This window comes from Streptomyces chilikensis (genome assembly GCF_001642695.1).
In the GTDB taxonomy this organism is placed as follows: Bacteria; Actinomycetota; Actinomycetes; order Streptomycetales; family Streptomycetaceae; genus Streptomyces; species Streptomyces chilikensis.
Window position 1 is genome coordinate 2,586,826 of the sequence record NZ_LWCC02000005.1, and the last position, 45,640, is coordinate 2,632,465.

General features: G+C 72.9%; 32 protein-coding genes, 1 tRNA gene and 1 pseudogene. 23 read left to right on the forward strand and 11 right to left on the reverse strand.

Annotated features, from left to right (window positions below):
- Positions 1 to 21: 21 nt before the first annotated feature.
- The 6 genes from A2U95_RS32620 to A2U95_RS11690 all read right to left on the reverse strand — a co-directional run bounded on the left by A2U95_RS32620 (position 22) and on the right by A2U95_RS11690 (position 9,317).
- Positions 22 to 201: a hypothetical protein gene (locus tag A2U95_RS32620; RefSeq protein WP_166022064.1), complete on the reverse strand. Its 180-nt coding sequence runs from the start codon at positions 199 to 201 to the stop codon at positions 22 to 24.
- 190 nt (positions 202 to 391) lie between these two features.
- Complete coding sequence (locus tag A2U95_RS11670) at positions 392 to 1,348, reverse strand: alpha/beta fold hydrolase (protein WP_166022065.1); 957 nt, start codon at positions 1,346 to 1,348, stop codon at positions 392 to 394.
- Positions 1,345 to 1,836, reverse strand: coding sequence for a phage holin family protein (locus tag A2U95_RS11675; protein WP_166022066.1), 492 nt, complete (start codon positions 1,834 to 1,836; stop codon positions 1,345 to 1,347). The genes A2U95_RS11670 and A2U95_RS11675 overlap by 4 nt, the downstream gene beginning before the upstream one ends.
- 526 nt (positions 1,837 to 2,362) lie before the next feature.
- Positions 2,363 to 3,784, reverse strand: a complete 1,422-nt coding sequence (gene nhaA, locus A2U95_RS11680) for a Na+/H+ antiporter NhaA (RefSeq protein ID WP_166022067.1) — start codon at positions 3,782 to 3,784, stop codon at positions 2,363 to 2,365.
- A 333-nt stretch (positions 3,785 to 4,117) separates the two neighbouring features.
- Positions 4,118 to 6,118, reverse strand: coding sequence for an acetate--CoA ligase (gene acs, locus A2U95_RS11685; protein ID WP_166022068.1), 2,001 nt, complete (start codon positions 6,116 to 6,118; stop codon positions 4,118 to 4,120).
- A 505-nt stretch (positions 6,119 to 6,623) separates the two neighbouring features.
- Positions 6,624 to 9,317 carry a SulP family inorganic anion transporter gene (locus tag A2U95_RS11690; RefSeq protein ID WP_166022069.1) on the reverse strand — a complete coding sequence of 898 codons (2,694 nt, stop codon included), beginning with the start codon at positions 9,315 to 9,317 and terminating at the stop codon, positions 6,624 to 6,626.
- A gap of 318 nt (positions 9,318 to 9,635) precedes the next feature.
- Between A2U95_RS11690 and A2U95_RS11695 the strand changes: the two genes are divergently transcribed.
- Positions 9,636 to 10,880 carry a polysaccharide deacetylase family protein gene (locus A2U95_RS11695; RefSeq protein ID WP_166022070.1) on the forward strand — a complete coding sequence of 415 codons (1,245 nt, stop codon included), beginning with the start codon at positions 9,636 to 9,638 and terminating at the stop codon, positions 10,878 to 10,880.
- 157 nt (positions 10,881 to 11,037) lie between these two features.
- Here the strand turns inward: A2U95_RS11695 and A2U95_RS11700 are convergent, their stop codons facing one another.
- Entirely contained in the window at positions 11,038 to 12,018 is a 981-nt protein-coding gene (locus A2U95_RS11700; RefSeq protein ID WP_166022071.1) for an ATP-binding protein, read from the reverse strand.
- A 174-nt stretch (positions 12,019 to 12,192) separates the two neighbouring features.
- On the opposite strand from A2U95_RS11700, the gene A2U95_RS11705 reads away from it, so the two are divergent.
- A complete protein-coding gene (locus A2U95_RS11705; protein WP_166022072.1) occupies positions 12,193 to 13,017 on the forward strand; it encodes a Fic family protein in 825 nt (274 codons plus the stop codon).
- Between the two features lie 457 nt (positions 13,018 to 13,474).
- Here the strand turns inward: A2U95_RS11705 and A2U95_RS11710 are convergent, their stop codons facing one another.
- On the reverse strand, positions 13,475 to 14,308 hold the full coding sequence (locus A2U95_RS11710) for an HAD family hydrolase (protein WP_166022073.1): 834 nt from the start codon (positions 14,306 to 14,308) through the stop codon (positions 13,475 to 13,477).
- Positions 14,309 to 14,871: 563 nt separating this feature from the next.
- On the opposite strand from A2U95_RS11710, the gene ssd reads away from it, so the two are divergent.
- The 7 genes and pseudogenes from ssd to A2U95_RS11745 form a co-directional block, all read left to right on the forward strand.
- A complete protein-coding gene (ssd, locus tag A2U95_RS11715; protein ID WP_166022074.1) occupies positions 14,872 to 15,975 on the forward strand; it encodes a septum site-determining protein Ssd in 1,104 nt (367 codons plus the stop codon).
- Positions 15,972 to 17,225 carry a TadA family conjugal transfer-associated ATPase gene (locus A2U95_RS11720; protein WP_166022075.1) on the forward strand — a complete coding sequence of 418 codons (1,254 nt, stop codon included), beginning with the start codon at positions 15,972 to 15,974 and terminating at the stop codon, positions 17,223 to 17,225. The genes ssd and A2U95_RS11720 overlap by 4 nt, the downstream gene beginning before the upstream one ends.
- Positions 17,222 to 18,217, forward strand: coding sequence for a type II secretion system F family protein (locus A2U95_RS11725; protein ID WP_166022076.1), 996 nt, complete (start codon positions 17,222 to 17,224; stop codon positions 18,215 to 18,217). The genes A2U95_RS11720 and A2U95_RS11725 overlap by 4 nt, the downstream gene beginning before the upstream one ends.
- Complete coding sequence (locus tag A2U95_RS11730) at positions 18,214 to 18,996, forward strand: type II secretion system F family protein (RefSeq protein ID WP_166022077.1); 783 nt, start codon at positions 18,214 to 18,216, stop codon at positions 18,994 to 18,996. The genes A2U95_RS11725 and A2U95_RS11730 overlap by 4 nt, the downstream gene beginning before the upstream one ends.
- 75 nt (positions 18,997 to 19,071) lie before the next feature.
- Positions 19,072 to 19,290: a DUF4244 domain-containing protein gene (locus A2U95_RS11735; protein WP_166025087.1), complete on the forward strand. Its 219-nt coding sequence runs from the start codon at positions 19,072 to 19,074 to the stop codon at positions 19,288 to 19,290.
- A 100-nt stretch (positions 19,291 to 19,390) separates the two neighbouring features.
- On the forward strand, positions 19,391 to 19,723 hold the full coding sequence (locus A2U95_RS11740; RefSeq protein WP_240957453.1) for a TadE family type IV pilus minor pilin: 333 nt from the start codon (positions 19,391 to 19,393) through the stop codon (positions 19,721 to 19,723).
- Positions 19,720 to 19,986, forward strand: a pseudogene (locus A2U95_RS11745) (Rv3654c family TadE-like protein); the annotation flags it as partial. The gene A2U95_RS11740 and the pseudogene A2U95_RS11745, both read left to right, overlap by 4 nt.
- Positions 19,987 to 20,528: 542 nt before the next feature.
- On the opposite strand, the gene A2U95_RS11750 reads toward A2U95_RS11745, so the two are convergent.
- Positions 20,529 to 23,000 carry a DEAD/DEAH box helicase gene (locus A2U95_RS11750; protein ID WP_166022079.1) on the reverse strand — a complete coding sequence of 824 codons (2,472 nt, stop codon included), beginning with the start codon at positions 22,998 to 23,000 and terminating at the stop codon, positions 20,529 to 20,531.
- A 79-nt stretch (positions 23,001 to 23,079) separates the two neighbouring features.
- On the opposite strand from A2U95_RS11750, the gene bldG reads away from it, so the two are divergent.
- The 10 genes from bldG to A2U95_RS11800 all read left to right on the forward strand — a co-directional run bounded on the left by bldG (position 23,080) and on the right by A2U95_RS11800 (position 38,713).
- Positions 23,080 to 23,421 (forward strand): anti-sigma factor antagonist BldG, encoded by a 342-nt coding sequence (gene bldG, locus A2U95_RS11755; RefSeq protein WP_003975386.1) that lies wholly within the window; start codon positions 23,080 to 23,082, stop codon positions 23,419 to 23,421.
- A gap of 107 nt (positions 23,422 to 23,528) precedes the next feature.
- Positions 23,529 to 23,954, forward strand: coding sequence for an ATP-binding protein (locus tag A2U95_RS11760; protein WP_166022080.1), 426 nt, complete (start codon positions 23,529 to 23,531; stop codon positions 23,952 to 23,954).
- A 323-nt stretch (positions 23,955 to 24,277) separates the two neighbouring features.
- Positions 24,278 to 26,590, forward strand: a complete 2,313-nt coding sequence (locus tag A2U95_RS11765; protein WP_240957454.1) for a sodium-translocating pyrophosphatase — start codon at positions 24,278 to 24,280, stop codon at positions 26,588 to 26,590.
- Between the two features lie 190 nt (positions 26,591 to 26,780).
- Positions 26,781 to 27,350, forward strand: coding sequence for a small secreted protein (locus A2U95_RS11770; protein ID WP_166022081.1), 570 nt, complete (start codon positions 26,781 to 26,783; stop codon positions 27,348 to 27,350).
- Positions 27,351 to 27,529: 179 nt separating this feature from the next.
- On the forward strand, positions 27,530 to 29,092 hold the full coding sequence (locus A2U95_RS11775) for a DUF7059 domain-containing protein (RefSeq protein ID WP_240957288.1): 1,563 nt from the start codon (positions 27,530 to 27,532) through the stop codon (positions 29,090 to 29,092).
- A gap of 300 nt (positions 29,093 to 29,392) precedes the next feature.
- Positions 29,393 to 32,275: a type I DNA topoisomerase gene (gene topA / locus A2U95_RS11780; protein ID WP_166022082.1), complete on the forward strand. Its 2,883-nt coding sequence runs from the start codon at positions 29,393 to 29,395 to the stop codon at positions 32,273 to 32,275.
- Between the two features lie 187 nt (positions 32,276 to 32,462).
- Entirely contained in the window at positions 32,463 to 35,528 is a 3,066-nt protein-coding gene (gene tmk, locus A2U95_RS11785; protein ID WP_166022083.1) for a dTMP kinase, read from the forward strand.
- A gap of 148 nt (positions 35,529 to 35,676) precedes the next feature.
- Complete coding sequence (locus tag A2U95_RS11790; RefSeq protein WP_166022084.1) at positions 35,677 to 36,882, forward strand: DNA polymerase III subunit delta'; 1,206 nt, start codon at positions 35,677 to 35,679, stop codon at positions 36,880 to 36,882.
- A 63-nt stretch (positions 36,883 to 36,945) separates the two neighbouring features.
- Positions 36,946 to 38,541, forward strand: a complete 1,596-nt coding sequence (locus A2U95_RS11795) for an alpha/beta hydrolase (RefSeq protein WP_166022085.1) — start codon at positions 36,946 to 36,948, stop codon at positions 38,539 to 38,541.
- Positions 38,542 to 38,639: 98 nt separating this feature from the next.
- A tRNA-Thr gene (locus A2U95_RS11800) sits at positions 38,640 to 38,713 on the forward strand.
- A gap of 85 nt (positions 38,714 to 38,798) precedes the next feature.
- Here A2U95_RS11800 and A2U95_RS11805 read toward each other — a convergent pair.
- Positions 38,799 to 40,472 (reverse strand): bifunctional 3'-5' exonuclease/DNA polymerase, encoded by a 1,674-nt coding sequence (locus tag A2U95_RS11805; RefSeq protein WP_166022086.1) that lies wholly within the window; start codon positions 40,470 to 40,472, stop codon positions 38,799 to 38,801.
- A 98-nt stretch (positions 40,473 to 40,570) separates the two neighbouring features.
- Here A2U95_RS11805 and A2U95_RS11810 point away from each other — a divergent pair, with 98 nt between their 5' ends.
- Together A2U95_RS11810 and A2U95_RS11815 are read left to right on the forward strand one after the other, a co-directional pair.
- The gene (locus A2U95_RS11810) at positions 40,571 to 41,794 is read left to right on the forward strand and encodes a DUF2786 domain-containing protein (protein ID WP_166022087.1); all 1,224 of its coding nucleotides are present in this window, start codon (positions 40,571 to 40,573) and stop codon (positions 41,792 to 41,794) included.
- 283 nt (positions 41,795 to 42,077) lie between these two features.
- Positions 42,078 to 42,392: a DUF397 domain-containing protein gene (locus A2U95_RS11815; RefSeq protein ID WP_166022088.1), complete on the forward strand. Its 315-nt coding sequence runs from the start codon at positions 42,078 to 42,080 to the stop codon at positions 42,390 to 42,392.
- Between the two features lie 54 nt (positions 42,393 to 42,446).
- Here the strand turns inward: A2U95_RS11815 and A2U95_RS11820 are convergent, their stop codons facing one another.
- The gene (locus tag A2U95_RS11820) at positions 42,447 to 42,932 is read right to left on the reverse strand and encodes an ATP-binding protein (protein WP_240957289.1); all 486 of its coding nucleotides are present in this window, start codon (positions 42,930 to 42,932) and stop codon (positions 42,447 to 42,449) included.
- A gap of 364 nt (positions 42,933 to 43,296) precedes the next feature.
- Here A2U95_RS11820 and A2U95_RS11825 point away from each other — a divergent pair, with 364 nt between their 5' ends.
- The gene (locus A2U95_RS11825) at positions 43,297 to 44,154 is read left to right on the forward strand and encodes a helix-turn-helix domain-containing protein (RefSeq protein ID WP_166022090.1); all 858 of its coding nucleotides are present in this window, start codon (positions 43,297 to 43,299) and stop codon (positions 44,152 to 44,154) included.
- Positions 44,155 to 44,316: 162 nt separating this feature from the next.
- On the forward strand, positions 44,317 to 45,510 hold the full coding sequence (locus A2U95_RS11830) for a DedA family protein (protein ID WP_166022091.1): 1,194 nt from the start codon (positions 44,317 to 44,319) through the stop codon (positions 45,508 to 45,510).
- The last annotated feature ends 130 nt before the right edge of the window (positions 45,511 to 45,640 follow it).

The window sequence follows — 45,640 nt, forward strand, 5'->3', positions numbered from 1 at the left end:
CGGGCGGCGCCGGCAAGAGGGTCAGGGGCGCTGTTGACGCAGGCGCACGGAGACCCAGCGGGCCCGACGGCGCAGTATGCCGCCGATGCCCACACCGAGCTCGGTCGCCGGTGGCTGCGGAGCGCCACGGCGGCGGCCGCCCGGCCCCCCGGCCGAACGGCGGTCACGTGCTGCGTCACTGAAGTCGTACGTCCAGCCCATACCCCGACGTGTGCCCCTGGCCCAAGGTCCATAACCGTGCCGGAGGTCCTTATTTGGCCTATGCGGCAGGCATGGGATGTTCGTAGGAAAGACATCCCGGTCCGGATATCGGTGACCCACCAGCTCGGACACCCCGCCGACAAGGGGGCGCGCGCATCGTGCGAGCGCGCCGGAGTGCGCCCGTGAGCCCTCAGCGGTCCGGCTCGGGATCCTTCAGCCAGTTCACCAGCTCCGCGGAGAACGCCGCGGGGTCCTCCTCGTGCGGGAAGTGACCCAGACCGTCGAAGAGCCGCCACCGGTAGGGCGCCTCCACGTACTCCCCGGACCCCGCCGCGGTGCGGGTCCGCATCACCGGGTCCAAGGAGCCGTGCAGGTGCAGCGTCGGCACCCGCACCGGGCGCTTCATCCGCCGGTTGAACTGCAGGCCGTCGGGGCGCAGCAGCGACCGCACCATCCACCGGTACGGCTCGACGGAGCAGTGGGCCGTGGACGGGACGCACATCGCCCGCCGGTACACCTCGACCGCCTCGTCGTCCGGTCCTCCGCCCGGCCCCGACCACTCCCGGATCAGGCGGCCGACCAGCTCCCCGCCGTCGGCGGTGAGCTGCCGCTCCGGGATCCAGGGCCGCTGGAACCCCCAGATGTGCGACCCGGCGGAGGTCTGCCGGAAGTCGGAGAGCATCGACGACCGCCACCGGCGCGGGTGGGACATGGAGGCGACCGCCAGCCGGCGCACCAGCTTCGGCCGCATCGCCGCCGCCGTCCACGCGAGGTAGCCGCCCAGGTCGTGACCGACCAGGGCGGCGTCCGGCTCGCCCAGCGAACGGATGACGCCGGTGATGTCCAGCGCCAGGTTGGCCGGGTCGTAGCCGCGGGGCGTGCGGTCGCTGCCGCCGACGCCCCGCAGGTCCATCGCCACGGCCCGGAAGCCCGCATCGGCGAGGGGACCCATCTGGTGGCGCCAGGTCCACCAGAATTGGGGGAAGCCGTGCAGCAGCAGGACCAGCGGACCGTCGCCCAGCTCGGCGATGTGGAAGCGGGCGCCGTTGGCGGCGACGTCGCGGTGGATCACCTTCCTGCCGTCGGGCAGTTCGTCGATCCGTACCGCCGATGCGGGCTGCGCCGGGGAAGTGGCTGGGTCGGTCATGACGACGAGCGTGCCACAGAGTCGAGCTGCTTGGCGTAGGGGTCGACGGGCACCACGGCGGGACGCGGGTGCGGCTTGGCGTTCTGCAGCACCTCCGCGGTCCGCTTCACCTCGGCGCTCACCTGCTGCGGGGCCTGGCTCTGCTTCGCCTTCTTGAAGAAGACCATGCCGATCGCCGCCAGCAGCAGCGCGACGATCACCGACACGGCGAAGGACAGGAGGAAGCACCACGCCAGGTTCCACCCGGTCCAGGCGTGGAAGCCGTAGGCCAACGCGAAGCTGAGCATCGGGAGCGAGAACACCAGCAGGGCGAGCGCCACCGTGAACAGGGCGGACCCCGTCGCCCCTCGTTTGACGTCCTGCTTGAGCAGCGCCCTCGCGTACGCGATCTGGTCCTGGACCAGAGCGGACATCTCGGTCGACGCCGTGGCGAACAGCTGACCCATGCTGCGTTCGGAGCCGACCGGGTTGCCGTCGGGTGCGCTCATCGCGGACTCCCTTTCCTGCCGAGTTCTGTACCGTCCAGTCAGATCATGCCGGACCCGCACGAACCTTGCGCGCACCGGCCGGTAGTAGAGGTACCCCCGATCGCTCCGCGCGTACGTGGGGGCGGGGAGAAGACCTGAAGGAGAGTCACCGGCCGTCCGGCGCGAGCGTCCGGGACCGGAACTCCGGACCGGCACCCGAGAGGACGCCGGCGCGAGTGGCGGCGGCGCCGGGGCGGGCGACGGCATCGCGAGCACGGAAGGCGCCTGGGAGGGCGGACGCCGGGGAGCGCGCCCCCAAGGGGCCCCGGCGGGTGCGGGCGGAGGCGATCCCGGGGAGGGGCCGCGTGGGCGGGGTGCGGAACGGGCCCAGGAGATGTGCGGGGACGGACGCGGAGAGGTGCCGCGGACGGGATGCGGGTGGCGGACCCAGGGAGGTGTCCCGGGACCCTTGACGGCGGTGTCCCGGGACCCTGGGCGGCGGTGTCCGTGGCATCCGCGGTGTCCGCGGGGGTCGCCCAGGACGGTCCTACTCGCGCCGGTCGGCGGACATGGACTCGGCCAGGCGCCGGTGCCGGGCAGCCTTGCGCTCCAGGATCTCCGCCATCCGCAGGTGGTACTCCGGGTCGTCCTGGGTGTAGACGTCCGGGATCCCGTCGTGGTCCTCGTCCCGCTCCTCCGCCTCGGTCATCCGCCGGTACTTGGCGTTGCGGAGCCTCAGCAGCACCGCCGCCAGCAGTGTGGCGAGCAGCGAACCGACCAGCACGGCGGCCTTCACGTGCTCACTGAGCGCGGCGTCGTCCTCGAAGGCCAGCTCGCCGATCAGCAGGGACACCGTGAAGCCGATGCCCGCCAGTGTCGCCAGCGCGAAGACGTCGGCCCAGGCGAGGTCGTCGCTGAGCGAGGCGCGGGTGAAACGGGCCGTCAGCCAGGTACCGCCGAAGATGCCGAGCGTCTTGCCCACCACCAGGCCCAGCGTCACGCCCAGCGTCTCCGGCTGGGTGAACACCGCGGCCAGGTCCCCGCCCGCGACCGGCACACCCGCCGCGAACAGCGCGAACAGCGGCACGGCAAGACCCGCCGAGAGCGGCCGGACCTGGTGCTCGATGCGCTCGCCGGGCGACTCGTCCTCACCCTCACGGCGGCTGCAGCGCAGCATCAGGCCCATCGCGACGCCGGCGATGGTCGCGTGGACGCCGCTGTTGTACATCAGCGCCCAGATCACCAGGCCCAGCGGGACGTAGACCCACCAGCCGCGCACGCCCTTGCGCAGGAGCAGCCAGAAGACGGCCAGGCCCGCCACGGCGCCGCCGAGCGCGGCGAAGTTCAGGTGGTGGGTGAAGAAGATCGCGATGATGACGATGGCCAGGAGGTCGTCGACCACCGCGAGGGTCAGCAGGAAGGCCCGCAGGGCAGAGGGCAGCGAGGTACCGATCACCGCGAGGACGGCCAGCGCGAAGGCGATGTCGGTGGCGGTCGGGACCGCCCAGCCCGCCAGGGAGCCACCGCCGGCGCCGCTGACCGCGAGGTAGACCAACGCCGGCGCGACCATGCCGCACACGGCGGCGATCACCGGCAGGGCCGCCGCCTTGGGGTCCTTCAGGTCGCCCGCCACCAGCTCGCGCTTGAGCTCGATGCCGGCCACGAAGAAGAAGATCGCCAGCAGGCCTTCCGACGCCCAGTGCTCGATCGACAGGTCGAGGCCGAGGGCCGAGGGACCGAGGTGGATGCCGCTGAAGGACTCATAGCTTCCCCGCAGGCCCGGAAGGTTGGCCCAGAGCAATGCGGCGATCGCGGCGATCAGGAGGAGGACGCCGCCGACCGTCTCGGTGCGCAGGGCGTCCGCGAGGAAGCCGCGCTCCCGCAGGGAGACCCGGCGGAATGCCTGGGGGGGAGCGGAGCCTCCGGCAGCGGGGGTCGTCGGCTTGGGGTCGTGCGCGGGCTTCGCCATGACGGCGCCCTCCAGGGGGGTCGGGGCATACGTGTACGCATGCCGACCAGACTTCCCGGCGCACCTGAGGTCTCCCGGTCACCACGCGGGGAGCGTGGAAGTGGGGGACGCGGTGATCAGCCTACCCAAAGTGTTCGGGGAAAGGCAGAGCGGGCCGAACGCCCCTGCGAACCCGGTTCCGTTCCTGCTCGGTTCCGATTCCGGTCCCAGGGGGAGTCCGACCCGCTCGAAGTTGATCGGTCGATCGACCGATCAACCCGATCAACCCGATCGACCGATCAACCAATCGCCCGATCGGCTGTCAGTCGATCGGTTCGCCGTCGGGCGTGTCGCTCACTCGGACTCGCTCCGCGCCGAGGGCAGCTTGGCCTGGATGAGGTCCATGACTCCGGCGTCGGTGAGCGTGGTGACGTCACCCAGGTCCCGGTTCTCCGCCACGTCCCGCAGCAGGCGCCGCATGATCTTGCCGGAACGCGTCTTGGGCAGCTCGGCGACCGGCAGCACCCGCTTGGGCTTGGCGATCGGGCCGAGCGTGGCGCCCACGTGGTTGCGCAGCTCGTCGACCAGTCCCTCGTCCTCGGAAGCGCTGCCGCGCAGGATGACGAAGGCGACGATGGCCTGACCGGTCGTCTCGTCCGCCGCGCCGACCACGGCCGCCTCGGCGACCTTCGGGTGCGAGACCAGCGCCGACTCCACCTCGGTGGTGGAGATGTTGTGGCCGGAGACCAGCATCACGTCGTCCACCCGGCCGAGCAGCCAGATGTCGCCGTCGTCGTCCTTCTTGGCGCCGTCGCCCGCGAAGTACTTGCCCTGGAAGCGGGACCAGTAGGTGTCGACGAACCGCTCGTCGTCGCCCCAGATGGTGCGCAGCATCGACGGCCACGGTTCGGTGAGGACGAGGTAGCCACCGCCGCCGCTCGGCACCTCGTTGCCCTCGTCGTCCACCACGGTGGCGGCGATGCCCGGCAGCGGCACCTGAGCGGAGCCCGGCTTGGTCTCCGTGACACCGGGGAGCGGCGAGATCATGATCGCGCCGGTCTCGGTCTGCCACCAGGTGTCCACGACCGGCTTGGCACCCGCGCCGATGCGGTCGCGGTACCAGATCCACGCCTCGGGGTTGATCGGCTCGCCGACCGATCCCAGCACCCGCAGCGAGCTCAGGTCGAACTTGGCCGGGATGTCGTCGCCCCACTTCATGAACATCCGGATCACGGTGGGCGCCGTGTAGAGGATGGTCACGCCGTACTTCTGGACGATCTCCCAGAAGCGCCCCTGGTGCGGGGTGTCCGGAGTGCCTTCGTACATGACCTGGGTCGCACCGTTGGCCAGCGGGCCGTAGACGATGTAGGAGTGGCCGGTGACCCAGCCGACGTCGGCGGTGCACCAGTAGACGTCGGTCTCCGGCTTGAGGTCGAAGACGGCGTGGTGCGTGTAGGCGACCTGGGTGAGGTAGCCGCCGGAGGTGTGCAGGATGCCCTTCGGCTTGCCCGTGGTGCCCGAGGTGTACAGGATGAACAGGGGCTGCTCGGCCTCGAACGCCTCGGGAGTGTGCTCGGCCGACTGGCGTTCGGTGATCTCGTGCCACCAGATGTCCCGGCCGTCGGTCCAGTCGACGTCCTGGGCCGTACGGCGGACCACGAGGACGTGCTCCACACCGTCGACCTTGGTGAGCGCCTCGTCCACGGCGGGCTTGAGGGCGGACGGCTTGCCGCGGCGCCAGCCGCCGTCGGCGGTGATGACCACCTTGGCGTCGGCGTCCTTGATGCGGGTGGCCAGCGCGTCGGCGGAGAAGCCTCCGAAGACCACGGAGTGCGCGGCGCCGATGCGGGCACAGGCCAGCATCGCGACGGCCGTCTCCGGGATCATGGGCATGTAGACGGCCACCCGGTCGCCCTGGCGGACACCCAGCTCCAGCAGCGCGTTGGCGGCGCGGGACACCTCGTCCTTGAGTTCGGCGTACGTGATGGCGCGGCTGTCGCCGGGCTCGCCCTCGAAGTGGATGGCCACCCGGTCGCCGTTGCCGGCCTCCACGTGACGGTCCACGCAGTTGTAGGCGACGTTGAGCGTGCCGTCCTGGAACCACTTGGCGAACGGCGGGTTCGACCAGTCGAGCGTCTCGTTCGGCTCGGTGTTCCAGGTCAGGCGGCGGGCCTGCTCGGCCCAGAAGCCGAGCCTGTCAGCCTTGGCCTGCTCATACGCCTCCGCCGTGACGTTGGCCGCGGCGGCCAGCTCGGCGGGGGGTGCGAACCTGCGCTCTTCTTTGAGCAGGTTGGCCAGGCTTTCGTTGCTCACGACATCTCCCTTTCGAAGGGTGTCCGCTGTGTCCCGAGCCACAGCTCATCAGACCAGGGGGAGGGCTGACAAGGGTCGACCGCAAATTGGTGTAGACCTGTTCGGGTTTCTTCTGTGGCTGCGACCTCGGGATTCGCGGATGGCTTGCGCGGATCGGTCATCCGTTGTCACGTACGGCCACGCGGAGGAGTTCAGTGCTGTTCGCCGCCCGAAGGGTGCGCGGCACCCGTCCACCGGTGGCCCGGAGACGCGGGTCAACCCGCGTCGTGCGTTACGCACTACCCCTCGTCGGGAGCGTCTACCCATGGGGCGCGGCGTGGCACGGGAGCCTCTCCGCGGTGTCTTGCCGGTGGTGGTCCGTGAGGTCTGAGGTCGTCCGGGGGGCGGCGCCGACCGGTGTGGCGGAGCTGGCCAAGGGGCGGGCCGGTCAGGAGGGCGGGCCGGTCAGGGGCGGGGCCGGGTACGCGGTCCTCCGGGAGGGACCGCGCACCCGGCACGGCGCTGTGGAACGCGGCGTGGGACGGCTTGTGGGCCGGGCCCGCGCCGGTCAGCCGCCGCCGGTCAGGTCCGCACCGGTCAGGTCCGCACCGGTCCGTTCGGCCTCCGTCTCCCGGACGCGGTCGAAGACGGGTCCGTTCCGGGCGTCGGTGAGGAGGTAGGCCTGCGCCTCGCCGACGTGGAAGTACATGCCGTTCAGCTCCAGCCGGCCCTGCTGGACGGCTTGGGCGACCGACGCGTGGGCCTTCAGGTGCGCGAGTTGCTGGGCGACGTTGGTGAGGCAGAGGAGTTCCACCGCGTCGGCGGGCTCCCGCACGGCCAGCCGGGCCGGCGGGTGGGAGCCGGAGGCCATGCGGCGCAGGCTCGGCAGACCGTGCCGGAGCCAGCGCTGGAGCGGCGTCCCGTCGCTGTCGGGCTCCGAGTCGATCAGCGCCTGCATGGCACCGCAACCGGAGTGGCCGCAGACCGTGATGGAACGGACCCGCAGGACGTCCACCGCGTACTCGATGGCGGCGGCCACCGAGTCGTCGCCGGACTCCTCACCGGGTGGCGGCACCAGGTTGCCCACGTTGCGGACGACGAAGAGGTCACCCGGGCGGCTGCTGGTGATCATCGAGGTCACCAGCCTGGAATCGGCGCAGGTGAGGAAGAGCTGCGCGGGACGCTGTCCCTCCCGGGCGAGCCGGGCCAGCTCGCGGCGGACCAGCGGCGCGGTGTCCCGCTGGAAGGCGCTGATGCCGCGCACCAGGTGATGGTCGCTGGGCGGCGGCTCCGGACCGTCGTCCGGTGCCGTGGGTGCCTGGGTCCGGTGGGCCTCGCGGGCGGTAGGGGCCTCACCGGCCCCGCGGGCTTCACTGGCGCGAGTGGTGCCGTCGGTCTGAGTGGTGCCGTCGGTCTGAGTGGTGTCACCGGCCTTGCGGGTCGCGTGAGCCGGGTGGGTGGTGGGGGTGCTCGGAACCTCGGCGGGCGTGGCGGTGGTTCCCGTCACGTCGGCGCCCGTGTCGGGGGCACTGCTGCCGGACGGAGCGGAACGGCCGTCCACCGGAGCGGAAGTGTCATCGGCCGGAGTGGAGATGCCGCCGGCCGGAACGGTGCCGTCGTCAGGGGTGGTGTCCGGGACGGCAGTGGCGGCGGACCCGGTGCCCGTGTCCGAGGAGGAGCCGGAGCCGTCCCCGCCCGCGTCGGCCGTGGTGGGCGTGCCGGCCGCGGCCAGGCCCGTGCGGAGTCCGGTGAGGCGGACGGAACCGCCGTGCGCCTCGTGGCTGCTGCGCCAGTCCTGCAGGGACTCGTACGCGGCGTGGTCGACGAAGGAGCCGTGCAGCGCCACGACGGCGTCGGCGTCTTCCGGAATCAGGTGGAGCACCCGGCTGAGCCGGGGCACGGCGAGGAAGGTGAGCTGACCGCGGACGTGGACGTGGTGGACGCCGCCGCTCACCTCGTGGGTGATCCGGGTGTGGGTGAGCCGATGGAGCGCGACCGCGACCGCGGCGGCAATGCCGACTCCCACGCCCTCCAGAACGCCGAGGAAGGTGACCGCGACGGCCGTGACGGCGTACACCAGCGCCTCTCGGTGCCGGTTGACCGTGCGGATGTGGTGGATCGAGACCATCTGGATACCGATCGCCATCACCAGCGACGCGAGCGCGGCGAGCGGGATCAGCTCCAGCGCGGGCACCAGCAGCAGCGCGGCAGCGGCGATCCACACGCTGTGCAGCATCGCCGAGTTGCTGCTGACGGCGCCGCAGCGGGCGTTGGCCGAGCTGCGCACCGCCACACCGGTGACGGGCAGTCCGCCGAGCGCTCCGGAGGCCATGTTGGCGAAGCCCTGGCCGCGCAGTTCCCGGTCGAGGTCGGCGCGGGGCACCGGCGCGCCGCCACGGGTGGCGGCGATCTTGTCCACGGCCACCGCGGAGAGAAGGGTTTCCACTCCGCCCACCAGGGTGATGGTGAGCACCGCCGCGACCAGCGGCAGCGCGGGACCCTCGGGGAGACCGGCCAGCGCGTGGTTGGACCAGGAGGGCAGGTCGACCCGGGGCAGACGCAGTCCCATGGCCAGGGCGACGGCGGTGGCGATCAGCATGGCGGCGAGTGCCGCGGGGACGAAGCGCAGGATCCGTCCGGCCCGGCCGGGGACGCGGGACCAGCCGAGGAGCACCACCAAGGTGAGGGCGCTGACCGCGAGGGCGCCCGGGTGCAGGTCCGCGAGCTGGGCGGGCAGTGCGCGGAGGTTGTCGAGGACCGAGCTCTGGGGGGTGCCCCCGAGGACGATGTGGAGCTGGGCCACGGCGATGGTGACGCCGATGCCGGCCAGCATGCCGTGCACGATGGCGGGACTGACGGCCAGGGCGGTGCGGGCCACCCGGAGCCAGCCGAGTGCCACCTGGGTCACGCCGGCGAGGATGGTGACGGCGCAGGTGGTGCGCCATCCGTACTGCTGGATCAGGTCCGCCGTGACCACGGTCAGACCGGCTGTGGGACCGCTGACGGTGAGCGGGGCGCCCCCCAGCCGTCCGGCGACCAGACTGCCCACGGCGGCGGCGACCAGACCGGCCTGGAGAGGTGCCCCGGTGGCCAGGGCGATGCCCAGGGAGAGGGGCAGCGAGATCAGGAACACCGTCACCGAGGCGGACAGATCGGCGGGGGCGACCCGGAAGCGGCGGGGCCTTCCGGGCGGCGGACTGTGGGGGCGATGGATGCGCCCGGCTTCATGGGCCTCGGCGCGATGGGGGACACAGGCAGACATGTTTCCCGTTTCTCCTCCGGGACGGCGCGGGCGCGCGAACGATCGGCGCGACCGCGGGGAACGGCACCGCGCTGACGCGGTGTACGCCAACACTCAGTAAATGAACAGTAATGCTGAGTAAAGGCTTTGTACGGAAAAAACGGGCAAATGACCTGATAGGTCATTCAAATGAGTGAAGCTGTCTTTTCATCGGCTTGTCATACAAATTCCTTCGCGATGGCGTGCGACCTTGGCGGACCCGCCGGGCTCCCCGGCGGTCCACCGGGGAGCGCCTCAGTGGGTGCTCGGTCTGAGCGAAGGAAGAAGGTGGGGCGGGAGATGACCGCCAAACGGAGAAGCGCCGCCGTGGTCGTGGCGGCGGTGGCCTGCGCCGTCTCGCTCGCCGGCTGCGGGGAGGGGGCCGGTGGTGCGGCCGGCGCCCAGGCCGGTGCCGAGAAGTCCGCGCCGAAGAAGGTCCCGCAGGTGGTACGGCTCATCGGAGACGGTTCCACCGCCTATACGGGGGCGCAGCCCAACCTGCCGAAGCCCGAACGGCTTCCGCCCGGCCGGCGTCCGCCGCAGTTCGTCGTCTTCTCCTGGGACGGCGCGGGCGAGGACGGGCAGCGGCTGTTCTCCCACTTCCGCGAGGTGGCCAGGAAGAACAACGCCACCATGACCTACTTCCTCAGCGGTGTGTACATGGTGCCGGAGGAGAAACGTTCCATCTATCAGCCGCCGGGCCGCGCCGCGGGCAGTTCAGACATCGGTTTCAACGATGTCGAGGGGGTGGCCGCGACCGTCGAGCAGTTGCGTCAGGCGTGGCTGGAGGGCAATGAGATCGGCACCCACTTCAACGGCCACTTCTGCGGAAGCGGCGGTGTCGGCGACTGGTCGGTCGAGCAGTGGAAGAGCGAGATCGCGCAGGCCAAGAGCTTCGTCAAGACCTGGCGGAGCAACACCGGTCTCGCGGACGCGCCACCACTGCCGTTCGACTACGACAGGGAACTGGTCGGCGGGCGTACCCCCTGCCTGGAAGGGCGGGAGAACTTCCGCGCGGCCGCCCGTGAGCTGGGCTTCCGCTACGACACCAGCGGGGTCCGGGAGCAGGTGTGGCCGGAGCGCGAGGACGGTCTGTGGGACCTGTCGATGCACATGGTTCCGGTGCCCGGCCGCGCCTTCGAGACCATCTCCATGGACTACAACTTCATGGTCAACCAGTCCGGGGCCAGCACCCAGGGCGACCCGGCCATGCACGGGCAGTGGGGCGATCAGATGCGGGACGGCCTGCTGGCCGGCTTCCACCGTTCCTACCAGGGCAACCGGGCGCCGTTGATCATCGGCAACCACTTCGAGTCCTGGAACGGCGGCGTGTACATGCGGGCCGTGGAGGAGGTCGTCACGCAGGTGTGCACCCAGCCCGAGGTCCGCTGCGTCTCCTTCCGCCAACTGGCCGACTGGCTGGACGCCCAGGACCCGCGGACGCTCGACAAGCTGCGGACCCTCGGGGTCGGCCAGGCGCCCCCGGAAGGCTGGCAGAGCTTCCTGGCATCCCCGGCGGGCGTCGCGGGTCGGGCCGTCGGCTGACCCGTACCGCCCTGGCCTCCGTGACGGCCGGGCGGCCGTCACGGAAAAGCGGCCGGAAGCGGGTCGGCCGGCCGGGGGCGCGTCCGGCCGCCTGCGGCGGCCGTGGCCTCGGCACCCGCTCCCGCGTTCCGCGCAGTTTCTCCGCGCGTGCGGTGGTTCAGGCCGGTTCGGCCACCCGCTCGCCCAGCACGAAGCCCGGGTCGACCTGCCGGGCCAGGTCGGTTCCGGTCCGGGCGTTTCCCCAGGACTCCGCGTTCCTCAGGTGGAAGTGCACCATCTGGCGCGTGTACCGCTCCCAGTCCCGTGCCTCGTACCGCGCGTCGGCGGCTGCGCGCAGCGTCTCCAGGGCGGCCCGGTTCCCGGTCTCCAGCCGGTCGAAGTGCGGTGGCCGGCCCTTCTCCATCGCGCGCACCCAGTCCGAGTGGCCGACCGTCACCAGCAGGTCGGCCCCCACCTCCGCGCGCAGGAACTCCAGATCGTCCGGGCCCTGCACCTTGTTGCCGACGACCTTGAGGGCGACCCCGAAGTCCCGGGCGTACTCCTTGTACTGCCGGTAGACCGAGACGCCCTTGCGGGTCGGCTCGGCGACCAGGAAGGTCATGTCGAAGCGGGTGAACATGCCGGACGCGAAGGAGTCCGAGCCGGCCGTCATGTCCACCACCACGTACTCGTCCCGCCCGTCGACCAAGTGGTTCAGGCACATCTCCACCGCGCCGGTCTTCGAGTGGTAGCAGGCCACGCCCAGATCGGCCTCGGTGAACGGACCGGTGACCATCAGGCGGACCGCGCCGGCGTCGAGCTCGACCGGACGGGCGCAGGCCGCGTAGACCGGGTTGTCCTCCCGCACCCGCAGCAACCGGGACCCCTCGCCGGGGGGCGTGGTCTTGATCATCGTTTCGGCCGAGGTGATGCGGGGGTTCTCCCCGCGCAGGTACTCCTTGATGAGGGGGAGGTGCGCACCCATCGCGGGCAGGGCGGCGGCCTCCGCCTCGTCCAGGCCGAGGGCCGCGCCCAGGTGCTGGTTGATGTCGGCGTCCACGGCGATGACCGGCGCACCGGACGCGGCGAGGTGGCGGACGAACAGCGACGAGAGGGTCGTCTTTCCGCTGCCGCCCTTGCCCACGAAAGCAATTTTCATGTTCACCTAGCGTAGTGCCTCAAACGTGATGCGTGATCGAAGGTGGGCGAGGACCACTCCATCGTGGACGTCGGCGCGGGGGCGGGGCCAGGGCCGCTTCGGCGGGGTCGTTCGCCCCGGTGATCCCCGGACCGGGCGATGTGGGGCGGCGCGGAGGCGCGTAATGTCGTACTCATGAGTACGACTGGCGCGTCCGCCGACCCGCTCGCGGCCCTGGGCTCCCTTCCCGGCGTGGCCGACTCCGTCGAGTCCGTCCGCAAGTTCGTCGACCGGGTCTACGGCCACCGCATCATGCGCCGCCGCAGCAACGAGATCACCGGCGAAGCGGCGCTCCGCGGAGCGCGCGGGTCCGCCGCGCTCGCCGGCGCGGACTGGGCGCTGGAGGAGGTCCGGCGGCGGACCGACTTCAGCGGTGACGACGAGGCCCGCGTGGTGGGCGCCGCCCTGCGGCTCACCGCCGAGGCGGGCCAGCTGCTCTCCATCTGGCGGCAGTCCCCGTTGCGGGTGCTGGCCCGCCTCCACCTGGTGGCCGCCGCGGGGGGCGGCGAGGACGTCGGACGCCCGCGGCTGGCGGGCGAGACGGTCGAAGAGCCGTTGATCGAGTTGCCGCTTCCCGAGGCCGACGAGGTCGCCGGACGGCTCGACGGGCTGTCCCGGCTCATCATCGACGGCGGCTCGGCGCCCGCCCTGGTCAAGGCGGCGGTGGTGCACGGCGAGATCCTCGCGCTGCGCCCGTTCCGTTCGCACAACGGGCTGGTGGCGCGGGCGGCCGAGCGCATCGTGCTGGTCGGCAGCGGGCTGGACCCCAAGTCCATCTGCCCCGCCGAGGTGGGGCACGCCGAACTCGGCCGGGCCGCCTACCGGGCCGCGCTGGACGGTTACGTCTCCGGCACCCCGGAGGGCATGGCGGCCTGGATCGGGCACTGCGGCAAGGCCGTCGAGCTGGGCGCCCGGGAGTCGACGGCGGTCTGCGAGGCGCTGCAGCGCGGCGCCGCCTGACCGGAGGGGCGGGGCAGCCGCCTGACCAAGGGCGGGGCAGGGGAGACGAACGGCGGAACAGCCGGAACGGGGTCGCGGCGGCACGAATCCTCGTGCCGCCGCTCGCATGTGTCGCCGGGTTACCAAGCGTCCTCGTGAAGTGCCGATCAGGCCGGGAACTTTCTCCCGTGGCCTGGTGCGGCTGGCCCGTAATCGACGGGTCGACGTCGCGTGGGTGCCCGGTGTTCATGCTCCGGTCCGTGGGGCCGTTGCGTTGCGAAGGCCATCCCGTCGGATGTCCTTGGTCTCGCGGGCCGTTAAGTCCTTTGTACTCCTGTTCCATGGGAAATGTGAACCCTTGGCAGGATCTGTTTGGTTTCCCGTTCAACCGGCTCGCGCGGAACCTGAAGGGCGGGGACACGGGAGCCCCCTGACCGCAGGTCAGGAGGCGTCCTCCGGTCAAGGGTCGACGGCGCACTCAGGCCAGGGCCGACCGCCGGCGGCTGGCGGCGTACCAGACCAGCGCCGCTGCCGCCGCCGCGCCCACGGTGGCCGCCGCGACCAGCACGGGCCGGGAGGGGGCGGAGAAGGCGGGCAGCCTCTGCTTCAGGCGCACCGGCCGGTGGAAGTCGAGGATCGGCCAGCCGCGGGCCACCGCCTCGCGGCGCAGCGTCCGGTCCGGATTGACGGCGTGCGGATGCCCCACCGTCTCGAGCATGGGCAGGTCCGTCGCCGAGTCGCTGTAGGCGTAGCAACGGCCGAGGTCGTAGCCCTCGGACTCGGCGAGCTCGCGGATGGCCTGGGCCTTCGTCGGGCCGTACGCGTAGTACTCGACCTCGCCGGTGAAGCGGCCGTCCTCGCCGACCACCATCCGGGTGGCGACCACCCGGTCGGCACCCAGCATCTCGCCGATCGGCTCGACCATCACCGACCCGGAGGTGGAGACGATCACGACGTCCCGGCCGGCCAGGTGGTGCTTCTCGATGAGGGAGGCGGCCTCGTCGTAGATGATCGGGTCGATGAGGTCGTGCAGGGTCTCGGCGATGATGTCCCTGACCTGCTGGACGTCCCAGCCGCGGCACATGGCGGAGAGGTACCTCCGCATGCGTTCCATCTGCTCGTGGTCGGCGCCGCCGGCGAGGAAGACGAACTGGGTGTAGGCCGTGCGCAGGGCGGCACGGCGGTTGATCAGTCCGCCCTGGTAGAAGGACCTGCCGAAGGTGAGCGTGCTCGACTTCGCGATGACTGTCTTGTCCAGGTCGAAGAAGGCCGCGGTGCGGGGCAAGGGGTGGTTTTCCACAAGGGCGAGCATAGGGGGCAGCCATTCGGCGTAAGGTGTGGCGCGTGGGTTTGCCTGAGAAGCCTCTCGGGTACACCATGGAAGTCACGGATCGTTCGCGACCGTGCTAACCCGGTCCGGCTCCTCCCCCCCCGAGTCGGGCCGTGGATGACGACCCCCGCTCTCCCCCCCGGCGGGGGTCGTCGCATGTCCGGGTGGGTTTCGGCCTCCCGGGCCCAGCGGCCGGGTTCCCTTTCGCAGGGTGCCCGGCCGCTTTTTCGTTCTCCGCGGCCGGTTACCCAGCGTTATCGGAAGGGCGCGCAGGGAGATTGGCGCGAGGGCTCCCGGAGACGGTGGCGAGCAGGTCTTCGCGGCTCGCTCGCAGGGGTGAACGCGATATCCACAATCGCCGGGTCGTCCCCGGATTTCCACCAAGATCCACTTCTTTTCCGGTGCTGCCGCACGGTGATTGCGACGCGTGCGGATCACGGCCCGCTGCCCTTGCACCGTGTGCCGTTTCCCGCCGCGTCGCCCCCTTCCGACACGACACGGCCCGCGGAGGCGACGCCTCCTCGCGCAGGCAGGAGACAGCATCCATGACCGGATCCCCCTCCGGAGTCCCGGCTCCGGGCTCAGGAAGCACGGCGGGCGTACCGCTCATCGTCACCGAGGACCCGTTGCTCCTCGACGACCTGCTGCGGCTGTGCGCCGCGGCCGGGGCCAGGCCGGAGGTGCATCCCGGACCGCCGGACAGGCGCTCCGTCTGGGAGGCCGCGCCACTCGTCCTGATCGGTGACGACGCCGCCCGGCGGGTGCGCGGAGCGCCTCGCAGACCCGGCGTGGTCCTGGTCGGCCGGGACCAGGACGACCCCCTGGTCTGGCGTCATGCCGTGGAGATCGGGGCCGACCACGTGCTGGTGCTGCCCGACGGCGAGCAATGGCTCACCGACCGGATCGCCGACGTCGTGGAGGGCGTCGGCCGGCCCGCCCTGACGGTCGGTGTCATCGGCGGCAGCGGCGGTGCCGGAGCCTCCACGCTGGCCTGCGCCCTCGCCGTCACGTCGGCCCGCTGCGGGGTGCGCACGCTGCTGGTGGACGCCGATCCGCTGGGCGGCGGCCTGGACGTGCTGCTGGGCGGCGAGACCACCGAGGGCCTGCGCTGGCCCGCGTTCGCCTCCTCGCGCGGCCGGCTGGGCGGCGGAGCCCTGGAGGAGTCGCTGCCCAGCCTCCACTCGCTGCGGGTGCTGAGCTGGGACCGCGGCGACTGCGTGACCGTCCCGCCGGACGCCGTCCGCGCCGTCCTGGCGGCCGCCCGGCGTGGCGGCGGGGCGGTGGTGGTGGACCTTCCGCGGCGGGTCGACGAAGGGGTCGCCGAAATCCTCGCCCAGCTCGATCTCGGAGTGCTGGTGGTGCCCGCCGGGATCCGCGCCGTGGCCGCCGCCGGCCGCGTGGCCTCGATGGCGGGGATGGTCCTGCGGGACCTCCGGGTCGCCGTGCGCGGCCCGCATGCTCCCGGCCTCGACGGAGCCGAGGTGGCCCGGCTGCTCGGGCTGCCCCTGCTGGGTGAGGTGCCGGCCGACCCCGCCCTGCGGCCACCGGCCTCCGGATCGCTCCCTCCGGGAGCGGCGCCCCGCGCCCCGCTGACCCGGTTCTGCCGGCAGTTCTGGGCCCGCGCGGCGGCTTCGGCGGGTGGGCGATGAACACCGGGCCCGGAAGCGGCGCCGCGAACGCCACCGCACCGGTGGGAGACCTGCTCGACGGAGTCCGCCGCTGGCTCGCCGAGAGCGGCGCCGACCCCACCCCGGCGCGCGTGGCCCAGGCCCTGCGTGAGCGGGGCGGACGGGTGCTGGGCGACGCGGAGGTCCTGGGGACCGCTGTCCGGCTGAGGTCCGAGCTGGTGGGCAGCGGGCCCCTGGAGCCCCTGCTGGCGGACCCGGAGGTGACCGACGTCCTGGTCTCGGCGCCCGACCGGGTGTGGGTCGACCGGGGAGCCGGGCTGGAGCTGACCGGCGTGGCCTTTCCGGACGCCGCCGCGGTGCGCCGCCTCGCGCAGCGGCTGGCCGCCGTCACGGGACGCCGCCTCGACGACGCCCGCCCCTGGGTGGACGCACGGCTGCCCGACGGGACGCGGTTGCACGCCGTGCTGCCCCCGGTGGCGGTCGGCTGCGCCTGCCTCTCGCTGCGCGTGGTCCGGCCGCGGGCCTTCACCCTCGGGGAGCTGACCGGTGCCGGCATGGTCCCGCCCAGCGGCGAGGGGGTGCTGCGCGCGCTGGTCGAGGCCCGGCTGTCGTTCCTGATCAGTGGGGGCACCGGCACCGGGAAGACCACGCTGCTCAGTGCCCTGCTCGGCGTCACCGGGCCCTCGGAGCGGATCGTGCTCGCCGAGGACTCGGCGGAACTGCGGCCGGACCATCCCCACGTGGTGCGGCTGGAGAGCCGGCCCGCCAACCAGGAGGGCGCCGGTCTGGTGACCCTGGAGGACCTGGTGCGGCAGGCGCTGCGCATGCGGCCCGACCGGCTGGTGGTCGGAGAGGTGCGCGGGGCCGAGGTCGTGCACCTGCTGGCCGCGCTGAACACCGGTCACAGCGGCTGCGGCACGGTCCACGCCAACGCGGCGGCGGACGTCCCGGCCCGCCTGGAGGCCCTGGGCACCGCCGCCGGGCTCGACCGGGCCGCGCTGCACAGTCAGCTGGCGGCCGCGTTGTCGGTGGTCATCCACCTGGTCCGCGAACGGGGCGGGCGACGGCGGATCGCCGAGGTCCGGGTGCTGGAGCGGGGCGCCGACGGGCTGGTGCGGACGGTCCCGGCCCTGCGGTGGGGCGAGCGGGCCTTCGTGCCGGAGCGTGGATGGGAGCGGCTGGTGAGGCTCCTGGACGCCGGTGACCTGGGCGATCCGGGCGGTGCGGCGCGGCGGGCGGAGGGCCGGGGCGACGCGGGGGAGCCGTCATGACGGGCGCCGGGGGCGACGGGACGGCGGGCGGGGTGGCCGCTGTCACCGCGATCGGCGCGGCGATGGGCGTCTGGCGGGGACTGGGTCCCCGGTCGGTCGTTCCCCGGGCACGGGCGATGGCCGTGGAGTCCGGGACGGCCGGTACGGGGCCGCCGGGCGGAGGAGCCGGACGACCAGGAATCCCGGCGGTGGCCGTGGAGGCCGGTCGGCTGCGGCGGCCGGGGCTCGGTGACAGGTCCGCCCGGCGTCCCCTCATCGCCCGCGCCGCGCCGCTCGGCCGGTTCCTGTCGAACACGGCTGAGAACAGGGGGACGTGGTGGCTCCTGGCCGCGGCGGGGGCGGTGGCGGTGCTGGGAGCGTCGCCGCTCCCCCCGGCCCTGGGCCTGGCAGCCGTGCCGTTGGTCCGCAGAGCACGGCGGGCCGCCGCGGAGCGGCATCAGCGGGACCGGCGGGCCGACGCGGTGATCGCCCTGTGCGGCGCGCTGGCCGGTGAGGTCCGGGCGGGCCGTCAGCCGGGGGAGGCACTGGCCGTGGCGGTCCGCGACGACGGCGCCGCCGGACTGGGCGAGGCGCTCGCACCGGTGGTCGCGGCCGCGAGGTTCGGCGGTGACGTCGCAGGAGCGCTGACAGGCGCCTCGCGCACACCAGGGGCCGAGGGACTGCGCGGTCTCGCGGCGTGCTGGCGGGTCGCGGTGGACCGGGGGGCGGGGCTGGCCGACGGGCTGGAACGGCTCGACGCGGCTCTCCGCGCCGAACGGAACCGGCGCTCCGACCTCCGCTCCCAGCTGGCCGGCGCCCGGGCCACCACCGTGATGCTCGCCGGGCTTCCGGCCGTCGGGCTGGCGATGGGCACGGCACTGGGGGCCGACCCACTGAGGATCCTCCTGCACACCGGGCCCGGACTGGGATGCCTGGCCGTGGGAGGACTTCTCGAGGCCGCGGGCATCTGGTGGGCGCTGTGGATCGTGCGCGGTGCGGAGGACGGGTCATGACCTGGCCTGCCACCGCGACGGTGCTCGGCGTCACGGCGGCCCTGTGCTGGACGGTCGGGAAAGCGGCGGGCAGACGCGGAGCGGGGCGTGCGCGCCGCCGGGCGGAGGCGTTGCTCGGACGGCCCGCCCCACCGTCCTCGGCGGTGCACCGGCGGTGGCAGCCCGGTGAGGCCGCCCGGCACCGGGCGGCGGTCCTCGGAGCGGTGGCCGTCTGCTGGCTGCTGGTCGGAGGGATTCCGGGCATGGTCGTCGGAGCGCTGGCGGGGCTGGTCCTGCGGCACCGGCTCGGACGGTGGGCCGCGCGCGAGGCCGGGACGGACCGGACGGTCGTCCAGGCGGCCCGGCAGCTTCCGCTCGCCGCCGACCTCCTGGCGGCCTGCGTGGAGGCGGGGGCCGATCCCGTGGTCGCCGCCCGCGCGGTGGGGGAGGCGCTCGGCGGCCCCTTGGGCGAGCGGCTGGAGCAGGGCGCGGCCGAGGTCCGGCTCGGGGGCGAACCGGCCGCGGCCTGGCGGCGACTGGCCGCCGTGCCGGGGGCGGCGCCCCTCGCCCGGCTCATCGAACGCGCGGGTGAGTCCGGCCTGCCTGCCGCGGCGCCCGCCGCACGACTCGCGGCCGAGGCCCGGGCGGCCGGGGACCGGGCGGCCGCGGGACGGGCCCGCAGGGCCGGCGTGCTGATCACCGGCCCGGTGGGGCTGTGCTTCCTCCCTGCCTTCATCACGGTCGGCGTACTCCCCGTGGTGATCGGCCTGGCGGGCGGTGCGCTCGGCGCGGGCCCGTGAGACGACTCCGCCGCGTCGGTGCGGCGGTCCTTGAGAAACGAAACCAACGACGACCTGGAGGTCGAGATGCGGAACATGACACGAGGAGCGCGGCGGATGTGGAACCGACTGCTCCACCTGGCCTGCCGGGCCGGGACGGCCCGCCGGGACGCGGGCATGGTCACATCCGAGTACGCGATGGGCATCGTGGCGGCGGTGGCGTTCGCAGCCGTGCTCTACAAGGTGGTGACCAGCGGTCAGGTCACGGCGGAGCTGCAGGGACTGGTGAAGAAGGCGCTCGATGGAGCGCCCTGACGCGCTCTCCCCACCGGCCTGCCGGCCGGTGGGGCAGGGGCTGGTGCGACAGGTGGTTCCCCGACCGGTCCGCAGGCCGGTGCGGGACCGGCAGAGCGGGATGGTGACCGCGGAGACGGCGGTGACCCTGCCGGTGCTGGTCCTCTTCGGGATGGCACTGGTGTGGGCCTTGATGGCGACCGCCGCACAGGTCCAGTGCGTGGACGCGGCCCGGGCCGGCGCCCGGGCCGCGGCCCGGCAGGACTCCCCGGAGGCGGTGCTCGCCGTGGCCCGACGCGCCGCGCCGGGTGGTGCCCGGGTGACCGTCGGCCGCAGCGGCGACATGGTGCGGGTCCGGGTGGTGGCTCACCCGCCAGGGGCCGGAGCCCTGCCGTTCGAGGTGCGACACGAGGCGGTCGCGCTTGCGGAGGAGACCGCCGGGGCCGGGCCATGAGGTGCCGCGACGACCGGGGGTCGGCGACGGTCTGGGCGGGCGGGATCGTGAGCGCGCTCTGTGTGGTCTTCGCGGTGGTGCTCGCGATGAGCGAGACGGTGGTGGTGAGGCACCGCGCCGCCGCGGGAGCCGACCTGGCCGCGCTGGCGGCGGCCGGCCATTGGACGGAAGGCGTGGCGGCGGCCTGTGCCCTGGCCGACCGGGTGACCCGCTCGCAAAGGGCGCGGCTGGTCCGGTGCGGGGTCACCGGGGAGGTGGCCGACGTGGTCGTCTCCGCCGGCCACGGCCCGTTCGCCGCGGAGTCCAGAGCCCGGGCCGGTCCACCGGACCTGGACCCGGACCCGGCGGCCGGCGGGGCTCTGTCCTCGGGCCTGGTGCCCCCCTCCGGTGCCCCGCTGCTGCGGAAGCCCGTCCCGGCGGAACGCGGTCACGGGGACCACCGTGCCACCGGGCCGGCGGCGTCCACGGCGGACGCCGCGCCAGCCGTCGGACAGCGCTCCCGGCCCGGGCTTCGGAGGGTCTCCCGAGCGGGATCCCGGCGGGTCGCCCCTCGGCTGCTTTACGGCTTGGCCCCGGCGTGTCACCCCACGACGTCCTCGGGGCCGGGCACGTGGGAGCCGCCCCGGTCGCCTCCGGACCGGCACCGGCGGGTCGCTCCGGTTCCTTTCCGGCCCGGCCCGGGCGTGTCACTTCCCGGCGTCCCCGGGTCCGGGCACGAGGGTGCCGCCCGGTCGCCCCCGGACCGGGCTCCGAGGCATCGCCCGGTCGCCTCCGGGCCAGGCTCCGAGGCGCCGCCCCGGTCGCCTCACGGCTCTTCCGCGGCGTTCTTCCCCGGCGCCCCCTTGAGCAGTTCGGTCAGCAACCGCACCGCTCCCCGCTTGTGCAGCGGCTCGTTGCCGTTGCCGCACTTGGGCGACTGGATGCAGGACGGGCACCCGGCCTCGCACTCGCAGGACGCGATGGCCTCACGGGTCGCCCGCAGCCACCCCCGCGCCGTGTGGAAGGCGCGTTCGGCGAACCCGGCGCCCCCCGGATGACCGTCGTGGACGAAGACCGTGGGCAGCAGCGTGTCGGGGTGGAGGGGGACGGAGACGCCGCCGATGTCCCAGCGGTCGCAGGTGGCGAACAGGGGCAGCATGCCGATCGAGGCGTGCTCGGCCGCATGCAGGGCGCCACCGAGGATCTCCGGGGTGATGCGCGCCGAGTCCAGCTGGTCCTCGGTGACGGTCCACCAAACCGCACGGGTACGCAGCGTCCTGGGCGGCAGGTCCAGTTTGGACTCGCCCAGCACCTCGCCGGTGATCAGCCGCCGCCGGAGGTAGGAGACCACCTGGTTGGTCACCTCCACCGACCCGAAGCACAGGCGCCCGTCGCCCCAGGGGATCTCGGCGTCGGTGGACAGGACGGAGATGGCGGTGGTGTCCCTGGCGACCGTGGTGTACGGCGGATCGGCCCGCTCCACCAGGGCGACGGACGCCTCCAGGTCGAGCTCGCGGACCAGATGGGTGAGGCCCTGGTGGAGATGGACCGCGCCCTCGTGGACCGAGGTGTGGGCGGCCCCGGCGTCGACCGTGCCGAGCAGACGGCCGGTGCCGGCCTCCACCACCTGGACCGGACGTCCTTCCCCGCCCCTGATGTCGGTGAGGTCGGCCGCCCGCTCCCGGCGGGTCCAGTGCCAGGCCCGGGCGCGGCGGCGCAGCAGACCGGCCGCCTCCAGTTGCGGCATCAGACCGCCGGACGCCGGACCGAAGAGCGCGAGGTCCTCTTCGGTCAGCGGCAGCTCCGCCGCTGCGGCACAGAGGTGGGGGGCCAGCACGTACGGGTTGTCCGGGTCGAGCACGGTGGATTCCACCGGGCGGTCGAACAGCGCCTCCGGGTGGTGGACCAGGAACGTGTCCAGCGGATCGTCGCGGGCCACCAGGATCGCCAGCGCGCCCTGGCCGGCGCGCCCGGCACGGCCGGCCTGCTGCCAGAGGGAGGCGCGGGTGCCGGGGTAACCGCAGATCACCACGGCGTCGAGGCCGGACACGTCCACGCCGAGCTCCAGGGCGGTGGTCGCGGCGAGCCCCAGTAGCTGCCCGGAGTGGAGCGCGCGCTCCAGCGCGCGCCGTTCCTCCGGCAGATAGCCCCCCCGGTACGCCGCGACACGCCCGGCCAGCGAACGATCTTTTTCGGCCAGTCGCTCCTGGGTGATGACCGAGATCAGCTCCGCGCCGCGCCTCGAACGGACGAAGGCCACGCTGCGCACTCCCTGCAGCGTGAGGGAGGTGAGCAGGTCGGCCGTCTCGGCGGTGGCGGTACGGCGGACCGGTGCGCCCTTCTCGCCCTGCAGCTCGGTCAGGGGCGGTTCCCACAGGGCGAACACCAGTTCGCCGCGAGGTGACGCGTCGTCGGCCACCTCGGTCACCGGCAGGCCGGTGAGCCGCCGGGCGGCCTCGGCGGGCTCGGCGGCCGTGGCGGAGGCCAGCAGGAACACGGGGGAGGAGCCGTACCGGGCACAGAGCCGGCGCAGCCGGCGCAGTACCTGGGCGACGTGCGACCCGAAGACTCCTCGGTAGGTGTGGCACTCGTCGATCACCACGTACCGCAGCGCCCGCAGGAAGGAGGACCAGCGGGGGTGGGAGGGCAGGATGCCGCGGTGCAGCATGTCCGGGTTGGTCAGCACGTAGTTGGCGTACTGACGGACCCACTCCCGCTCCTCGACCGGGGTGTCGCCGTCGTAGACGGCCGACCGCACCTTGGTCCCGAGAGGCCCGGAGAGCTCCCGTACCGCGCGGTGCTGATCGGCCGCGAGGGCCTTGGTGGGGGCCAGGTAGAGCGCGGTGGCGCCCCGGCCGTTGGGCGCCTCCGCGCCGTCCAGCAGGGCGGAGAGCACGGGCACCAGATAGGCCAGCGACTTGCCCGACGCGGTCCCGGTGGCGACCACCACCGACTCGCCGTCGAGGGCGTGTTCGGCCACTCGTGCCTGGTGGGCCCAGGGGTGCTCGATCCCGTGCTCACGGACCGCCGCCAGAACTTCTTCCCGGATCTCGTGCGGCCAGACGGCATGCCGACCCTCCCGAGGGGGCAGGTGCTCCGTATGAGTGATGCGCGCAGCGCGATCCGGACCCCCGGCGAGCCGGTCCAGAATCGTGCCCGGCGAAGGACGGGAAGCAGTGTCCGTCCGGGTTCGACCGGATCGGTGATTCTCAGCCATCGGCACCGAGTGTGTCACCGGCTGGAAGGACAATGGACCCAAGGCGTCGTGCGCGCCTGCCGGTAAGTGATTGAATGCCATCGCGGCTGGCGAACAGTCCCGGGGATTCCGCCAGGTGTCCCGAGGGGCGACCGCTCGATAGCAAGGTGCTGGAGGATCCGTGGACCTGTCCCTGTCGACCCGTACCGTCGGCGATCGCACGGTCGTCGAGGTCGGTGGCGAAATCGACGTATATACCGCGCCCAAGTTGCGCGAGCAGCTGGTCGAGCTGGTGAACGACGGGAGCTTCCACCTCGTCGTCGACATGGAGGGCGTGGACTTCCTCGACTCCACCGGGCTCGGCGTGCTGGTCGGCGGCCTGAAGCGGGTGCGCGCCCATGAGGGCTCGCTCCGTCTGGTGTGCAACCAGGAGCGCATTCTGAAGATTTTCCGGATCACTGGCCTGACCAAGGTCTTCCCGATCCACACGTCGGTCGAGGAAGCGGTCGCGGCCACCGACTGACAAGCGCCGCCCCGGGCCCTCGGCCCGGGGCGGACGACCATCGGGAGGGCGAGCCGGTGCGTCGGCGTGTCCTCCGGGAAGCAGGACCGTAGTTCCGAGGGGGATGCATGGCCACCGTTGAACTCCTCATCAGCCCGCTGCCGGCACATGTGCGGACGGCCAGGCTGGTGGCGGCCGCGGTGGCGCGCCGGGCCGGAGTGGACGAGGCGGTTCTCGACGAGGTCCGTCTGGCCGTCGGTGAGGCATGCTCCCGTGCGGTCGGTCTGCACCGCGGCATCGGCCTCGGCGCCCCGGTGCGGATCGCACTGACCGACGAGGAGAAGCTCTTCTCGATCGAGGTGGCCGATGATGCCCCCCGCTCCACCTCCGTCGAGGCGGTGTCCGGCGATTCCCCGGCGGTGCTCGACGCGGCGGAGTCCGAGGAGGACCAGATGGGTCTCGCGGTGATCTCCGGCCTGGTCGACGACCTGGAGGTCAGCGCCGGATCCGAGGGCGGCCTCATCCGGATGACCTGGCCCACCGCCCGCGCCTGACGGGCGTCACCGCCCGCGTCTGACGAGCGCCGTCGCGCGTCCTGCCTCACCCCCTTTGTACGTCGGTCCCGGTACGCCGTCTGCCGTCGGCCTGCCCGCCGTGGACCGACCGTCTCCTTCCCTGATGTGCGCCTGCCTCCAGTTCGTGTGAGGCTGCTCTGAAGAGCGTGGCGGCCTTCCGGCCACCGCTTCGAGCTCGGTCCAGGCGTCGAGGAGGACGAATGGCGGGGCTTTCCCTCATGTCCGGGGCCGACGGGGCCGACAGGGCTGACGGAGCTGTACGAGGCCTCCGGCCCGCGCAGGACCACGCGGATCTCGCCGCGGTGCTGACCGACGGCAACCGGGTGATCGTGGCCGTGATCGCCGTGGTGGCGCTGGCCGCCCTGGGAGTGGCCGGAGTGCTGGTGCGCCAGGTGCTCGCCGCCGGCGAGGGCACCGAAGGCATGAGGCGGATCGCCGCGGCCGTGCAGGAGGGCGCCAAGGCCTATCTGTCCCGGCAGTTGCGTACCCTCGCCGTCTTCGCCGCCGTGGTCTTCGTCCTGCTGCTTCTGCTGCCCGCGGACGATTGGGGACAGCGGATCGGCCGGTCCTTGTTCTTCCTGATCGGCGCGGCGTTCTCGGCCGCCACCGGCTACACCGGTATGTGGCTGGCCGTCCGCAGCAACGTTCGCGTTGCGGCCGCGGCCCGTGCCGCCTCCGACGCGGCAGACACGCCCGACGCGACCCGGGAGGCGATGCGCATCGCCTTCCGGACCGGCGGTGTGGTGGGCATGTTCACGGTGGGCCTCGGACTGCTGGGCGCGGCCTGTGTGGTGCTGGTCTACGCCGCGGACGCGCCGAAGGTGCTGGAGGGGTTCGGCCTGGGCGCCGCTCTGATCGCCATGTTCATGCGAGTCGGCGGCGGCATCTTCACCAAGGCCGCCGACGTCGGCGCCGACCTGGTGGGGAAGGTCGAGCAAGGCATCCCGGAGGACGACCCGCGCAACGCGGCCACCATCGCCGACAACGTCGGGGACAACGTGGGCGACTGCGCCGGCATGGCGGCCGACCTCTTCGAGTCCTACGCGGTGACGCTGGTCGCCGCGCTGATCCTGGGCAAGGCGGCCTTCGGCGACGCCGGGCTCGCCTTTCCGCTGATGGTTCCGGCGATCGGCGTGATCACCGCGATGATCGGCATCTTCGCGGTGGCGCCGCGCCGCACCGACCGCGGCGGCATGAGCGCCATCAACCGGGGCTTCTTCGTGTCGGCGGTGGTCTCGCTCGGCCTGGTCGCGGTCGCCGTGTACGCGTACCTGCCCTCCTCGTACGCCGGCCTGGACGGGGTGACCGACCAGGCCGTCAGCGGCCGGTCCGGCGACCCGCGGGTGCTGGCCCTGGTCGCGGTGGCGATCGGCATCGTGCTGGCCGCGCTGATCCAGCAGCTGACCGGCTACTTCACCGAGACCGGCCGCCGTCCGGTGCGGGACATCGGCCGCACCTCGCTGACCGGCCCGGCCACCGTGATTCTGGCCGGGGTGGCGATCGGCCTGGAGTCTGCCGTCTACACCGCTCTGCTGATCGCCCTCGGCGTGTACGGGGCCTTCCTGCTCGGCGGCACCTCGGTGATGCTCGCCCTGTTCGCGGTGGCCCTCGCCGGCACCGGCCTGCTCACCACGGTCGGAGTGATCGTCGCCATGGACACCTTCGGCCCCGTCTCCGACAACGCGCAGGGCATCGCCGAGATGTCCGGCGACGTGGAGGGGCCCGGAGCCCAGGTGCTGACCGACCTGGACGCGGTGGGCAACACCACCAAGGCGATCACGAAGGGCATCGCCATCGCCACCGCCGTGCTGGCCGCGGCGGCGCTCTTCGGCTCCTACCGGGACGCCGTGGTCACCGGCGCGCGCGAGGTGGGCGAGCGGCTGTCAGGCCCCGACGCGCCGCTGACACTGATCACGGACATCACCCAGCCCAACAATCTGGTGGGGCTGATCGTGGGGGCCGCGGTGGTCTTCCTCTTCTCCGGTCTGGCCGTCAACGCGGTGTCCCGGTCCGCGGGAGCGGTGGTCTTCGAGGTGCGGCGCCAGTTCCGGGAACGGCCCGGGATCATGGACCACACCGATCAGCCGGAGTACGGGCGGGTCGTCGACATCTGCACCCGCGACGCCCTGCGCGAGCTCGCCACGCCCGGGCTGCTGGCGGTCACGGCGCCCATCGCCGTCGGCTTCACGCTGGGGGTGGGCGCGCTCGCCTCCTTCCTGGCGGGCGCGATCGGAACGGGCACGTTGATGGCGGTGTTCCTCGCCAACTCCGGTGGGGCCTGGGACAACGCCAAGAAGCTGGTCGAGGACGGGAACTTCGGCGGCAAGGGGAGCGAGGCGCACCAGGCCACCGTCATCGGCGACACCGTGGGAGACCCGTTCAAGGACACCGCCGGCCCCGCCATCAACCCGCTGCTCAAGGTGATGAACCTGGTGGCGCTGCTGATCGCGCCCGCCGTGATCCAGCTCGGTTACGGCTCCGGCGCCAACACCGGCCTGCGGGTGGTGATCGCCCTGCTCGCCCTGGCCGTCGTGGTGGTCGCCGTGCGGGTCTCCGTGCGCCGGGGGATCGCCATGGGCGAGGTCGGGGAGACCGGCGCGAAGACCGTGCGCTGACGGGGGACGACCACCGTTCCAACGAGTACTTGTGCCCTTCTTGTGTGCGGGCTTGCACAACTGTGGTCGTGAATCTTCTCTCGCTGATGCAAAAGGATTCAATATGTCATAAATCGGTTGGACCGAATCCGCCTGGTCCCTGCCCGGCGTGTAAGTTCCGGGGCCGAGAGCGACGGAAGGGACCGACCCGGTGAAGAAGAAGCTCGCGACCGCCCTGGCCGGCGGAGCGGCACTGATGCTGGCGCTGTCCGGTTGCGGTGACGACAACAGCGAAGAGCTCAATGCCTGGGCCAAGAAGGTCTGTGACGGTGTGCAGCCCCAGGCCCAGCGGATCCAGGACGCCAACGCCTCGATCCAGGAGGAGAGTTCGGACAAGGCGCCGCCCAAGGACGTCAAGGAGACCGATTCCAAGGCCTTCCAGGAGATGTCCGACGCCTACCGCGAGATCGGCTCCGTGATCGACCGGGCCGGTCCGCCCGCGGTGGAGAACGGCGAGAAGAAGCAGAAGGACGCGGTGAAGGAGCTCAACTCCATCGCCGACTCCTACGCGGACCTGAAGAAGCAGGTCGACGAGCTCAAGACCGACGACCAGGCGGAGTTCGCCGACGGCCTCAAGGACGTCGGCACCCAGCTGCAGAAACTCAGCGGCAGCGGCAGCGACGCACTCAAGCGGCTGGAGGAGGGCGAGGTCGGTGAGGCCATGCGCGGCCAGGCCAGCTGCAAGGCGGGCACGGACGGCGACGCGAGCCCTGACGCCTGAGGCGTGGCCGGGCCGGCCGTGCGCCTGAACCGCGCCCCTGGGGACCCGCGTCCAGTGCTCACCCTCAGGAGTGATGCTCCGTCGGGCGGGTGCCGGGTTGTCCACAGCCTGTGCCGGTGACGCCCCGGCATCGTCCACAGGCGGTGTGCCGGTTCGGCGCGAACGGTGACAATGGGGTGGTGAGCAACGCCAGCCAGTCACCCCAGCCATCGGACAAGCGGCCTTCGGCCCTGTCCGCCCTGCCGGCCGCCGACCGCCCGGACGCCGCGGCGCGTCTGAGGGAAGCCCTGCTCGAGGCGGCCTTCACCGCCGACGGGTTGCTCGACCTGCTCGGCGCCCCGGCCTACGCGGCACTGGCGCGCGCCGAGGTCGTCCCCGCGCTGCGTGCCACCCGTGGTGACTCGGCGCTGGAGATACTGGTCCGCCTCTTCCTCCTCCAGCAGCCCGTCCCGCGCGAGCGGGCCGCCGAGGTGCTGCCGCTGGAGGACTGCCTGGACGCCGGATGGCTGAGGCAGACCGGTGGCGGCGAGGTCGCCGCCACCGTGGACGTCCGGCCGTACGGAGGACCGGGCGGCGAGGACTGGTTCATCGTCTCGGACCTCGGCTGCGCCGTCGGCGGCGCCGGCGGCATCGGCAGCAAGGAGGAGGGGGTGGTGCTCGGCGTCGGCGGCGCCTCCACCACCCTGGCGGGCATCACCGTCCGCACCCCGGTCGCCTCCGCCCTCGACCTGGGCACCGGCTCCGGGATCCAGGCCCTGCACGCCACCCTGCACGCCACCCGGGTGACGGCCACCGACCTCAACCCTCGCGCCCTGCACGTGACGGCGCTGACCCTGGCGCTCTCCGGCGCGCCCGCCGCGGAGCTGTGCGAGGGCTCCCTCTTCGAGCCGCTGCCCGAGCGCGACACGTATGACCTGATCGTCTCCAACCCGCCCTTCGTGATCTCCCCGGGAGCCCGGCTCACCTACCGGGACGGCGGGATGAGCGGTGACGACCTGTGCCGCACGCTGGTCCAGCAGTCCGGGGCGCGGCTGAAGGAGGGCGGCTTCGCCCAGTTCCTCGCCAACTGGGAGCACGTCGACGGCGAGGACTGGCAGAGCCGACTGGCTTCCTGGGTGCCGTGGGGCTGCGACGCGTGGATCGTCCAGCGCGAGGTCCAGGACATCACCCAGTACGCCGAGCTCTGGCTGCGCGACGCCGGCGACCACCAGGGCGACCCGGCCGCCTACCAGGCCCGTTACGACGCCTGGCTGGACGAGTTCGAGGCGCGCGAGGTCCGGTCGGTCGGATTCGGCTGGATCACGCTCCGCCGGAGCGCGGCGGCCGAGAGCGAGCCCTCCGTCACCATCGAGGAATGGCCGCATCCCGTCGAACAGCCGCTCGGCGAGACGGTCAGCGCCCACTTCGACCGGATCGACTACCTGCGCGGCAACGACGACGCCGCCCTGCTCGCGGCCCACTTCCGGCTGACCGGGGAGGTCGTCCAGGAGCAGGTCGGGCTGCCCGGCGCCGAGGACCCCGAACACGTGGTGCTGCGGCAGAACCGCGGTATGCGCCGGGCCACCAAGGTGGACACCATCGGCGCGGGCTTCGCGGGCGTCTGTGACGGATCGCTCAGTGCGGGCCGGATCCTGGACGCCATCGCCCAGCTGATGGGGGAGGACCCGGTGCTCCTCAGGGACCGCACGCCCGCGCAGATCAGGCTGCTGATCGAGCAGGGCTTCCTCGAACCGGTTTCCTGACGGGGCGGGGCAGGACGCGCTGTTTGGAGACGCGGCCGGGCGGGGACGCCGAACCTTGGCGTTGTCGCAGGCCGGGAGGCCGGGCGGCGCCCGCTGCCCGGCCGCTTCCCGGCCGGCCGGAGACTCCGGGCGGCAGGAATGGCGGTAGTCGGGTTACCGTTCGAGTGGCCGTTGCGGGCTTTTCCCGTTTGACACGGGGGCGGCATGTACCGTCACACTCCGCAGCGTCACCAGACCCGAACCCGGGGTGCCGAAGCATCCCGGGGCAGACCCCGCGTCGACCGGAGAGAAGAGCAGAAGTTGTCCCCGACCAGCGAGACCGCGCAGGGCGGCCGCCGACTCGTCATCGTCGAGTCGCCTGCCAAGGCGAAGACGATCAAGGGCTACCTTGGCCCTGGCTACACCGTCGAGGCGAGCGTCGGGCACATCCGCGACCTTCCCAACGGCGCCGCGGAGGTGCCCGAGAAGTACACCGGTGAGGTCCGACGCCTCGGCGTGGACGTCGAACACGACTTCCAGCCCGTCTACGTGGTCAACGCCGACAAGAAGGCACAGGTCAAGAAGCTCAAGGACCTCCTGCGGGAGTCCGACGAACTCTTCCTCGCCACCGATGAGGACCGCGAGGGCGAGGCCATCGCCTGGCACCTCCAAGAGGTGCTCAAGCCCAAGGTCCCGGTCAAGCGGATGGTCTTCCACGAGATCACCAAGGACGCCATCCAGCAGGCCGTGCGCAACCCGCGCGAGCTGAACAAGAAGCTGGTCGACGCCCAGGAGACCCGCCGGATCCTCGACCGCCTCTACGGCTACGAGGTCTCCCCCGTGCTGTGGAAGAAGGTCATGCCGCGCCTGTCGGCAGGGCGCGTCCAGTCCGTGGCGACCCGCCTGGTGGTCGAGCGTGAACGGGAGCGCATCGCCTTCCGCTCCGCCGAGTACTGGGACCTCACCGGCACGTTCTCGCAGGCCTCCGGCTCCGCCGGGTCCGGGGACCCGTCCGATCCGTCGTCCCTGGTCGCCCGGCTCGCCTCGGTCGACGGCGTGCGCGTCGCCCAGGGCCGTGACTTCGACTCGCTCGGCCGGGCCCGGACCGCCAACGTCCTCCACCTCGACGAGGCGAACGCCCGGGCCCTGGCCGCGGCGCTGGAGAACACGACGTTCCAGGTCCGCTCGGTCGAGTCCAAGCCGTACCGCCGCTCGCCGTACGCGCCCTTCCGGACGACGACGCTGCAGCAGGAGGCCAGCCGCAAGCTGGGCTTCGGCGCCAAGGTGACCATGCAGGTGGCCCAGAAGCTGTACGAGAACGGCTTCATCACCTACATGCGTACCGACTCCACGACCCTGTCGGAGACGGCGGTCGCCGCCGCCCGGGCGCAGGTCACCCAGCTCTACGGCGCCTCCTACCTCCCGGACAAGCCGCGCACCTACGCCGGCAAGGTCAAGAACGCGCAGGAGGCGCACGAGGCCATCCGCCCCTCGGGCGACCGCTTCCGCACCCCCGCCGAAACCGGTCTCACCGGCGACCAGTTCAGGCTCTACGAGCTGATCTGGAAGCGCACGGTCGCCTCGCAGATGAAGGACGCGACCGGCAACTCGGTCACCGTGCGGATCGGCGGCACCGCCTCCGACGGCCGGAACGCCGAGTTCAGCGCCTCCGGCAAGACGATCACCTTCCACGGCTTCATGAAGGCCTACGTGGAGGGCACGGACGACCCCAACGCCGAGCTCGACGACCGTGAGCGCCGGCTGCCGCAGGTCTCCGAGGGCGACCCGCTCTCCGCCGAGGAGATCACCGCCGACGGCCACTCCACCAAGCCGCCGGCCCGCTACACCGAGGCCTCGCTGGTCAAGGAGCTGGAGGAGCGGGAGATCGGCCGCCCGTCGACCTACGCGTCGATCATCGGCACCATCCTCGACCGCGGTTACGTCTTCAAGAAGGGCACGGCCCTGGTGCCGTCCTTCCTGTCCTTCGCCGTGGTCAACCTGCTGGAGAAGCACTTCGGCCGACTGGTCGACTACGACTTCACCGCCCGGATGGAGGACGACCTCGACCGCATCGCCCGCGGCGAGGCGGAGGCGGTGCCGTGGCTGCGGCGCTTCTACTTCGGCGAGACCGGCCCGATGACCGGCGAGAGCGCCGCCGCCGACGCGGGCAACGGCGACGGCGACCACCTCGGCGGCCTCAAGGAACTGGTCACCGACCTCGGCGCCATCGACGCCCGCGAGGTGTCCTCGTTCCCGGTCGCCGACGGCATCGTCCTGCGGGTCGGCAAGTACGGCCCGTACGTGGAGCGCGGTGAGAAGGACACGGAGGGTTACCAGAGCGCCGACGTGCCCCCGGACATGGCGCCCGACGAGCTGACCGTCGAGAAGGCGGAGGAACTGCTCGCCCAGCCGCGCGGCGGCCGCGAGCTCGGAACCGACCCCGGGTCCGGACACACCATCGTCGCCAAGGCCGGGCGTTACGGCCCGTACGTCACCGAGGTACTTCCCGAGGGCACCCCGAAGACCGGCAAGAACGCGGTCAAGCCGCGCACCGCCTCGCTCTTCAAGACGATGTCCCTGGACACCGTCACCCTGGAGGACGCGCTCAAGCTGATGTCCCTGCCCCGCGTGGTCGGCAACGACGCGGAGGGCGTGGAGATCACCGCGCAGAACGGCCGCTACGGCCCGTACCTGAAGAAGGGCACGGACTCGCGGTCCCTCCAGTCGGAGGAACAGCTCTTCACCATCACGCTGGAGGAGGCGCTGGCGATCTACGCCCAGCCCAAGCAGCGCGGCCGGGCTGCGGCCAAGCCGCCGCTGAAGGAACTGGGCGACGACCCGACCAGCGGCAGGCCGGTGGTGGTCAAGGACGGCCGCTTCGGCCCGTACGTCACGGACGGCGAGACCAACGCGACGCTGCGGTCCACCGACACGGTCGAGGGGATCACCCCCGAGCGCGGATTCGAGCTGCTCGCCGAGAAGCGGGCCAAGGGCCCGGCCAAGAAGACGGCGAAGAAGACGACGGCGAAGAAGACCACGGCCAAGAAGACCGCCACCAAGTCGACCGCCACCAAGGCGGCGGCCAAGAAGACGGCGGCCAAGACCGCCGCGAAGAAGACGGCGGCCAAGGCGACGACGGCGAAGAGGACCGCGGCGTCGTCGGCCGCCAAGAAGACCGCGGCAGAGCCGCCCGCCGAGGACTGACCGGCGCGGGACCGGGAATCGAGGGAACTGGGCACACGGCGCAGCGCCGTCGGCCCACCCACGCGATCGAACCCCGGACCCGACCCGACCATGCCGGCCCGGGGCCCGGCCCCCGAACGCCTGCGCAGCTGTGCACGCGTTCGGAGGCCGGGCCCGTGGCGTCGGCGCGTCCCGATAGGCTGAACGCATGACGCGTGCCGAGCAGACAACGGCCCACTCCCCGGTTCCCGACGATGCGCTGGTCACAGATTCCCGCGAACGCGCCGTCCGGTCCCTGCTGGGCCGACCGCAGCTGAAGCGGCTGTGGAGCGCCCACCTCGTCTCCGGAACCGGTGACCTCTTGGCCCTGCTGGTGCTGGTGCTGCTGGCACTCCAGGCCGCGGTCGCCGAGACCGCCTTCGGCGGCGGTTACCGCGGCGCGGCCCTGACGGTCGCCTGCGTGCTGGGCGCACGCGCTCTTTCCACCTTGCTCTTCGGCGCCGTGCTGCTGGGCCCGCTCACCTCGCTCACCTCGGCCGAGGGACCGCTGGACCGGCGCTGGACCATGGTCGGCGCCGACGGCTTCCGCCTGGTGCTGCTGATCCTGGCCCCGCTGTGGATCGACTGGACCCCGGGCAGCGCGGTCGCCGTGCTGCTGGTGACGGTCTTCCTGACCGGTGTCGCCGAACGGCTCTGGACGATCTGCCGCGCCTCCGCCGCGCCCGCGCTGCTGCCGCCCCCGCCTCCGGAGGGCGCCAGCATCCGGCCGCTGCCCGACCACCTCGACGCCCTGCGCCGCCTCTCGCTGCGCACCACCGTCGGCGCCCTGCCGCTGGCTGCGGCCGTGCTGGTGGTGGCGACCCTGATCAGCAACCTGCTCGGCGCGGGCGTCGACTGGTTCACCGGACACCAGGCCGCGCTCGCCTCGTACGTCGCGGCCGGCCTGTTCGCCGCCTCCGCAGCCCTCCTGGTCCAGCTGCGGCTTCCCTCGACGCGCACCCCGCGCGCCCGTTCGCCGCTGGAGGGCCTGCGCCGCCCGCGCACCGGTTCCGGCGCCGACAAGGGCCGTACCGGCGCGATCCCGCTGCTGGTCGTCGCCTGCTCCTCGGTCGCCGCCGCGATCGCCGCGGCCGTCGCCGTCGCCGTGCTGCACGCCAAGGACCTCGGGGGCGGCCCGGTCGCCTTCGGTCTGCTGGTGCTCGCCCTGACCGGAGGCACGGTGGCCGGAGTGCGCCTGGCCCCCAAGGTGCTGCGCGCGCTCTCCCGCCGCCGCCTGCTGGCCCTCGCCCTGACCTTCAGCGGTGTCGCCCTGCTGGTCACCGGCCTGGTGCCGGACATGGCGACCATGCTGCTGACCGCCGCCCTCGCGGGTGTCGGCGCGGGCGTCGCCGCCAACACCGGGCACGCCCTCCTCGACCAGGAGGCCGAGGAGTACCGCCGTCCCCGGCTCACCGACCACCTGCACGCCGTGGTCCGCGCCGTGATCGGCCTGGCCGCGGTCGCCGCCCCCCTCCTGGCCGCCGCGATCGGCCCGCACCGCCTGGAGAGCGGCAAGTTCGTCTTCGCCCACGGAGGCGCCGCCTTCGTGCTGATGCTGGTCGGCGCGCTGCTGCTGCCGGTGGCCGCGCTGGTCCTGGCCAAGACCGACGACCGGTCCGGTGTGCCGCTGCGGCATGACCTCCGTGACGCCGTCCGTGGTGACGAGCCCGCCGCCGCGCCCGCGGTGAACGGTTTCTTCATCGCCCTGGAGGGCGGCGACGGAGCCGGCAAGTCCACCCAGGCCGAGGCGCTCGCCGAATGGATCCGTGCCAAGGGCCACGAGGTGGTGCTCACCCGCGAGCCGGGCGCCACCCCGGTCGGCAAGCGGCTGCGCTCGATCCTGCTGGACGTCTCCAGCGCGGGTCTCTCGCACCGCGCCGAGGCGCTGCTGTACGCCGCCGACCGCGCCGAGCACGTCGACACCGTGGTCCGTCCCGCGCTCGAGCGCGGCGCCGTGGTGATCTCCGACCGCTACATCGACTCGTCCGTCGCCTACCAGGGCGCCGGACGCGACCTGTCGCCCGCCGAGGTCGCCCGCATCTCCCGCTGGGCCACCAACGGACTGGTTCCGCACCTGACCGTGCTGCTGGACGTCTCCCCGGAGACCGCCCGCGAACGGTTCACCGAGGCCCCCGACCGGCTGGAGTCCGAGCCCGCCGAGTTCCACGCCCGGGTGCGGTCCGGCTTCCTCACGCTGGCCGCCGGAGACCCGGGCCGCTACCTGGTCGTCGACGCCGGACAGGAGCCGGAGGCCGTGACCACGGTCGTCCGGCACCGCCTCGACCAGATGCTGCCGCTCTCCGAGGCCGAGCTGAAGGCCCGCGAGGAGGCCCGCCGCAAGGCCGAGGAGGAGGCGCGGCGCCGCGCCGAGGAGGAGGCCGCCCGCAAGGCCGAGGAGGAGCGGCTGGAGCGGGAGCGCCAGGAGGAGCTCGCCCGGCTGCGCGCCGAGGAGGAGGAGCGCCAGCGCCGCGAACTGGAGGAGGCGCAGCGCCGGGAGGCCGAGCGGCAGGCCGAGGAGGCGCGTCGCCGGGAGGCCGAGGCGCGTCGCAAGGCCGAGGAGGAACGGGCCAGGCTGCTCGCCGAGGAGCAGGCCCGCGCCGCCGAGGAGGCTCGCCGCCGCGAGGAGGAGGCCGAGCGCCGCAACCGCGAGGCGGAGCAGGCGCGCCTGCGCGCCGAGGCCGAGGCGAAGCGGCTGGAGAAGCAGCGGCAGGCCGAGGAGGCGCTGCTGCGCGCGGAGGAGGCCCGCCGCCTCGCGGAGGCCGCGGCGACGGCCGCGGACGCGGCGAAGACCTCGCGGACGATGCGGCTCACCAAGGACCCCGAGCCGGGTACGGACCGTGCCCCGGGCAGGGACCGGGGCCCGCAGGCCCGCGTGGACCTGTCGAAGCCGGCGGACGACGAGGCGCTGACCGTGCCGACGCCGGTGGTGTCCCCGCAGGAGGAGACGGCGGTGATCCCGCGGGTCGCCGAGACCGACGCGACGATGGAGATCCCGCAGGTGTCGCAGCCGGCCGACGAGACGGCGGTGCTGCCGCGGATCGACCTGGCCGACGGGGACGCGACGCGGGAACTCCCGCAGGTGGGCGCGGAGGGCGGGCCCAGGGACGGACGGCAGCGTCCGGACTGGGCGCAGGAGACGCCGCTGGACGACTTTCCCAGCCTCGCCGACGAACTCCTCGGCCCTTACGGCGAGGGCGACGACGGCGACGGCAAGGGCCGCCGGGGTCGCCGCTGACGTCGGGGACGCCGCCTCGCCCGGCCGGGGAACGCCCGGGTGAGGCGGCTCGCCGCAAGGACGCGGCCCCGCCGCCGGTCCCCGCTGTCCGAGCCGGCCCGCACAATGGAGGGCGGCGGCGGTACGACGTGAACGAAAGGCGGTGCCCATGGCCGTGTGGGACGACCTGGTGGGCCAGGAACGGGTCATCGCCGAGCTGGACGCCGCGGCCCGCGACGCCGACGCCCTCGTCACCGCCGCGGACGAGGGCGCTCCGTCCCCGGCCGCGTCCAGGATGACGCACGCCTGGCTGTTCACCGGACCTCCCGGCGCCGGCCGTGAGGCCGCCGCCCGCGCCTTCGCCGCCGCACTGCAGTGCGTGAGCCCGGACCGCGCCCTCGGCGGAGCCCCCGGCTGCGGCTTCTGCGACGGCTGCCACACGGCGTTGATCGGCACCCACGCGGACGTGTCCACCGTGGCCGCGACCGGCTCCCAGATCCTGGCCGAGGACATGCGCGACACGGTCCGCAAGTCGTACACCGCCCCGGCCGGCGGCCGCTGGCAGATCATCCTCGTCGAGGACGCCGAGCGGCTGAACGAGAAGTCGGCCAACGCCGTCCTCAAGGCGGTGGAGGAACCCGCCACCCGTACCGTCTGGCTGCTCTGCGCGCCCTCCGTGGACGACGTGCTGCCGACCATCCGCTCCCGCTGTCGCCTGCTGACCCTGCGCACCCCGCCGGTCGAGGCCGTCGCGGACCTGCTGATCCGTCGTGACGGCATCGAGCCGGAGGCCGCCCACGCGGTGGCCCGGGCCACGCAGGGCCATGTCGACCGCGCCCGCCGGCTGGCCGTCGACCCGGCGGCCCGGGAGCGCCGTGCCGCCGTGCTCAGGCTTCCGACGAGGGTGGGCGACGTGGGCGGAGCGCTGCGCGCGGCGCAGGAACTGGTGGACGCGGCGGCCGCCGACGCCAAGGCACTGGCCGAGGAGCTGGACGTCAGGGAGAGCGAGGAGCTGAAGGCGGCGCTGGGCGCGTCCCAGGGCGGCCGGCTCCCCCGCGGTACGGCCGGCGTGATGAAGGATCTCGAGGACAAGCAGAAGCGCCGCCGCTCCCGCACCCAGCGGGACAGCCTGGACCTGGCCCTGACCGACCTGACCAACTTCTACCGCGACGTCCTCGCCCTCCAGCTCGGCACGCGCGTGGCGCTGGCCAACGTGGACGCCGAGGACGCCCTGCAGCGGCTGGCCCGGTCGGGCACGCCCGAGTCGACCCTGCGCCGGATAGAGGCGATCGCCGCCTGCGGGAAGGCCCTGGACCGCAACGTGCCCCCGCTGCTGGCCGTCGAGGCGATGACCATGGCGCTGCGTGACGGTTAGCCCGTCCGGGGCACTTCCGTGGCACTGGGCGTGACCTTCGCTGCGGAGAGTTACGGTGGCGAGGTGGAGATCAGCCGCAGCCCCCGTCCCGCGTCCCGTTCCCGGCGGGTCGCGCGCCTCGTCGGCGCCGCGCTCACGGCCTCGGCGCTCCTGCTGACGGCGTGCGCAGCCGGGCAGGGGGCGGAGGGGGACGGCGGCGCCGGGCCGGCGCTCGCCGCGCTGCCCGGCGAGGTGGAGCCGGAGCTTGCCCGCTTCTACGCGCAGAAACCCGCCTGGCGTGCCTGCGGCGTGCCCGGTTTCCAGTGCGCGACCGTCCGCGCGCCGCTCGACTACGCGCGGCCGGAGTCCGGCGAGGTGCGGCTGGCGGTCGCGCGGGCGAAGGCCACCGGGCCGGGCAGCCGCCTGGGCTCGCTGCTGGTCAATCCCGGCGGTCCCGGCGGTTCCGCCGTCGACTACCTGCAGGGGTACGCGGCGGTGGGGTATCCCGCCGAGGTGCGGTCCCGGTACGACATGGTCGCCGTGGACCCGCGCGGCGTGGCGCGCAGCGAGCCGGTGACCTGTCTCGACGGGTCCCGCATGGACGAGTACACCAGCACCGACTTCACCCCCGACGGGAGCGCGGAGGCGGAATCGCTGGTGCAGGCGTTCAAGTCGTTCGCCGAGGGCTGCGGCGGCCGTTCGGCGAAGCTGCTGCGCCACGTCTCCACGGTGGAGACGGCCCGTGACATGGACGTGGTGCGGGCGGTGCTCGGGGACGAGAAGCTGCACTACGTCGGCGCCTCGTACGGCACCTTCCTCGGCGCGACCTACGCCGGGCTGTTTCCGTCGAGGGTGGGCCGGCTGGTGCTGGACGGCGCGATGGACCCGTCGCTGCCCGCGCGCCGGCTGAACCTGGACCAGACGGCCGGGTTCGAGACCGCCTTCCAGGCCTTCGCCCGTGACTGCGTGCGGCAGCCCGACTGCCCGCTCGGCGGCCGGGGCGCGGGCGCCGACGAGGTGGCACGCGAGCTGAAGGCGTTCTTCGGCAGGCTGGACGCCGAGCCGATGAACGCGGACGACCCCGACGGGCGCGAGCTCACCGAGTCGTTGGCCACCATGGGGGTGATCGCCGCGATGTACGACGAGGGCGCCTGGCCGCAGCTGAGGGAGGCGCTGGCCTCCGCCGTGCGACGCAAGGACGGTTCGCCGTTGCTGGCGCTCTCCGACAGTTACTACGAGCGCGACCCCGAGGGCGTGTACACCAATCTGATGTTCGCGAACGCGGCCGTGAACTGCCTGGATCTGCCCGGCGCCTTCGCCTCCCCGGACGAGGTGCGCGAGGCGCTGCCCGAGTTCGAGAAGGCGTCCCCGGTCTTCGGCGAAACCATGGCCTGGTCCGCTTTGAACTGCGCCTACTGGCCGGTGGCGCCGACCGGTGAGCCCCGTCGCATCGAGGCGGAGGGAGCCGCGCCCATCCTGGTCGTCGGCACCACCCGCGACCCCGCGACGCCCTACGGCTGGGCCGAGGCCCTGGCCGGTCAGCTCTCCTCCGGCCGCCTGCTCACCTATGAGGGTGACGGCCATACCGCCTACGGCCGCGGCAGCGACTGCGTCGACGCCGCGGTCAACACCTACCTGATCGACGGCACGGTTCCCCCGGAGGGGAAGCGCTGCGTCTGACCGGCGGGAACGGCCACGTGATCGCTGGTTCGGAGCACCTCCGGAAACTGTGTAGACTTACCGTCGTCGCGGATCGCACCATGGTGTGGTCGGCACGTGCCGCTTTAGCTCAGATGGCCAGAGCAACGCACTCGTAATGCGTAGGTCTCGGGTTCGAATCCCGAAAGCGGCTCCGGTGGAACCCCGGTTCGGACACTGTCCGGGCCGGGGTTTTCGGTTGTCGGCGGCAGCCGTTCCGGCACGGCGGCCTCGCGCCCTCACTTCGCGTCCGCGTAGCACTCCACCACCGCCGTGGTGAACGGGAAGCGGACCGGGGTGTCGCCGAAGGTGAGCCGGGCGGCCTCGTCGGAGCTCTCGCGGATGGCGGCCGTCACCTGCTCGGCCTCCTCGGCGGGGCAGTGCACGATCACCTCGTCGTGCTGGAAGAAGACCAGCTCGGCCGCCAGTCCCGTCAGACGGCGGCGCAGGGCCGCCAGCAGCAGGAACGTCCAGTCGGCGGCGCTGCCCTGGACCACGAAGTTGCGGGCGAAGCGGCCGCGGGCGCGGGCGGTGGCCGTGGAGCGACCCGGGCCGAGGTCGCCGTCCTCCTCCGCGGCGAGCGGGATGCCGGCCTCCTCCGCCTCTTCCCGGCCGCCCGGCGGCGGGCAGGTCCGGCCGAGCCAGGTGCGGACCAGCCGTCCTTCCTCGCCGGCTCGTGCCGCCTCGTCGACGTGTGCCACGGCGCGCGGGAACCGGCGGCGCAGCGCGGCCAGGTTCTTCAGGCCGTCGCCGGATGTCTGGCCGTAGATGGCGCCCAGCACGGCGATCTTGGCCAGGTCGCGGTCACCGGCGAAGGCCCGCTCGGAGACCGCCTGGTAGAGGTCGGTCCGCCGGCCGGCGACCGTCATGAAGGCGGGGTCCCGGGATATGGCGGCCAGTACCCGCGGCTCCATCTGATCGGCGTCGGCGACCACCAGCCGCCAGCCGCGGTCGGCGACCACGGCGCGCCGGATGACCTTGGGGATCTGCAGCGCGCCGCCGCCGTGGGTCACCCAGCGGCCGGTGACCGTGCCGGCGGGCAGGAACTCGGGACGGAACCGGCCGTCGCGCACCCAGTCCTGGAGCCAGGACCAGCCGTGGGCGACCCAGATCCGGTACAGCCGCTTGTACTCCAGCAGCGGAGGGACGGCGGGATGGTCGATGCCGGCCAGCTCGTGTCGACGGGTGGAGCGGATCCGGATGCCGGCCTGGGCGAACGCCTTCACCACGTCGGCGGGGAGGTCGGGACGCACCCGCCGGCCGAAGGCGGCGGACACCTCGTCGGCCAGCCCGGCCAGGCGGCGCGGCTCGCCCGCGCCGGGATAGCGCTCACCGAGGAGGTCCCGCAGCACGGCCCGGTGCACGTCGGCCCGCCAGGGCAGGCCGGTGCGGTTCATCTCGGCGGCGACCAGGGTGCCCGCCGACTCCGCGGCCAGCAGCAGTCCCATCCGGTCGGGGTGCGTGGTGGCGGCCAGCCGGCGCTGCTGCTCCGCGTACACGGCGACCAGGTCGCCCAGCGGGACGCCGGCCGGCCCCTCCTCGAACAACGGCGCCTGCGCCGACGGGTCGGCGGCCCGCGGCGGCGGGTCCGGCGGCACGGGGCCACCACGCAGCCGGGCCAGCGCGGCCACGGCGCTGCGGGGTTCGCCGCTCCTGCCCTCGTGTCCCAGCAGCAGCGTCTCGGCGTCCTCCACGTCGTAGCAGCGGTCCACCCGCACACCGGCGGCCAGCAGGCGGGGATAGACCTCGGCGGTCGAGCGCCACACCCAGCGGGTGACGTCCGGCCGGGCCCGCACCGCCTCGACGGGACCGGGTTCACGGCGCACGCGGCCGGCGGGCAGGGCGTCGGGGCCGAGGGGGACGACGTCCACGCCGCCGCCCTCGGCGGGAGCGAGCGCCCACCGGCCGGTCATGCGGTCGAGTCTGTCAGGCAGGACCGACAGTGCCGCCCGTCGTCCACAGCCTGTGGACGGCCTTCGGGGGGAGCGGGCATCCATGTCAGGATCGAGGGATGAGCACCACCGATCCCGGCACCGTCGAGCGCGCCTTCGCGGCCGCTCTCTACGCCGACGACGACACGGCCCTGGACACGGGCGCGTCCCTCCTCGCGGCGGACCCCGGCACGGACGCCGAGCTGGCCCGGCGGGGCCGGGAACTGGTGGCCGCCCTCTGGAGGCGCGGCTGGCAGCCCGCCGACGTGGTGCGGATGGTCCGGCGTGATCTGGCGGAGGACCACGTCCGGCTGGTCTGCGACCTGATTCTCGCCGAGGCCGGTCCGCGGCCCGGTCGGCAGGAGCCGCGGACCGGGCCGGGGGCCGCGGCCGGGGGGCGCCGCTGGGCGGCCCAGCTCGCCGAGCTGGAACCCGCGCCTCCCTACCGGGGAGACCGTTTCACCCGGGCGACGGTTGTGCTGGAGCTCTACCGGCTGCTGCTGAGGCTGCCCGCGCTGGAGCCGCTGGACGACCCCCGGCCCCGTCCGGCCGCCGAGGACCCGGGGAGGGGCGAACCGGCGTCGAGGATGCTCGGCCGGATCCGGGCGCTGCTCGCCAAGGCCGAGGCGACCGGTTATCCCGAGGAGGCCGAGGCGCTGACCGCCAAGGCGCAGGAGCTGATGGCGCGGCACAGCATCGACGAGGCGCTGCTCGCCTCCGGAGGCCCGGGCGGCGGGGGGCCGGCGCACGGCGGGCCGGGCGCGTGCCGGATCGGGGTCGAGCCGCCGTACGAACAGGCCAAGGCCGTGCTGCTGGACGCGGTGGCGAGGGCCAACAACTGCCAGGCGGTCTGGAACGAGCCGTTCTGCTTCAGCACGGTGGTCGGCTACGAGGCGGAACTGGAGGCCGTCGAGCTGCTGTACACCTCACTGCTGGTGCAGGCGACCTCGGCGATGACCCGGGCCGAGGCCGCGATACGCAAGGGCGGCGCGAAGGGCGGCGGCCGACGGCGGACCAAGACCTTCCGGCAGTCCTTCCTGGCCGCGTACGCCCACCGGATGGGCACCCGGCTGACCGAGACCACCGAGCACCAGATCGCGGAGGCGAAGGCCGAGACCGGCGGGGAGGTGCTGCCCGTGCTCGCCTCCCGCGAGGCGGCCGTGCGGGCCGAGACGGACCGGCTCTTCCCCCGTACGACCACCACCCGCCTGCGCGGCGTCACGGACGAGGAGGGCTGGAGGCAGGGCCGGGAGGCGGCCGACCGGGCGCGGACGGGCCGCGCTCCCGGGCTCCCCGGCCGTTAGGGCCCCGCGCACGTCCCGTACCGTGCGCACGGAACCGCCACGCCCCCTCGGCAAGTCCTGTGAATGTAGGAGGGGTTGCCGGGCACACGGGGAGAAAACGGGGAGAGACGGAACGGGGGCCGGGTTCTGCCGCCCGCCGCGCTGTAACCGTGGGAACACCGCGCGTGCACGTGCATCTGCACCGTGCATCCGCACCTGCGTATGCACATGAACGTGACTATGATCCAAAGCAGTTGACCACGCACCGCGGCCCCATGGCCGGTGCATCACCGGGGAGCTACCTGTGGATCACGACGTGTACGACGGGTACGACCTTGACGAGGCCTCGGGGCGTCCGGCGCGTTCGGCCGTGCCGGGCCCGACGCGGGTGCACAACGGCATGGCGGCCACCCGCCTCGAGGGCGTGGCGTGGCAGAAGAGCCGGCACAGCAACTCGCAGGGCTCCTGCGTGGAGTTCGCCCGCCTGCCCGGCGGGGAGGTGGCCGTGCGCAATTCGCGGTTCCCGGACGGGCCGGCGCTGGTCTACACGCGCGCGGAGATCGAGGCGATGCTGCTCGGCGTCAAGGACGGCGAGTTCGACCACCTGATAGTGGGCTGATCCCGGCCGACCGCTTCCGGTCGACCGGCCTCGGCCGGCCGGCTCCGGCCGGTCTCAGGCCGACGGGCGCAGGAGGAAGAGCGCCCACACGACCTTGCCGTCGAGGGAGCCGGTGACGGGGTGCCAGCCCCAGCCGTCGCTGAACGAGTCCACCAGGAAAAGTCCGCGCCCGGACTCCGCGTCGCAGTCCTCGGAGGCGTCGGGGTCGCGGGGGGCCGGAGACCGGTGGCTGGGGTCGCGCACCGCGCACACCAGGCGTTCGGGCCAGCGCATCAGGTGCAGCCGTACCGGGGTGTCCTGCTCGGGGTCGCGGACGGTGTCGGCCGGCAGGGCGTGGCGCAGGGCATTGGTGACGAGTTCCGACACCACCAGACAGGCGTCGTCGAAGCGGTCGCCTATGTCCCACTGGCCGAGCGTGCCGCGAGTGAACCGGCGGGCCTCGCGGACCGCTTCGTACCGGGCGGGCAGTGCGCAGGTGGCGGCGTTGGAGACGGCCGAGGGGTCGAGTGGCGGAAGGCCCTGCCGTAGCGGCTCGAGCATGGTCGATCCATTCGTCCCCATGCGAGGCACTCCCGGGATTCGCGGTCGCGGCGATATGGCGGTGGTGCGACGCCCATGGTTTCGGATGCGACCAGCAGATGCAAGGGCAGATGCACGTGCACGCGTCTGAAATACGCTGCACCGTACCGTTTCTTGGTCATTTTTTCCGCCATCCTCCCGTTGATTTCCCGTCCCCGAACGGTTCCCGCGGGGTTCGAATCCGGCCGTCGGCGGGGATGTATCCGGCCTGGGGAGTACCGGTCCCGCCGCGATGTTTGCCTTTCCGTAATCGGACGAGTACAGCTCGGAGTGATTTGGTGGCAGACTTTCGCACCGTGGGGACCGGCCGGGGAGGGTGGCTGACATGAGTGCGGGAGAGTCGGGATCGGTGGTGCGGAGGATGCTGCTCGGCTCGCATCTGAGGCGGCTTCGTGAGGCCCGCGGCATCACGCGGGAGGCGGCTGGTTACTCGATCCGGGCATCCGAATCGAAGATCAGTCGCATGGAGTTGGGGCGGGTGAGCTTCAAGGCGCGTGACGTGGAAGACCTGTTGACGCTCTACGGCATCGAGGACGAGGCGGAGCGCGGCGCGTTGCTCTCGCTGGTCAAGGAGGCCAACACGGCCGGGTGGTGGCACAGCTACACGGACGTGCTGCCCCACTGGTTCCCCACCTACGTGGGACTGGAGGGCGCCGCCTCCATGATCCGCGGCTACGAGGTCCAGTTCGTGCACGGCCTGCTCCAGACCGAGGACTACGCCCACGCCGTCGTCTCGCGCGGCCTGGCCGGCGCCCCGGCCGAGGTGGACCGCCGGGTGGCGCTGCGGCTGGAACGCCAGAAGTACCTGGTGTCCGAGCACGCGCCGGAGTTCCGCATAGTGCTCGACGAGGCCGCGCTGCGGCGCCCCTACGGAGGCCGGCAGGTGATGCGCGGCCAGTTGCAGCACCTCATCGAGGTCTCCGAGTGGCCCAACGTGCGGCTCCAGGTGATGCCGTTCGGCTTCGGCGGGCATGCCGGGGAGAGCGGGGCGTTCACCATCCTGAGCTTCCCCGAGTCCGACCTGTCGGACGTCGTCTACCTGGAGCAGCTGACCAGCGCCCTCTACCTGGACAAGCGTGAGGACGTGGTCCAGTACGAGCGGGCCATCGACGAGCTGCTGCGGGACAGCCCGGGGCCGGAGGAGAGCAGGGACATCCTGCGCGGACTGCTGCAGCTGTCCTGAGGGCGCGCGGCGCGCGGCGCGTGAGGGGACAGGGCCGGGCGGTGGAGCTCGGCCGGGTGTGCTCCGGCGGAACCCGGGGTGGCGGTACGGCGTTGGTAGCTTTGTGCGGTAGTCCGAAAACCGTGCCGTCTTTCCCCCCTCACCCCTCAGGAGCCCGGAACCGTGACGACGCTTGCCCTGGGACCGAGCTGGCTGGACCCCGACTATCTGCTGAACACGTTCGGCATCGTGGGTCTGCTGCTCATCGTCTTCGCCGAGTCCGGGCTCTTCTTCGGATTCTTCCTGCCCGGTGACTCGCTGCTGTTCACCACCGGCATGCTGATCAGCTCCGGCACGCTGAAGTTCCCGCTGTGGGGCGCCATCGCCCTGATCTGCGTCGCCGCGATCGTCGGGGACCAGGTGGGCTACATGTTCGGCAAGAAGGTCGGCCCCGCCCTCTTCAACCGGCCGGACTCCCGTTTCTTCAAGCAGGAGAACGTCACCAAGGCGCACGAGTTCTTCGAGAAGTACGGGCCGAAGTCGCTGGTCCTGGCCCGGTTCGTGCCCATCGTGCGCACCTTCACCCCGATCATCGCCGGCGTCAGCGGCATGCAGTACCGGTCCTTCCTCACCTTCAACGTGCTCGGCGGCATCCTGTGGGGCGCCGGTGTGACGCTGCTGGGCTCCTGGCTGGGACAGATCGATTTCGTCGAGAAGAACATCGAGACGATCCTGATCCTGATCGTCCTGATCTCCGTGCTGCCGATCGTCTTCGAACTGCTCAAGGCGCGCGGGAGGAAGGGCAAGGGCGGACAGGACGCCGACGGCGGCGACCCGGCCGGTGACGGAGTGCCGCAGAACGGTGCCTACCCGATGATGGACGACGCCACCCGGCCGCTGCGGCTGCGTCCCGAGCAGGGCGGCCCGCAGCAGCCGTACGGCCACGGCGGCGAGCAGTACGGCCGCCAGCAGCCCCAGCAGCCGCACCAGTCCCAGCAGCCGCACCAGTCCCAGCAGGCACACCGGCCGCAGCAGGACCAGCAGCACCAGCAGTACCCGCAGCAGGCATACGAGCAGTACGGCGCGCAGCGGCAGTACGGTGGCGCGCCCCAACAGCAGTACGGACAGGCCCAGCAGTACGAGCAGCCCCAGCAGCCCCAGCAGCCGTACGGACACCCCCAGCCGCAGTACGGGCAGGCCCAGCCGCAGTACGGTGGCGCGCCCCAGCAGCAGCCGTACGGAGGGGGTCAGTACGGGGAACCCCAGCAGCAGCCGTACGGCGGAGCGCCGCAACAGCCGCAGGCGTACGGGCAGCCGCAGCCGCAGCAGCCCTACCCGCCGCAGGACCACCCGTACCCCCAGCACCCGCAGGGCTGAGCCCCGCCCCGGGCGCGCCCGCCGCACGCGACGCGGCGCCGCCCCGGGCGAGGCTCCCGTCGCCCCGCCCTGCCTCGGCTGCCCCGTCCCGGCTGCCCGCAGGAGGCCGGGCGGCGGGCGGCACGGCCGG

Excerpts from the sequence above, each read along its gene's own strand:
- A2U95_RS32620 (WP_166022064.1), bottom strand. The coding sequence starts at position 201 with ATGGGCTGGACGTACGACTTCAGTGACGCAGCACGTGACCGCCGTTCG.
- A2U95_RS11670 (WP_166022065.1), bottom strand. The coding sequence starts at position 1,348 with ATGACCGACCCAGCCACTTCCCCGGCGCAGCCCGCATCGGCGGTACGG.
- A2U95_RS11675 (WP_166022066.1), bottom strand. The coding sequence starts at position 1,836 with ATGAGCGCACCCGACGGCAACCCGGTCGGCTCCGAACGCAGCATGGGT.
- nhaA (WP_166022067.1), bottom strand. The coding sequence starts at position 3,784 with ATGGCGAAGCCCGCGCACGACCCCAAGCCGACGACCCCCGCTGCCGGA.
- A2U95_RS11690 (WP_166022069.1), bottom strand. The coding sequence starts at position 9,317 with ATGTCTGCCTGTGTCCCCCATCGCGCCGAGGCCCATGAAGCCGGGCGC.
- A2U95_RS11695 (WP_166022070.1), top strand. The coding sequence starts at position 9,636 with ATGACCGCCAAACGGAGAAGCGCCGCCGTGGTCGTGGCGGCGGTGGCC.
- A2U95_RS11700 (WP_166022071.1), bottom strand. The coding sequence starts at position 12,018 with ATGAAAATTGCTTTCGTGGGCAAGGGCGGCAGCGGAAAGACGACCCTC.
- A2U95_RS11705 (WP_166022072.1), top strand. The coding sequence starts at position 12,193 with ATGAGTACGACTGGCGCGTCCGCCGACCCGCTCGCGGCCCTGGGCTCC.
- A2U95_RS11710 (WP_166022073.1), bottom strand. The coding sequence starts at position 14,308 with ATGCTCGCCCTTGTGGAAAACCACCCCTTGCCCCGCACCGCGGCCTTC.
- ssd (WP_166022074.1), top strand. The coding sequence starts at position 14,872 with ATGACCGGATCCCCCTCCGGAGTCCCGGCTCCGGGCTCAGGAAGCACG.
- A2U95_RS11720 (WP_166022075.1), top strand. The coding sequence starts at position 15,972 with ATGAACACCGGGCCCGGAAGCGGCGCCGCGAACGCCACCGCACCGGTG.
- A2U95_RS11725 (WP_166022076.1), top strand. The coding sequence starts at position 17,222 with ATGACGGGCGCCGGGGGCGACGGGACGGCGGGCGGGGTGGCCGCTGTC.
- A2U95_RS11730 (WP_166022077.1), top strand. The coding sequence starts at position 18,214 with ATGACCTGGCCTGCCACCGCGACGGTGCTCGGCGTCACGGCGGCCCTG.
- A2U95_RS11735 (WP_166025087.1), top strand. The coding sequence starts at position 19,072 with ATGACACGAGGAGCGCGGCGGATGTGGAACCGACTGCTCCACCTGGCC.
- A2U95_RS11740 (WP_240957453.1), top strand. The coding sequence starts at position 19,391 with ATGGTGACCGCGGAGACGGCGGTGACCCTGCCGGTGCTGGTCCTCTTC.
- A2U95_RS11750 (WP_166022079.1), bottom strand. The coding sequence starts at position 23,000 with ATGGCATTCAATCACTTACCGGCAGGCGCGCACGACGCCTTGGGTCCA.
- A2U95_RS11760 (WP_166022080.1), top strand. The coding sequence starts at position 23,529 with ATGGCCACCGTTGAACTCCTCATCAGCCCGCTGCCGGCACATGTGCGG.
- tmk (WP_166022083.1), top strand. The coding sequence starts at position 32,463 with ATGACGCGTGCCGAGCAGACAACGGCCCACTCCCCGGTTCCCGACGAT.
- A2U95_RS11790 (WP_166022084.1), top strand. The coding sequence starts at position 35,677 with ATGGCCGTGTGGGACGACCTGGTGGGCCAGGAACGGGTCATCGCCGAG.
- A2U95_RS11805 (WP_166022086.1), bottom strand. The coding sequence starts at position 40,472 with ATGACCGGCCGGTGGGCGCTCGCTCCCGCCGAGGGCGGCGGCGTGGAC.
- A2U95_RS11810 (WP_166022087.1), top strand. The coding sequence starts at position 40,571 with ATGAGCACCACCGATCCCGGCACCGTCGAGCGCGCCTTCGCGGCCGCT.
- A2U95_RS11820 (WP_240957289.1), bottom strand. The coding sequence starts at position 42,932 with ATGCTCGAGCCGCTACGGCAGGGCCTTCCGCCACTCGACCCCTCGGCC.
- A2U95_RS11825 (WP_166022090.1), top strand. The coding sequence starts at position 43,297 with ATGAGTGCGGGAGAGTCGGGATCGGTGGTGCGGAGGATGCTGCTCGGC.